We start from the raw sequence: 57,671 nt of genomic DNA, 5'->3' as shown, positions 1-57,671 counted from the left end.
ATTTCCTGAAACAGGGCCTGCATGTTGTCGGCCGGAATTAACACCCTTGACGCCCCCGCCTGCCTCGCCGCCTCCACCTTGGCCACGACACCGCCAACAGGTTTCACGCGGCCGTGAATGCTGAGTTCACCAGTCATCGCCAAGCGATTGTCGACCGGAATCTTTTTGATCGCCGAATAAATCGCCGTGGCCATCGTAACTCCCGCCGAAGGCCCATCCAACGGAATCCCGCCGGGAAAGTTGATGTGCAGATGATAGTCATAAGGGTTGACATCCGTCTTGCGCAACACGGTCAACACGTTTTCCACTGAACCGTGCGCCATGCTTTTGCGCCGCAATCGCCTTGCGGTGCTGCCCATCTCTTCCTCGTCCACCACACCGGTGATGCGCAAGCTTCCTTTGCCTTTTTCCTCAGCAGGAATGGCCGTCACTTCCACTTCCAACAATGTGCCCATATTGGGGCCATACACAGCCAACCCGTTGGCCAGTCCAATCTGCGGTGACGGCGGCACTTTCAACTCGGGACGGGGTGAGAGCTGACTGTTATGCGCCACCCATTCCACATCAGAAGTCCATACTTTTGTCCGTTGATCTGTCATCGCCAATCCAACCGCAGTCTGGACCATATTGACCGCTTCCCGTCCATTGGTGGCATATTTTTGGATCACCCGGATTGCTTCCGGTTCATAATCGAATGAAATGCGTTCCAACGCCTGTCGAGCGATGGTACCCACTTCGCCCGGCAACAACGGTCGAAAAAAGATTTCCATGCAACGGGAGCGGAGCGCCGGCGGCAATTCTTCCGGCGTGCGCGTAGTAGCCCCGACCAATCGAAAGTCCGCAGGCAACCCGTTTTGGAAGATGTCGTGGATGTAACCGGGCGTTTGGGGATCTTCAGAATTATAATAGGCGCTTTCCAAAAACACTTTGCGGTCTTCCAGCACCTTGAGCAATTTGTTCATTTGTACGGGATGCAATTCGCCGATTTCATCGATAAACAAAATGCCGCCATGTGCCTTGGTTACCGCACCCGGTTTGGGTTGGGGGATACCTGCCATCCCCATCGGACCCGCTCCTTGATAAATAGGATCGTGTACGGAACCAATAATGGGATCGGCAATCCCGCGCTCGTCGAATCGGGCAGTCGTGGCATCCATCTCCACAAATTTAGATTCGGATGTAAACGGGGACAGCGGATTCCGCTTGGCCACCTCCATGACCACGCGCGCGGCTGCGGTCTTGCCTACACCAGGCGGCCCGTAAATGATCACGTGTTGGGGATTGGGACCGCAAAGTGCTGCTTGAAGCGCTCGCAGTCCCTCCGATTGTCCCACAATATCTTCAAATCGCGCCGGTCTTGTCTTCTCTGCTAGTGGTTCGGTTAAGGAGACCATTCGCATCTTGTGCAGTTTTTCCACTTCTTTACGGGATTCACGATCCACCGCAGACCGACTCGTCTGCTGATTCCGAAGCAGATTCCAAAAATAAACCCCAATTACAACCGAAAAAAACACTTGCAAAATCATCAATAAGACAGTCCAGTTCAACCTGATCCCCCCCGTTGCAACCTCATCCGTCCAAGGGCGCCTCCCGCCCCGTGGGTCGTTCATAGTATGGCCGCAAAACGGTAGGGATAGTCACCTAAACCGAATACCTGCATCGGAGAGAGGTTGTTCACATTGTCCAACTCGCTCCGACTTCACTTTCCCGGCTCACTTCACCAGCGCCTTGCAAGAGGAACCCTTTCCCCGACTTTTTCCCCACGTAGATAAAGTCACTATCGGGAATAGGGTCCCCAAGATTTGTAAGACTTTCTAGGCACCATAGATGGACGCAGGCAAATTACGCTTCACTTAGAGAAAATTTATAGTTCCTTTATTTTCCAGATCGATGCTCGATCAGCACCTCACCGTTTCCTCATGTACATGTCAAACGCCCAATACAGCATCGGTTGCAACGGATAATCCCATTCACCGATCAGTTGGCAGGCTTCGCCGTGGAAACCCAATTGGAAGTTTAACAATCCAAACAACGGGGATTCGGCATCCAGTGACGGACTGATTCCGCGGAAGTCGTACGTATGTGCCCCCATTCGGTGGGCATCTTGGATCATCCGCCAATGCAGGGCGTAGTTGGGCATCTTGTCCCGATTTTCGTGGTGGGAAGCGCCGTAGAGCACCCAGACATGACCGGCCGTATGCAGCATCAATGCCGCCGACAACAACTGATCGTTCCAAATGGCGAGATATAACCGGATCCGGTCCGCATCATCCCGTTTCAATGCTCGGAACATCTGTTGGAAATAGGCATAGTTGCGCACACCGAACTGCTTGCGTTCGGCCGTGGCTTTCAACAGGTCGTAGTAAGCATCGAGATCCTGTTCCTCACCCACCGTGACCACCACTTGTTGCTTCTCAGCTTTGCGGATATTTTGCCGCCAGGATCGGCGAAATCCTTTCCATATGTCATCCAATGTCCTGTCTTTCAAGTTCAGACGGTATTCGAACTGCGGTTGCACTGTGGAAAAGCCTTCTTCCGGACTTTTCTTTTTCCAACCCATCTCCATCAATACCTGCTGCACATAGTCGGCTGCAGGATCTTGCCAATCCGGTCCCACATCGGTCAGTGATTTGCCCTTTAGCCCATGAGTGCGAATATCCCGGATATAGGATTGGATTGTTCGCGCATGCCATTTGGCGCGGACAACCGGTGGATCTATTTTGACGGTAAAGACGTTTCGCTCCTTGAGATAATCAAATAACGGAAAAACCAGTTCTTTAAATTTTTTGCTTTCCAATCAATCAAGGGACCACGCGGTATGTATGCGAGGAATTTATTGATTGCCGGCATTTTTCTATACAACACCAACGCGCATCCAACCATATTCCCGTCCGCTTCAAACCATCCGAGCAAGTCGTGTTGCCAATCCATCTTGACCTCGGCCCACGAAGGATATTGCATGAAGTTCGCCAACGGATGCTTTTCAATAAAAGACAAATATTCCTCCTTTTGTACTGTCTTCACTTCCATGCGGCATACACTCCACTTCCTGTTGATTTCTGTTAAAAATGTTGATTTCATGCTTGAATCCTCAAGCAAACTCCACCTTATTCTATCATAAATAAAAACACCTGCTGCCGCAGGTGTAACCAAACCGTGAAATATCGTTTTTATTGATACATCATGCGCTTTCTTCTTTTTTCTCGATCACGCGACCTTCTCGCGTCGTCAACTTCGGTCCCACTTTGTTGAGCACCGTTTCTTTCGTTACGACGCATTTGACCACATCGTCACGGGACGGGAGATCAAACATGACATCGAGCATGATAGACTCGATAATCGCCCTGAGTCCCCGGGCGCCGGTGTTCCGTTTGATCGCTTCTTTAGCAATGGCTCGGAGGGCGTCCGGCTCGAAATGCAATTCTACATTGTCCATCTCGAGCAATTTTTGGTACTGTTTGACCAGCGCATTTTTTGGTTCAGTCAAAATCCGTACCAACGCCTCTTCATCCAGCGGTTCCAATGTGGTGATCACCGGCAACCGACCAACAAATTCGGGAATCAAGCCGAATTTCAGCAGGTCTTCCGGCAGAACCATCTTGAGGTATTCACCGGGTTTCATATCGACGGAGTGCTTATCGGCACCGAATCCGATCACCTTTTTGCCGATCCGACGTTTGATGATCTGCTCCAGGCCGTCAAACGCACCACCGCAGATGAACAGAATGTTGCTGGTATCGATTTGAATGAACTCCTGATGAGGGTGTTTCCGGCCGCCTTGCGGCGGAACGCTGGCCACTGTTCCCTCCAGGATTTTGAGCAGGGCCTGTTGTACCCCTTCACCGGAAACATCCCGCGTGATCGACGGGTTTTCCGATTTGCGAGCCACCTTGTCGATTTCATCGATATAGATGATACCCCGCTCGGCTTTCTCCACATCGTAATCCGCCGCCTGGATCAGCTTGAGCAGGATGTTTTCCACGTCTTCCCCAACGTATCCCGCTTCCGTCAGAGAGGTGGCATCCGCAATCGCGAAAGGAACGTTCAGGATTCTTGCCAGTGTTTGCGCTAACAGCGTTTTCCCGCTTCCGGTGGGCCCCAACATGATGATGTTGCTTTTTTGGAGCTCCACATCATCCGATTTGTGGGAGGAGTTGATCCGTTTATAGTGATTGTAAACCGCAACGGAAAGTGCCTTTTTGGCATGATCCTGGCCGATCACATACTGGTCGAGGATGGCACGAATCTCTTGCGGTTTGGGCAGGTTTTTCAGATCAATTTCCTCTTCGCCGCCGAGTTCTTCCTCAACGATTTCGTTGCACAGCTCAATGCACTCGTCGCAGATGTACACTCCTGGTCCGGCGACCAGCTTGCGCACCTGATCCTGCGATTTGCCGCAGAAGGAGCATTTGAGCTGTCCTTTTTCTTCATTGAATTTGAACATCCCCTGCTCACCCCTTTCGATGGTTGGGCTGGGTGATCACTTTATCGATCAGGCCGTATTCGACCGCTTCTTGAGCACCCATGAAGAAGTCGCGATCTGTGTCGCGCTCGATTTTCTCCAGCGGTTGCCCGGTACGCTCCGCCAAGATCTTGTTTACCTTCTCCCGCGTGCGCAAAATCCAATCAGCATGGATTTTGATATCGGTTGCCTGGCCGCGCACGCCGCCGAGAGGTTGGTGGATCATGACCTCGCTATTGGGCAATGCATACCGCTTCCCTTTGGCTCCAGCCGCTAGCAGGAACGAACCCATGCTGGCAGCCAAGCCGATACAAATAGTCGACACATCCGCTTTGATGAACTGCATCGTGTCGTAAATCGCCATCCCTGCGGTGATGGACCCGCCGGGAGAGTTTATGTACAGGTGGATATCCTTCTCAGGATCTTCCGCATCCAAAAACAACAATTGAGAAACCACCAGATTGGCGACATGGTCGTCGATCGCGCTGCCGAGGAATATGATCCGGTCCTTCAACAGGCGAGAATAAATATCATACGCCCGTTCGCCCCGACTGGTTTGCTCGACGACCATTGGGATCAAGGTCACGCCATCCACCCCTTTTTAAAAGCAGTAGCAGTTTTAAAAACAAGGCACGTGTGGGAAACGTGCCTTGTTTTACCTGCTCTATCTTCATTATGCCGCATTTTTGCTGTTGGATACAAGTAGGTCGATTGTTTTTCGAATGACTAATTCTTCCTTGATCTGATCCAATCCTCCCTGTTGTTCAAAGAGGCGTTTGATCTCATCCAATTCACGATTGTATTGTTCAGCCAGTTTTTTCAGTTCTTCCTCTACTTCTTCATCCGTTACTTCCACGTTTTCCGCTTTCGCGATCGCTTCCAACACCAGGTTAGCCCGCACTTTTTTCTCGGCATCTTCCTTGAACTGCTCGCGCAGCGCGGCGTCATCCTGACCGGTGAACTGTTTGTACAGATCCAGGTTCATACCTTGGTAACGCAGTTGCTGATCAAAATGACGCAACATGTGGTCGATTTCATGTTCAATCATCACCGGAGGCAGGTCGATTTCAGCATTGGCCGCCGCCAGTTCCACCAATTTGTTGCGACGGTAATTTTCTTCGTCATTTTTGGCCTTTTCCTTGAGTTTATTCTCAATGTCCGCTTTCAATTCTTCCAGCGTATCAAATTCGCTCACGTCTTGAGCGAACTCGTCATCCAGCTCGGGCAGGCGCAACCGTTTGATTTCATGCAGTTTTACTTTGAAGACGGCTTCTTTACCGGCCAGCTCCTCAGCATGGTAATCTTCCGGGAAAGTGACGTTGATTTCTTTTTCTTCTCCCGGTTTCAGGCCAATCAGTTGGTCTTCAAAGCCCGGGATGAATTGGCCGGAACCCACTTCCAGGTTGTATTGTTCCGCGTTGCCCCCTTCAAACGGTTTACCGTCGATAAACCCTTCGAAATCAATGATGACGCGATCGCCTTTTTCCACCGCACCCTCTTCAACAACTTCCAGCTGGCCTTGCCGTTGTTGCATCTTTTTCAGTTCTTCTTCCACATCTTCCGGCTTAACGGAGAAATCTTTGGCCGGTACTTCCAACCCTTTGTACTCACCCAGTTTCACTTCGGGCTTCACGGTGACTGTCGCCTTGAAGATCAGTTCTTTGCCTTTTTCCATTTGCTCGATATCGATCTCCGGACGATCCACCGGCTCGATTCCCGTTTCCTCAACGGCCGCTTGATACGCTTCCGGCAGGAGGATATCCAGTGCATCTTGATACAACGCTTCCACACCGAAACGCTTTTCAAAGATCGGGCGCGGCACTTTCCCTTTGCGGAATCCGGGCACGGATACTTTTTTCACGACTTTTTTAAACGCTTGATCCAGTGCTTCGTTCACTTTGTCGGCGTCCACTTCAACGGTGAGCACGCCCTGGTTTTTCTCCGTTTTTTCCCAGCTTGCCTTCATCGGTTCTTCCCTCCTGACGAACTCTATTGACACAGATGAGATTCCATCCCACCGAATGACCGTAATTACAACCACTTCATTATAACATATGGACCTTTGTTTGCAACACGGCCAACAAGGCTCGAAAAGCCGTACATAACAGAAAAACCCCTCTTGGGGTTTTGAAACGTAGAAAACGGGACTCTTCGGGAGCCGAGTGGCCGGCTCCTGTTACCCGCTTACCAACAAGTTGGATGGCGTCCCAGGAGGGATTCGAACCCCCGACCAGCGGCTTAGAAGGCCGATGCTCTATCCAGCTGAGCTACTGGGACATAGATCATCGGTGAAATGAAAAATCAGCGTATTTATTATACCACGATCCATACACTTGTCAAGGTGAAGTGTTGATGGGGAAGCGATATCGTCTCCCCGTTCTCCATCGGTTGGCATACATTCAAAGTGACTTGCTCCACGGCTAAAACACCAGAGTCACTCCCTTTGGTCGGCGCGGACTTTCTCGCTTCATCTGGCGTGGCAACCCACATCCATCCACGATGGTTTCGTCCAAGCCTGGGTGATCGACCAAGGTTCACTCGCTATCTTCCTCACCCTGAAAGGCTGGTGTTTTCCCGCTCGTTCTTTATAAGACGAACGATCCGCCGCGCTCCTTGATGATCTCCCCGTTGGTCGTATAATAAGTGACATGGACCGTCCCCGTACCATCTGTCTCAAGGACGACATAGGAAGGAACACGAAATCCCCTCGGATAGGCAATACTGCCCGGATTGATGAACAACCGGCCGTTTGCCTGCTCACATACGGGAAAGTGCGAGTGACCGAAACAGGCGACGTGGGCATCTACTTCCTCCGCTCGATAACGAATGGGCAACAGCGATGTTTTTACCTGATACCGATGGCCGTGTGTCACATAAAAGCGAAGCCCACCAGCTTTCCACACCGATTCCTTGGGGACATCTTCCCAATCGCAGTTTCCCTGTACCACCGTCATGGACACATTCGGCAACTGATCGACGGAGGTGCAAAAGTCGCCACAGTGAATCACATGATCCGCCTTCACCTTTTGTACGATTTTTTTCAGCAAATTCGCTTTTCCATGGGAATCGCTCACAATGAGAACACGTATCGCTGACCCCTCCCATTCTGGTGTTTATCAGGATGGAGATGGGGAAATCCGGGGCTGATGCAGCTCATCCGGCATTTGCTCTGATTCCAGACGATTCGCTGATCCATATCGCATCGGTTTACTGGCTTACTCTACCCGCGACCTGCAAAGAAGTTTACTAAGGCCGTTCCGAACCGGGCGCACAGGACGCGGGCAAAGCCGCTTCGCTTGGAAGAATGCCCGCGATCATACTCCTGCGCTTTATTCGATGCTCAGTCGTGCTATGGAATGACCAGATACACCCTGGAATGGCCGAGTCCGCTCTCTCTTTACCACGCGAACTGAGAACGGAACAGCTCCAACAATTTTTCGATTGCTCGTGCCCGGTGACTGATCTCGTTTTTTCGTTCGGGAGACAGTTCCGCCATTGTTTTCCCTTCTTCCGGTACGAAGAACAGCGGATCATAACCAAATCCGTATTCTCCACGCGGCTGATCCACAATGCGACCGTGACACTCTCCGCGAACCACTCGCGTCTCTTCACCCGGCACAGCCAACGCAATTACGCAAACAAACATCGCATCGCGGTTTTTTTCGGGCTTGCGGTTCAGTTCCGCTAACAGCTTGCGGTTGTTATCCTCGTCGGTGGCATTGGAACCGGCATACCGGGCTGAATAGACGCCAGGAGCACCATTCAGCGCCGGTACCACCAATCCGGAATCATCGGCAATCACAGGACGATCCAGTGCGCGCATCGCCGTTTCCGCCTTTTTGATCGCATTGGCCTCAAATGTGTCGCCGTCTTCTACCACGTCGGGAATGCCTGCCACTTGTGTGAGATCCACCACCGGCAGCCCCAGCTCTCGCCGCAAAACGGCGTCAAATTCTTCCGTTTTGTGTCTGTTGCGGGTGGCCAATACCACTTCCGACCACCGCCACTCCCTATTCCGTTGCGTTTTCAACAGCGTTCCCTCCGATCAGCGCAGCCGCTTCTCCCAGCACTTCACGCTGATAGGCAATCAGCTGTTGCGTCCCCAGCTTGGCCAAATCCAACAGGCTGTGCAATTCTTCAGGGGTGAACGGGGCTTCCTCGCCCGTCCCTTGCACTTCGACATATTTACCCGAACCAGTCATCACCACATTCATGTCTACATGTGCCGATGAATCCTCTTCGTAACACAAGTCCAGACAAGGTTGTGCATCCACGATCCCCACACTGGTGGCGGCCAGAAAATCCTTCACCGGCAAACGGGGAAGCGTTCCCGCCTTCACCATTTTGTACAAAGCATCCACCATGGCCACAAAGGCACCCGTGATGGAGGCGGTACGGGTTCCGCCGTCCGCCTGGATCACATCGCAGTCCATCCAGAGCGTCCGCTCACCCAATTGTTCCAAATCCACCACTGAGCGAAGCGCACGACCGATCAAACGTTGGATTTCCATCGTGCGTCCGCCCACTTTTCCTTTGCTGGATTCCCGAATGGTGCGCGTCTGCGTGGCTCTCGGCAACATGGCATATTCCGCCGTCACCCAACCTTTCCCCGTTCCGCGCATAAAGGGGGGCACCTTGTCTTCCACCGTTGCGGTACAAATAACGCGCGTGTCACCGACACTAATGTAGACGGAGCCCTCGGCCGTTTTTATGTAATCCAGCACCATCTCCACTTTTCGCATCTCATTAAACGCTCGTCCGTCTACTCGCAATCGCTTCCCCTCCATCTTCAAATCCTCATCCATTATAGCATAACCGATTGGTTCCTCCGAAAGTCCGAAATGAAATTGCAAAAGAAAAAGAGGCAGTCTTCCACCTCTTGTCCAGATCACCGTAAGGATCAAAATTTACCGGGGTTGACGATTTCGGGACGCATCACCGGTTTCTCCAATGATTGACCGGTTTCTATCGTGCCGCCCGCCTTCCCGTCGACGGTGATTTTCACCTTTTTAGCGCCGGTGTTTTCCGTCAAAGAGAGGACAATGGTCTGAATGGCGTCTTTGGAAGCCGACTTTTGGTCACTGTACTGCAGCAATTCCTTGCTGAAATCGGCCATCACCGTATCCCCTTTCACGGTTGCGGCGTGGACTTGCGTCGTTTCGGCCAGTGCACTGCTGAGTCGGGACCCGTTTTGCGGTCCTTTCACCAATTCGGCCAATGTTGCTTGGGCCACATTATTCGTCCTGTTAATCATGCGTGTCACCGGCACATAATACACCATATTGTCTGGCGTCTGACCAAGGAAGTATAGCGTAACCGGCATGCTTTGGCTGACATTGACGCCTTCGGCCATTTCCACGTTGATCCCCTGTGCCCGCGTCAGTCCCTGTGCCGGGGTTTTACCTTTGGGCATCGTTTCCAGCGGATGTCCGTTTACCCAGATGTTCACCCGTTTGACGGAATCAAACCCCGTCAAGGTCCAGGTCACCGCGCTCAAAATCTGATTTTCCATCTTGGGATCATACGACAAGAACTCCTTAGAGAAGTCGACTGTGGCCGTACCATCCTGGATGTTGACCCCCTTTACTTGGGTTCCTTTCGGCAGGATCCCGCTGAATCCTTTGGGCAACACCCCTTTTTCCGGACCGTCCTTCACCAAGTAGCTGAGTGCCTCCTTGGCAATACCCTTCTCCTTTGGAATGGACAATGTGTAGGGAACCACATACCCCAAATCGGTTAACAGATACAACTCCACTCCGCCCTGCTTTTTGGCCGAAACCGCTTTGGCCGTGCCCCCCGCCATTCCCTGTTCTTTCGGTTGCAGATCTGCCGGCGGCGGATCAATGACACGCGAGGTTTTCTCATTAGGACCGTACAAGCAACCGGACAGCAATAACGAGATGAGGAGCAACACCATGCCGACATAAGCGGTTCTTCTTCGCATCTCATTCCCTCCTTGGACAAAGTTCCATTACATGTATACGAGCCCTGGAGGGAACTTATCACCGCGAATGTCAAAACTGTATTAAACTCCGGATACACTAGTAGTGACAACCGGTTCCAGCTCGGCTTGTTCCACTTTGATGGGCATGCCCAACCAGCGTTCGGCGATCTGGCGGAACCCTTCCGGTTCCCCACTGGTGAAAAACTGATGTGAGACCTGACCGGCGGGCTGTTCCCTATCCGCCAGCAGTCGTTTGTGATTGAGGACCACACTCAATTCGCGGGCAGTCTCTTCGGCTGAACTGATCAGGGTCACCTGTTCGCCCATCACTTTCCCGATTAAATCAGCAATCAACGGATAATGCGTACAACCCAATATCAATGAGTCCACATCCTGCCCTTTCATGGGCGCCAGCGACGTTTCCACAACCCGATACGCCTGCTCCGTCGGACCCACACCGCTTTCCACCAGCGGCACCAAAGCTGGGCAAGCATGACTGACGACAAACAAATCAGGATGAATCCGCTTGAGCGTCTTCTCATATGCGGCACTTTGAATCGTTCCCTGCGTGCCGATCACGCCGATCCGTCCGTTTTTCGAGGCCTTGATGGCCGCACGTGCCCCCGGTTCGATGACGCCGAGCACGGGGATATCCACTTGCTCCCTGATCAACTCCAACGCGGCTGCTGTCGCCGTATTGCAGGCAATAACCAAAGCTTTCAACGGGAAGCGCATCAAAAAACGCACGATCTCCAACGTGAATTGCCGCACTTCTTCCGTCGAGCGCGGTCCATACGGACACCGACGCGTGTCACCAAAATATAAGACCGTTTCCCGTGGCAATTGGCGGAAGACTTCCTTGACCACAGTCAATCCGCCAACGCCGGAATCCAAAATGCCGATAGCGCGATTGCTGGATGTCAATTGGTCCATGGTTGTCAGCTCATTCCTCCACTTTTTCTCTTAACTTGCCGTTTTACCGTGGTTACAGCTCTCTCTGCTTGACCGATTGATATATCTTATGTCGGTCGATCCTTCGATGCTTATACTAGAGTGTGGTTGTTCCATCTTTTATATTCGGAAGCACCTAATCTTTCATCCGCTCGTACAACAACTCCAGATGCTGGCCGATGGCTTTGATCTCCTCAGGGGAAAAGTGCCCCAATTTATCAGCCAGATACTCCTGGCGAGCTTGCATCACGTCGCGAATGATGGTTTCTCCCCGTTCCGTCATGTGAATACGGACCACCCGTCGGTCCCGGTCGTCTCTAATACGGGTCACGAATCCGCTTTTCTCCATTCGGTCAATCAGATCCGTCATGGTACTGCAAGCCAAACACATTTTCTGGCTCAGCTCACCGATCGTCAAATCCCCTTCCTCCATTAAATAGATCAATGCGGTGAATTGCGGAGGGGTGATGGGAAAACGTGTCAATATTTCACGTCCCTTTTGTTTGACGATGGTGCTGATCCCCCGTAGCAAACGCTCGATTTTATTGACCAACTCCGGTGAATGTGAATGAGTCCTCATCTTCTTCTCCCTCAATCAATCTCAATCCATCGTCTTTTATTGTAACCGGAAATTTCGCAGGTTCATCCTTTCTAAGAAAAACAGGTTATGAAAAGTATACAAAAAACCCGACCGAGTGACAAACAGAAAACCAAATCGATCAGCTGTTATGTATCAGGTTGAATAAGAAAGGTAATTTTGTTTGCTTAATATTTACAATTATTAATTTATTCGCTAATATTAATTCAAAATGGAAAATATATGAGTATGAGGAATGGAGGAGGCCTTGCCGTATGAATCATCTTAGACGGATAAGCGCGGGAATCATCGGGGTTTTGATCGCCTTCGGTCTCCTGAAGGCACCATACGCTTCGGCATTTTCCCCCTGGTATGTCGTCGGAAGTTCGGGACCGATCTGGCATCAGCCCAACTATTATGTTTATTACCGCTGGGGCGGCAACATCAACAGTGGGACAACCTATTATGAAGGATTTCGGCAGGCAATTGCCGATTGGAACAATGCCCAGGGGCAACGGAAATTTATCCGGGGAGGGTCGACTGCCCCAGGGGCGTTGGACACTTACAACCTAGCCGACGGCACGTACGGTACCACCAACCTTTCCGGAAACACCTCTACCGGTTCCATCAAGGCCTGGGCCTCCAAAATCAATCGGTGGTATTCCAAAACCCATACGTTCAGTGGAGCGCGAAACACAGGTGGACATGAACTGGGCCATGCTCTCGGACTCCATCACACGAACAATTACGCCATCATGAATGCCAGGGAAACCGGGATCAAGATGCCACAGTCGGATGACATCAAGGGCATCAACTACATTTACTAATGAAGGAGGCATTCCTTTGTCCAATACCCCGAAAAGATTGTGGATACTGATCGGGATACTGATTATCGGCACTGTTGTTTTTTTTATCCCTTCCCAACCATCACAGCCAACCGAGATCCGGATCACTTCCTCATCGCAAACCATCACCGTCAACACACTGAAGGAAATGACACACCTAGCAGACTACATCGTGGTGGGTACGTTTAAAAGTTTCGATTCCATTTGGAATGCCGCACGTATGGGAGACGGTCCTGACGCCAAACCGGATCCCCACCACTACGCAGAAGGACGTCTGTACGACTTTCGAGTGAACGAAGTGTTGAAGGGTTCAATTCCCGATCGCACTATCAAAGTTAGCATCATCTACGCCAAAGAGGAACAGGGCCTCAACATCAACGGACAACCAACCCGTCTGATGATGAGGGACCCTCATTTTGTCGCGCCTGTGTTCGGCAAAAAATACATCTTGTTTTTGACCAAGGCAAACAATGCTCCCCCCATTTATGGCATCCCTTTTCACCCCTATCAAATTCAATTCGATGGAGCCGGCAAAGCCGTGTTGAAAAAACCAAACAGCCGACCAATAATCGAGAAAAAACAGTCCGGGTCTACTCAAGTAGTGATCACTCACGAGACGGATTTCAAAATCAATGACACCATTACCGGCAAGGATTTCAAACAGATCAAGGCGGAGATTCTGCGGGCAACAAAACGGTAATATCATCTGGGGATTGTCCTGATCATATGTACCTATTGCAAAATCATCATGACAAGGGCTTCTCAAATGTGTAGGTGATGTCAACCATTCCGTCAGGGTGAACCTGGATTTCTTCAATCAGCACTTGGAAAACCTTGTACAGATCCACACATACTGAACTAGTAGAGCGGCTGGGAGTATCCAAATCTCAAGTATCTCAAGACGAGCGTAATGAGTATCACGGTGCAAGTATCGAAAAGCTAAAAAAGATTGCATATGCTCTGGGTGTCCCCCTCGTCATCGCCCCAAAGGAAGTCGCAAATGAAGTTCTCACTGTTTGAGGACTTTTTTCCCCAGACAGGAATATCAATTGAGCAGGCACCTTTTGGTGCCCGCTCTACTTTATATCAACTTTAATAAGTCGGGGGCGCAGCCTTTGAGGGCTATTCTTGCAGAGTACCGCAGAACTCTTCGTCGTAGTAGAGGTCCTGCCCAAGCTCCACCCGATCGAAGAAGAGGGGCCGAGGCTCCTCAATCAGCTCCAGTCGGTAGACAGTGCTGACATAGAAGGGGATATCGGGCTCCTTGACCGGCACCGGTGCCACGCGTGTCCAGTCCAAAGCCACAATGTCCTCCAACAGATAGTCATTGAAGGCGCCCAGCATGTCCGTGATGGCAAAGCCCATGTCGAGAATGCCCCGCTGGATCTGCCGCCATTTCCGCCAAGAGGCCTCCAGGTATGAGAGGCCAAAGTAGCCCGGGCACCGGACCCACGCAGCCCCTCTGTGCAGCGGCTCAGGAAGAGCAGGAGGCCCTTGACGGTGTCGACTGGGTCCGTTAAGAACACATCAAACTGTCCACGGAGGTGGGACGGCAGCCTATCCCGTGCGTCGTAGACCTCGGCGTGGACGTGGTCCCATCCACGGTCCCGCGCCACGTCGCGGATAAAGCTGACGATGCGCTCATCCCCATCCAAGACACAGATGCGTCGCGGCAGCCCCGAGAGCGCGGCCGCAATGCCCATGAGGTCGTCGTCGCCCAGCAGCAGAATGTCGCGACCCACCAGATCGCCCTGCTGGGCCATCATGGCCAGCCGTCGCACGGTGGTCTCGGGTGTCACGTACCCCTGGTCAAATTCGGGCGTAGCCTTGGGCCGAATGGCCACGCCTGGAAATCCGCAAGGACATGGCGGAATATGCTCAAATGTTGTTGCACCCCAATTGGCCTTCTACTTTTGTCAAAGACCAGTATACCATTCATTTTTTCCATCCAATAAAAGCACCTCAAGTGTGCTTTCAGATATCACTGACTTGGTTCCTTTACCTGTAGGTCGAAATACAAGTGCTTCTGGGCAGAATCTAGCTTAATTAATCGTCCACTTGTAGAAGAGAATCTGCTTGTTCGGCAGCTTCTTCTTCCTACTTCAAATTAAACAGACGGTGCATCTCATGAATAACTTTCCAAAACTCATCTTTGGAATATCCTAAATTCTTTAATACCACTGTAGTTTATATACAAAATTCCTTATTTAGAGTCCAATCTAAACGACGAATCCACTCGTCTTGCACATCCTTTGCAGCATTTTTCACACGCAACAATATATTCAAAATTTTATCAATACAATAAGCCTTTATGAGATTAGGTTCATAAGAAATTCTTTTATGTAAAACATATCCATTAATAAAGGATTCAAAGAGCAAATCAGCCTCGTCCGGATAATGGTAATTCGTAAACCAATATACCCACGCCAAATCATTTAACGGATGCGCCCACTCTGCCCACTCCCAATCCAGTACAGACAACTGCTTTCCCTGTGATATCAATATGTTATGTGGCCCATAATCCCCATGGGTTAATACCCACTCACTTTCACTTTCCTTAATGATTGATAGGATCTCGTCTGATGACGTTTTTAATGACAAAGGTACAAAGTCCAAGTCGAACACCATTTCTCTCAGAGAACCCAAGGAACTTTTTCTAATAATTCCACATCCATCTGCGCGATAGGCAATTGCATGAATATGAGAAGCAAGAGATATACCAAGCAACTTGTATAATTCAATAGCTTCATTCCACTTGTGATCGTCTAAAATGAACTGACCGTTTATTCCTTCTCGGTAATCCATAATCATTATTCTAAAATCGAACAGATCGAATGTTTCATATAAAGAAGGGATTATGTTTTCTCCTTTAAGTAAACCGAGACAGCCAATTTCGTTTAAAGTATCCTGATTATCCCTTCGTGCAATCTTGGCAACTAATAATGGCTCAGTTCCGTCCATCAAAACTGTCGAGTTCGTATAACCTCCTTTTAATGGAGTTATTTTCAATGCACCGTATCGCTTCATCAGTTTTTCCAAAATTTGTTCTATCATTTTGGATGACCTCATTCTTTCAAGTCAGGTGTGAACAATCCATATATTACTCTAGTTGAGCAAAAACGCATATGTCCGCTAATGAAAACGGACATATCCTTGAGATGACGAGAAACCCAAATATCCGATTCACCCACTGGTATTTGACTTAGGCGGGGAAAACATTAGCTTGGTCTGTTGTTTTGGGTGAGCTTTTCTTGATGATCTCCAGATAGACGGATCCATCTTAACTCTTCGCTACATATTTGAGCAGACGAACGGGCTCATCAGCCGTCAATTCCACTTTTTCTCCATCAAAAATAAAAAGTTGCTTCTTCTTCCAATCGATGAAGACTTTGAATGCGTCCAGTTCCTCCGGCTCTTCGTAGCGCCCGTGAACGAGAACGGTCTGAAAAGATGAATATTCTGATGAAACGTTTACCTCTTCTTCGGCGTGAACTTTGCGGCGTTCCACGGGAACTTTTCGCACGACTGGGTCGTCATCATCGGGATAGGCCAATCCGATTTTACTGGGGGTGACAAAAACAAGCAGGTGAACCGGCTCGTTTTCTTTGTTTAGGTACCCGTGCAAGACATTTTGCCAGCCGAATACGATGCTGCCCGGCTCGGCTTTGATTGTTTCGCGATTGCCCACAAAATAGGTCAAGTTTCCGGACAACACCAAGGCGCAATCCTCGCCGGAAGTGTGAATGTGCGCTCCCAACCCTTGGTGATACGGGAAGATGATCTCGTACAGACTGGTGTTTTTCCCCTTGCTGGAATAAAGTAGTTCGTTTTTGTAAACAGACCAGGGATCAGAAAGAAGAAGCCTTCTCATATTTCTCACCTCTGGCATCGCTTGTTTGAACTTAATCTTATTTATGAACATTACTAAATAAAAAAATATATAAATTTGAGCTTAATGACAACTCCCTTTTGCCACAGTCTCCTCAATTCCTCAACCCTGTACGTTAACCTGAAAAATGTGAACTAACCAAGTGAAAATCCCCCATATGCTAATACCAAATATCGTGGATAAAAGTAATGAAACGTGATACCTCAGACAAAGAACGATAACCAGTAAAAGGAGAGTGGTTGGATCTTTTTGGGGGTTTGCACGGGAATCGAACCCGTAATCGTTGGCCAACTATGGCCCTCCATGGAACCCATAATAAAAAATACTACTATGGGTCCGCGAATCATGGCTCAGCGTCTTGTGGTTTACCCACTCCTTGTCATCAAAAAAAGCGAACGGAGAAATAAAGGCGGTCGTTTAAGAAAGTTACGGCTTAATTTTTAGGCCTGTGGCCCTGGGAGAGGGTTGTTTTCCGGTTAGCCCTCTCATCCGGGTTGTAGAGGATTCGGTCCACGAGCGCCCTATGTGGATCGAATTCTCCGCGCATATCTAATCTCTCATTAAAATGATAATTTTTTAATATGTTTGGATTGCATTGGTTTAACAAAGTGTTTATGAACGAAGAAGGAAAAAGGATTTTCGTGTCTAATTAGATACATCGCTTATACACTTTTATATTACTTCAAAGGAGGACACGATTATGGAAGCTCAAAAAATAAATTATTCAAACAACAAAGATGAGCGACATAATTATCCGGTTAATATCAATTTATATGAGAAGTACCTAGATCCACAAACAAAAAAAGGCATTATCAATTTCATCAAACGGTTATCTTATGCTCCCCACTCTAAAGAGACAAAAAACTAAAGCAAGAGTAAGGTGGGTGAAGCCATTGGAAGAAATCGTAACCATAGCCTGTCAATGTGGTAAAGTATTTCAAGTCGACAAAAAACAGTATCTTAATTTTAACAGCTTAATCCAATGCCCTGTCTGTGAAACAATCATCCAACCCACTGACCACTTTGAGGAAGACAATATAAACAAGTAATTTTAAAGAATCAAATGAGGGCGTACAAGGCTGTTAGTCACCCGTAGCATCCTCATCAGGGCGTCTGTACTAACTTCGAACCCTTGGAATGGAGCGGGGGATAGCGATGAGCGTCAATAACGGAGGAAATTCACCTCCCTTGATAGAATTTTTTCGCCCCGCTCCAAACCCCTACATATTGCGTGCCTGCAAAGTGTTTTTCGGATCGACGAGCACCACCCGTTTACTGGCCTATTCTGCCTTGTAGACGATGAACTCTTCGAGAGGACATGTTGACCTGCCCAGACGTCACACAAAGAAACCCACCCATTCATCTGCTACACAAGAGGGATCATAAATCATGACCCGATGATCTCCTGTTCCAAACGGGTATCGTAAGACACGAACTCCTGCACTTTGGCCCCTCCCACTACGCACGCTGTTTTTTCTGCTTGTACAGGAGCTCCCGGTATTGCAACTAAATCTTCATCCAACATTTGGCCGTGCCGGATTCGATCGCATATAGTTCGCGATTTTCTGAATGGAAAACGCTAACCCAATGATACTGGCGTAGTATATATAATAGAATCGGAAGTTTCCTGGCTCAACGATTCGAGACAAGGGATTGCCACCTTTGACTTGACTGGCCGTTAGACAACAAGAAAGTTGATATATCCCTTTCACCCCAAACAAAAAACCCTACGTTCACGTAGGGTTTTGCGTGACGAGGGTCAGATTTTCAACTCTCCTAATCGCACAAGTTCAACAACCGCCTGCGACCGTCCTTTTACGTTGAGTTTCTGCATCACGTTCGAAATATGATTGCGGACGGTTTTCTCGCTGATAAACAGTTGTTGAGCAATATCCTTGGTGGTCTTGTCTTGGACCAGTAACTCGAACACTTCCCTCTCCCTGTTGGTCAACAGGGGCTTCCCTTTCTGGTTGGTCAAAATATGCCACCCCTCTTTGCTCGAGCTCTTAGAACACGAGGGTCGGGACTCAGTCAGATTATTGTATGAACAGGCTTATTCGCGGGTGATGGGGAGAGGCGAAATTAGGCGATTATCCGGTTTTTCAGCCTGAAACCCTCGACACGGTGTCATCGTATTCAAATCGGCATCTATCTGTGAGTGGGAAACAAACCCGTTGTCAAGCGATTTTTAAAGGCGAACAAAAAAAGCCCTTCACCCGGCGCGAAGGGTCAGTACCTTTTCCATTAATAAAGGATGGCCTGCTTCCCACGAGAACCATGGAGCGTGTGCATTACAGGCACGAGAGGGAAACAGGCTCACCCGGCACAAGTGATTGACCAGACCTACTCCATCAACTTGATCCTTGTGAGGTGACAGCACAACCCGCAACTTGGGCGTGGTCCAAAGTGGAAACAGACTGTGAATCAAACGGCGACCGTGAAAGTGTCCTTCAGGGACTTCAGCCTGATGGATCACGCCCGCACCCGGACGATCTCTTCGGTAGCGGTGGTCAACGACTGCAAACCATCTGCCGTCACGACATACGTGTTTTCGATACCGATCACACCCCGTCCGGGGAAGGTGAATTTCGGCTCCACCGCGATCACCATTCCCTCCTCCAACGGTTGATCGAACCCGCGTGCCAAAACGGGCAGTTCATCCAACTCCAATCCGACGCCGTGTCCCAAAAATTTGGCCTGATCTTCGCCGTATCCCATAAAATGATCCACCAAACCGGCTTCATCCGCCATTTTCAATGCTTCCACGTACAACGCTTCCCAAGATACCCCCGGTTTTCCCTTTTCCTCTGTTGCCTTCAGGATCCGGCGTGTGGTCCTGTAGGCGTGTTCCAGATCGGCATCCAGCTCACCAATGACCGCCAGCCGCGTTTGATCGATGATATATCCTTCAATCACCGCACTGATATCCACCAGAATCGGCTCACCCACTCGGATTTCTTTCCAACCTGCCCCCTGTGGACTGGCGGTGCTCAAGCCTAACCCGCCAGCGGGTCCATCGAAGTAAGTGGGAGCAGCAGCGGCCGCTCCTGAGGCGACCATGCCCAGCACAAGCTCTTGATTGAAGGCGCGCATTCGGTATAGGTTGATATTCCCCTTCAACCGTAAGCGCCGTTCAATTTCGGCTGCCAGCTCCACTTCCCGCATACCTGGTTTTAGCATTTCCGGAAGCGCTTCCACGATCTCCCGCACACAAGTGGCTGCTCGTTTTAATTGATTTAATTCGTAATCCGATTTGACAGCTCGTTGCAGTCGAAGTGGAAACGAAATATCCGTCATTTCGGCTTTCGGGAACAATTTATTGGCGTAAAACGTTGCCTGCGCATACGGCAATACATCCAATTCCATCCCCACACGGCGAATGGGGCCGAAGCGCTCCGCAATCCGTTGCGGCAATTCCCGCATTCGTCCCATCGGCTCCACCGGCACGGAGGATTCACGCTTCGCACGAGTGACACTTTTTTTCACGTAAAGGCACGGATCACCTGTCCGGGGAACGAAAAGCAAACCGTATTGCATCGTTCCCGTTAGATAGTACAAATCGATATTTTGAGCGATCAGGGCGCCGTCCAGTTCCATCCGATCCAACGTCTGTTGAAACCGTCGGTAACGCCGTTCGATCTCCTCCACTGGTACAAGTGGTAGTTGGTTGTCCATCCCGATCCCTCCCAAACTTCCTTACCTTTATCCCCTTTCGCGAAAAAATGGAGGCTTCCCTGCTTGACAAAACAGAACGGGTAAGGAATGGAAATGCTCTCGAATCCATCTGATCGCCCGCTGATCCGTCGTGACGGCCCAATCCGCCGCGTGAAGTTGTAAACAGCGAACGCCCCATTCGTGCGGACTCAGCTGCACGCGGGGAAATGGTAATGTAGAAAAAGCAAACACCGTGTCACCGTACTGCAAGCATTCCCTCAAACACCGCCTGATCGAGTATTCCGGCGAAGAACGCAATAGATGAACCGGCTCAAAGCCGATGCGCTCAATCAGACGCCGGGCATCTTGCCGCTTATCCGGAGACTTGCGAGAACCATTGGAAGCTTGCAACACAGGAAATTGCTTGACCAAATGGACAAAGGGAATCCCGTGGAAAAACATGGGCATTTATCACTCCTCTCGGATTAGCATACCCGAGAAAGGCCGTCTCACACGGCTTTTCCGACTTTGTCACCTGACTCATCTGATTCGACGGATTTTTTCGGTTGGATTGGTATAATTCGGCCTTTGCATCACAAACTACAAACAGAGCTTGCAAGCTAATCCATAACGAAGAGGTGGAAAGAATGCCACGTAACAACCGAATTTTGTCTCCTGGTGCTCGTCAAGCCCTGGATCAAATGAAAGCCGAAATCGCCCAGGAATTTGGTGTTCAGCTGGGTCCCGACACGACGTCCCGCGCTAACGGTTCTGTCGGTGGGGAAATTACGAAGCGCCTGGTCGCTTTGGCCGAACAACAAATGAGTGGACAAGCAGCTGCGGCGGTTCGTCGATAAACAATCATGGTTCTTTCTTCCCGCAACCCCCTGCAATAGGGGGTTGTTTATTTGTGCGCATGAGCCAAGCCGTATTCGACATAACGTTGCAATAAACGTTAGCTCATTTGACGGAGGAATCGCAATGATCCGCCAATCGCCCGGGGTGTCGACCACTTCTCTCGCTTCCGTCCCCATGGAACAGCACTGGCCTGTACTTCCTGCTCCCGTTTTAGCCTTTTTGGAGTTGGAACAAGATGTATACTTTTCCCATCTTTCTCCCGCGGACGTGCGAATGTATATCCGATCAGCCATGGAGTGGGGAGAACAGGCCGCCCAAAAGCATCTCTACGATGGCCGACTCACCCATCTGATCAATCGAATGATCGCCAGCGGTATCCGGGTCCGCTTTCTCGACCATGCCTCTCCTCACATCGCAACGCGCGCCCAATATCGTGGCAAACCCCCGACTATCGACATCTATCGTCCTTCCCTCAAGCAGTTGGCTCATTTTTTTGAACGCTCCGGATACCGTGTCTCATCAGATGATCTGGTCGCACTGCATCTCACGCATGAGTGGTTTCATCATCTGGAGATACATACCATCGGCCGCACGGATCGCATTTTACCCAAAGTCCCTATCAAACGTTGGGGGCCGTTCACGTGGAGGGAATATGTCGGGAAGACCAGGGAAATCGCCGCCCATGCGTTTACACAACGTTCATTGGGATTATCGTGGTTTCCCACCTTGGTGGACCATCTGCTGTTATATATGGAGAAGGGATGGTCCAAAACCCAAATTCGCGAACACTTCCAACATGTGAAACAACGATATCACAAGTTGATTCAGTCCGATAAAAACGACAAAGAATAAGGTGTATCGATGACATAAAGCGCCTTCGAGCCACCCAACACGCTCTCTATTCCGCCGCAGCCCCATCTGACTTCGCTACAAAAGGCTCCAGAAACCGTTCGACGTTCAACCGTTCACCGGTCGCTTGCTCCAACAGGTCCTGCCAATGATACCGTGCACCGGGGCGGAATATTCGCTCTCTCAAAAACGCACCTGCATGGGCGTTGTTGACCAACGGATGAGACGCTTCCCCATTTGATGGCAAAGCGTTGAAAATTTGTGAAGCGATCCATTCTCCCAACAAATAGTTCTGGTAATACACCGGAGAGGTGCCCAGGTGAATCTTGGCTGCCCAGTCCGGGGCACGGCGACCCTCCGGACGGGGGACAAATTGAAACCGCTCCACGTAATCCCACCACAATGTGTCCAGATCACCCGTCGGATTGCGATATAGATCCCGTTCAAAATGGATCATCACCAGACACCAGCGAATAAACACCAGCATGGACAATGCGGATTGTTTGCGAAGTGACGCATCCTTCTCCGCCACCCAGGATTCAGGGATACCAGCCACTTCAGTCAACCACACCGGGTCGTGAATCAGACGTCCCATCAGCATGGCAACCGCCTCCGTCGTCGCGATATGGGCATAACGCCGGAGTAGATAGGGCAAATCCCGATCGACGTTGGCATCGTAGACGGCATGTCCCAGTTCGTGTAACAAAATTTCCATCCATTTCGCATTGGGTCGTAAGTTACACAGCACCCGTACATCTCCGCGACGATCCATATCCAAACAAAACGCATGCTGACTTTTTCCGTCTCGCTCGTACAAATCACTGCGCCTGAGGATCTCTTCCACGTCCAATCCCATTCCCCGGAAGGTTCGAGCCGCCAGTTCTTCCAGATTCCGATCGCGGAAATGTGAATCCAGATCCAAGTCAAATACCGGTGGTGCCTCCTGAAAAAACGGGTCGGTATAATGCCATGGACGCAATCCTTCGGGCCGCAAGTTGGGATATTGCTTGGCCAATACAGCGTCCATCTCCTTTTTCAGATCGGCGTACGGCCCGTCTGTCCGGGAACAAATCGCTTCCAAAGATGTAAACAGTTCCTCTTCCTCAATTTCGCTCAATGTGAGCGACATATGATAGTAATCGCGGAACCCTTTTTCTACCGCCAGTTCGTTGCGCAGTTCGGCCAACCTGCGGATGGAATCAGCCACCACTACGCCAATCTGCTTGCTGGCGCGCCACACCTTTTTTCGTTTGTACGGATCTTTTTCGGTGCGAAGAATTTCACTGATCTCGTTTTGGGTGACCGTTTTTCCCTCCACCTCAGCACGGAACCGGACAAACGCCCCCTCGATCTCCGTTTGCAGACGAGCCACCTCCTCAATTTTCCGGGGATTGCTCGGGTTCATGGCCATATCCTTATATAACAGAGTCAATTGTCGACGAATCAACGGGTCGGTGATATCTGCTTTCCGCAACGTTTCCAGCCGGTCAAACCGCTCAGGATCGGCCATCATCCGCATGCGTTCCCGCAAGGCTTCGGCGAGCGCCTCCTCATGCTTTTGTTCGCCGGTAGTACTCGCATTCCAATATGCTTCGTTCAGCCGACGATCCGCCTGCTCCCATTGCGGAACCCATTCCTGTATAAATGATTTTGCCTCTTGGTCCATCCTCTCTCTCCTCTCACACGTTTGTCCTTTCAGTGTTTCCATCACATTGATGTTCCATCTTTGCTCCTTATCCTGTGCTTCGTTAGGCTGAAAAAGATGAGACGCACACAGTAAACCTAGTTCTCGCCTTCTCTTTTGATTCCCTTTTCAACTGAGGGTGGATAACAAAGGGGGTTACTGGCTATACTTAAATAAAATATGTTACTTCTTTATATAAACTGAAACAAACCGCGATATAATGACGTTTTTGCTTCTCTTTGCTACAATAATAGAAGTGAGGTGAGCCAACGATGGCAGACCGTTGCATCTGTCCGAAATATGAGGCGGCGATGGAGATCCTGGCCAAGAAATGGACCGGATTGATCATCCGCGTATTGTTGGACGCCCCCCGACGCTTTCGCGACATCCGTGAACAGATTCCGCAAATGAGCGAACGGATGCTGGCCGAACGGTTAAAGGAGCTGGAAGCGCACGGCATCCTGGAACGGAAAGTGTATCCGGAGACACCTGTTAGGATCGAGTATAGTCTGACTCCCAAAGGGGAAGGCTTGTCTCCCGTCATCCAGTCCATCGAAAAATGGGCTGACCAATGGGTGGAGTTCAAAGAAGCCAAACAGGTATGATTGTCGGCAAAGCGGGCAGTCTACTAGGGACAGGAGGTGTTGGGGATGGAAACTCCTTACCTTTGTCCCTCGTGCGGCACCAACCGCAGTCGGTTTCACGTGATCGAACAAGTGGCGCAATCGGTGAGAAAGGACCCCAAAACGGGGGAGATTGTGGGCAGCATCAGTCCCGATGATCCGTTGTACATTCCCTATAGTGGCGAAAAAGTCCGTGTACAGTGCGGTGTATGCGGATTGATCGAATCGGAACAATTGTTTATCAAAGCCGCTGAACGAAACCGATTGATGTAATCGTTTTACTGCCCGCCATAGCGTTTAGAGGGTGTCCAGTGTATCGGGACGCGTCATCTCCCTGTGTCAAAACGGGAAGAAACGCGTCTTCTTTCATTTGAAAAGAAAATCCGGCTCGTATCAACCCAACTCTGTCTGATTGAGATAATAGGATCGTCAGACGCGGGACGGCTTCGGCCCTCTCGCAAGTCCGACCGAATTTTGATACAATCAATCTGTGGAGTGCGGAAACACTGAAAACTACTAGTGAGAGAAACGGAAATAGGCTTGGGCGAAGCCTTCGTGGACGGATGTGGATCTGCCACACCAGATGAAGCGAGAAGCCCACAGCGACCAAAGGGATTGCCTTTGGTTTGATGCCGTGTAGAGTAAGTCTCGATAACATCGGATGAGAAGGAAGCTGAATTCCAAGGCAAAAGGGGTTTCGAACATGCGCGCACTCAAGGAATCCATGTTGAAATTGATCACGGAAACCTCGACCAATCTGCCCCCGGACGTGCGTGCCGCCATCCAACGCGCCAAAATGCGCGAGAACGCCGGCACGCGGGCAGGATTGGCGCTCTCCACCATCTCGGACAATATTCGGATGGCGGAAGAAAACGTTTCCCCGATTTGTCAGGACACCGGGATGCCGACGTTTGAGATTCGCGTCCCCGTCGGTGTCAACCAAATCCGCATGAAGGAAGCGATCCACGAAGCGATTGCCGAAGCAACCCGCTTGGGCAAACTGCGACCCAACTCCGTGGACTCGCTCACGGGGAAAAACAGCGGAGACAACCTGGGGCCGGGGATTCCGGTGATTCATTTTGAACAGTGGGAAAAAGACGAAATCGAGGTGCGCCTGATCCTGAAAGGCGGGGGTTGTGAAAACAAAAACATCCAATACAGCCTCCCCTGTGAACTGGAAGGATTGGGTCGAGCGGGTCGGGATTTGGATGGAATCCGCAAATGCATCCTGCACGCCGTCTACCAAGCACAGGGCCAAGGTTGCAGTGCCGGTTTTATCGGCGTGGGCATCGGCGGCGACCGGACGACCGGATATCAACTTGCCAAAGAGCAATTGTTCCGCCCGGTACACGACGTCAACCCCAACCCTGAGTTGGCCAAATTGGAAGCGTATATCATGGAAGCGGCCAACCAGTTGGGCATCGGTACGATGGGATTCGGCGGCGATGTCACGCTGTTGGGTTGCAAGATCGGCGCCATCAACCGAATTCCGGCGAGCTTCTTCGTCTCGGTCGCCTACAATTGTTGGGCGTTTCGTCGGCAAGGTGTCGTACTGGACCCTGAAACCGGCGAAATCAGACGATGGCTGTATACCGACGCCCCGAAAGTGGAGGATACTCCTGCCCCCGCAACGACCGGATTGGTTGGCGAAAAGAAGGGCAATCGTGAAATCACCCTCACCACGCCGATCACAGAAGAACAAATCCGGCAACTCCGTGTAGGCGACATCGTCATTCTCAACGGGTTAATCCATACCGGCCGGGATGCCCTGCACAAATACCTGATCGACCACGATTCGCCGGTGGATCTCAACGGCGGCGTAATCTACCATTGCGGCCCGGTAATGCTCAAAGACAAAGACGGCAATTGGGAGGTGAAGGCCGCCGGCCCGACTACGAGTATCCGGGAGGAGCCCTATCAGGCGGACATCATCCGCAAGTTCGGTATCCGTGCGGTCATCGGGAAAGGTGGCATGGGTGAAAAAACACTGGCTGCACTGAAGGAATACGGGGCGGTCTACCTGAATGCCATCGGCGGCGCAGCCCAATATTATGCTGACTGCATCACCGACGTCGAAGGTGTCGATTTTATGGAGTTCGGCATACCGGAAGCCATGTGGCATCTCCGCGTGCGAAACTTTGCCGCCATCGTCACGATGGATGCCCATGGCAACAGCCTGCACAAAGACGTGGAAAAAAGCGCACTGGAGAAACTGGCGCAATTTAAAGACCCCGTTTTCGTCTGACCTCGTAAATCCCAGGGCGGTTCCATTCGGCCGCCCTTTCTCATTCCTGATTTTTATCTGACGGAGGTGAACAGAGTACATGCGCCCCAAAATACTTTCCGCTATCATCTGTATCTTTTTGCTCAGTTTCCTGTCCGGTTGTGAAACGGACCCGGGACCCATGCCTACGATGAAAAACTATCTATCATGGTGGGAACAAGGAAATTATGAGAAAATGTACGACCTGCTGAGTGCCACATCCAAAAAACGCATCAGCAAACAGGATTTCGTCAAGCAGCACCGACAAGTTGCTTCCTTGATCGGTCAGACAAAGATTCAATTGGAACCTGCCAAACCGAAAGGACACGTCATCCCCTTCCGGATGATCCGGTCCACCAAGGAGTTCGGTGATCTGACGTTTCAATCGGCAGCGCATTGGGTGAAGGAAGAAGAGGCCGGATGGCGAATCCAGTGGACACCGTCTCTCCTCCTCCCCGGACTCGGCGAAAACGACCAGATCAAAATCGAGAGCACCAATGAGAACCTGAGAGGAGAGATCTACGACCGCAATGGTGAACCTCTCGCCATCAACCAAGTCAAGTACCATGTGACGGTCCTTCCCAAACAAATCACGGACACCAAAACCCAGCAACAGCTGGCCCAACTATTGGGAATGAGCCCAGCCCAGTTGGCCGGGAAACTGAAGCCGAAGCAATCGGATCGGGTGGAAGTGAGTACGTTAGACCTGGAAGACCGCGGGAAAATATCGGCGTTGAAAGCGATCCCCGGTGTAGATATCCGCATGGAGAGCAAGCGTGTCTACCCGCAAAAAGAGGCGACCGCCCATTTGATCGGTTACATACGCCCCATCTCCTCCGAGCAGTTGAAGGAACTCAAAAACAAGGGATATGTGCAAGGCGACTGGGTCGGTATGCGCGGTTTGGAGCAAGTGTTGGAAGAACGTTTGCGTCCCCGACACGGACAACGTTTGCTGATCGTCGATGCGAACGGACAAATGAAAAAAGTGCTGGCACAACGACCGGGTCAAGACGGCGAGAGCTTTCGTCTTACCATCGATGTGAACACACAACGCCAATTGTACAACGGTATTCGGAATGACAAAGGTGCCGCCGTCGCCATCAACCCGAAAACGGGCGAAGTGCTGGCCATGGTGAGCGCTCCTTCCTACGATCCCAATATGTTCATCAACGGGTTTCCTTCTTCCGAATGGAAACGGATCAACGGCCCGACTATGCCGCTGATGAGCCGGTTCAAATACACATACACGCCCGGTTCCACGATGAAAGGCATCGTGGCGGCCATCGGGTTGGATACGGGGAGAGTAAAGCCCAACACCACCTTTGATACTTCCGCCGGCAAATGGCAAAAGCCCGGCTGGGGTGATTTTTACATCACGCGGGTGCCCAATCCAGGTGGCCCCATCGATCTGCGCAAAGGATTGGCCTGGTCCGACAACATCTATTTCGCGCGGGCAGGCTTGATGATCGGCGTACGAAACATGAACCTATACCTGAAAAAATTCGGCTTTGAAATGGAGATCCCTTTCTCCTACCCGATCGAACCTTCTCAGATCGCCACCAACGGCAAAATCGACAATGAGGTGCAATTGGCCAACAGCTCCTACGGACAGGCGCAAATCGAAGTAAGCCCGTTCCATATGGCCATGATGTATTCCGTGTTCGCTAACAAAGGGAACATCATGCAGCCCGTGTTGATCATGGATGGCAAACATTCTGTCCGGCCCAAAGTGTGGAAAGCGGGTGTCGTCAAGCCGCAAGTGGCCCAGCAAGTTAGAGATCTCTTGACTTCCGTCGTCACTGATCCGCACGGAACTGCCCACAGTCTGGCTGTTTCGGGGGTGAGCATCGCTGCCAAAACGGGGACGGCCGAACTGAAAAAAAGCAAGGATGACAAGAACGGTACGGAATACGGATGGTTGTGCACCATCACTGGCAAACCCGGTAAACAACCCGATCTCGTCACCACCATGTTTGTGGAGGATGTGAAGGATCGAGGCGGCAGTCATTATCTCCTGCCCATGATGAAAACATTTATCCAAAAACATTATGCGACCGGTGGTTCTTGATCCTTCCTTTCTATGAAAAATGATCCATAGATGAAACATCTTCAGGGAAAACTACGTCTATATATAACGAGAAGGGGGTTATTATCAAATGAAGAAAACTTGGCTGAGAAACATCGGCCTCGGCATTCTGAGTGTATTCTTATTTACTTGGATTCTCCCGTCTGTCGCGTCTGCCGACGCCGTGGTGGGAGAAACAGTCGTCACGCTGGGACAAGACCTCACTCCGCAGGAGCGCCAAGCTATTCTCAATGAAATGAACGTGCCCAATGATGTCAAGATCATCGAAGTCACCAATGCGGAAGAGCACCAATACCTCGGAAAATACATGAGTGAAGCGACCATCGGTTCGCGGGCGCTCTCTTCCGCGAAAATCACGCTGACGGACGCCGGGTCCGGTATCAAGGTGCAAACGCACAACATCACCACGATTACCAACGCGATGTATGCGAATGCTTTGATCACCGCAGGCGTCAAAGATGCAGACGTGTATGTCACCGCACCGAAACCGGTGTCGGGCACGGCCGGTCTGACTGGTATCCTGAAGGCGTTTGAGGTGGCCACCGGTACCAAGATCAGCGAAGAGCAAAAACAAGTTGCCAACGAGGAAATCGTGCGCACTGCGGATCTGGCCAAACAAATCGGCAGTGAAAAAGCGACCGAATTCATGTTGAAATTGAAAGAAGAAGTGGCCAAACAACAACCGCAGACACCGGAGGATTTCCGGAACATCGTCGTCAATGTGGCTGGTGATCTCAACATCAACCTGACCAACCAACAGATCAACCAGCTCACCCAGTTCACGCAAAACTTGTCCAACCTGAACATCAACTGGGACAACGTATCTAACCAGCTGAAAAACTTCCAGGATCAATTCCAGCAAGTCCTTAACTCCAAGGAAGCGCAAGGCTTCTTCGCCATGTTAGTTGATTGGTTCTGGAAATTGGTCGATTGGATCCAATCACAGTTCCAGTAAAGACAAAACACCCCTTGACTGTATCGGGTCAAGGGGTGTTTTTGGTATCACACCCTCGACTAACAAAGAAAACCACGGATCGAATGGATCCGTGGTTTCGTAGTTTTCGTGTTCGTGTTATACCGACAACCATTTGCGGAACAACATTTTGGTTCCTTCACGGTTCATTTTGGCGATGGCGGTAGTCAACGGAATGCCTTTGGGGCAGGATTGCACACAGTTTTGCGAGTTGCCGCATTCCTGCAATCCGCCTTCACCCATCAGCGCTTCCAGACGTTCGTCCTTGTTCATCTCGCCCGTCGGATGCGAGTTAAACAATGCCACCTGACCAGCCACGAACGGTCCCATAAACTTGGATCTGCTGTTGACGTTGGGGCAAGCCTCCAAACAAACCCCGCACGTCATACACTTGGACAGCTCGTATCGCCATTGGCGTACCGTTTCCGGAATGCGCGGTCCCGGCCCCAGATCGTAAGTACCGTCGATCGGAATCCACGCTTTCACCCGTTTCAATGTGTCAAACATGCGGCTCCGATCCACGATCAGGTCACGAACGACCGGGAAGGTGCGCATCGGCTCAATCCGTACCGGTTGCTCGAGATGATCGATCAAAGCGGTGCACGCTTGTCGGGGACGTCCGTTAATCACCATGGAGCAGGCACCGCACACTTCTTCCAAACAGTTGGATTCCCACACGACTGGTGTGGTTTCCTTGCCATCCGCGTTGACCGGGTTGCGCTGGATTTCCATCAACGCGGAAATGACGTTCATATTTTTCCGGTATGGGATGCGGAACTCTTCCTTATACGGTTTGGAATCAGGTCCGTCTTGCCGGGTGATGATCAGGTGTACGGTTTGTTGTTCACTCATTGTTTCGCCGCCTCCTCTTTCGCCACGTCATACCGGCGCGGACGCGGTTTGATCAACGAAATGTCGACCGGTTCGTATTCGAAAGCCGGTCCGTCCGCGGTAAATTTGGCCTTGGTCGTTTTCAGCCACTCTTCGTCGTTCCGATCCGGGAACTCGGGTTTGTAGTGAGCACCGCGGCTTTCATTTCGGTGGTAAGCCCCCAGCGTAATCACCCGGGCCAATTGCAGCATGTTCCACAACTGGCGGGTGAAGGAGACGGCTTGGTTGCTCCATTTGCTGGTGTCACTCATATTGATGTTTTGATAGCGTTCCATCAGCTCTTGAATTTTCTCGTCCGTTTTCAACAGGCGGTCATTGTACCGAACGACCGTCACGTTGTCGGTCATCCATTGACCCAGCTCCTGATGCAGTTTGTAGGCGTTTTCGGTGCCATCCATCTTGAGCAGCTGTTCGTATTTGGCTTCCTCGTCTTTGACAATGGACTCATACAACGTGGACGGCAGGTCTTCCGCCGATTTTTCCAATCCGCGCACATATTCGATCGCTTTGGGTCCGGCCACCATGCCGCCAAAGATGCACGACAGAAGCGAGTTGGCCCCGAGACGGTTGGCGCCATGGTACTGATATTCGCACTCACCCGCGGCAAACAACCCGGGGATGTTGGTCATCTGATTGTAGTCGACCCACAATCCACCCATCGAGTAGTGCACTGCCGGGAAGATTTTCATCGGCACTTTGCGCGGGTCTTCACCCATGAACTTCTCATAAATCTCGATGATACCACCCAATTTGATGTCCAGCTCTTTGGGATCTTTGTGGGACAGATCGAGGTAAACCATGTTTTCCCCGTTGATCCCGAGCTTCATGTCCACGCATACCTTGAAGATGGCACGCGTGGCGATATCCCGCGGTACCAGGTTGCCGTATGCCGGGTACATTTCCTCGAGGAAGTACCACGGTTTTCCGTCTTTATAGGTCCAGACACGCCCGCCTTCTCCCCGCGCGGACTCGGACATTAGGCGCAATTTGTCATCGCCTGGGATGGCGGTCGGGTGTACTTGGATGAACTCCCCGTTGGCGTAATAGGCGCCTTGCTGATACACCGCGCTTGCCGCCGAACCGGTGTTGATCATCGAGTTGGTCGATTTGCCGAAGATCATGCCCAAGCCGCCCGTCGCCAGGATCACAGCGTCAGCCAGGAAGGCCTTGATCTCGTGACTGCGCAAGTTTTGCGCCACGATCCCGCGGCAACGACCTTCATCGTCCAAGATCACCTTCAGGAATTCCCAGTGCTCGTACTTGGTGACCCGGCCGGCCACTTCCCAGCGACGAACTTGCTCGTCCAACGCATAGAGCAATTGCTGCCCCGTAGTCGCCCCGGCGTAAGCGGTACGGTGGTGTTTGGTTCCCCCGAAACGGCGGAAGTCGATCAATCCCTCCGGCGTCCGGTTGAACGGTACTCCCATCCGGTCCATCAGGTAAATGATGCCCGGCGCCGCTTCACACATCGCTTTAACCGGGGGTTGGTTGGCCAAAAAGTCCCCGCCGTAGATCGTGTCGTCAAAGTGTTCCCACGGCGAGTCACCTTCCCCTTTGGTGTTGACCGCACCGTTGATGCCGCCCTGCGCACATACCGAGTGGGAACGTTTCACCGGTACGAGCGAGAACAACTCGACATTGGCCCCCGCTTCCGCCGTCTTGATGGCAGCCATCAGACCAGCCAAGCCGCCACCCACAATAATGATTTTCTCGTTCATTGAACAATGCCCCCTTTTAACGCTGCGCCAACTGGTTCAAAAACTCCGGATTGTGGAATGCGAACAGGGCACTGATGCCGATGTACGACACAACCAGGAAAATGACCGCACATACCCAAGTGGATACATACTGTGCACGCGGCCCGACTGTAATGCCCCAGCTGACCAAAAACGACCAAATCCCGTTGCTGAAGTGGAAGACAGCAGCGACAACCCCAATCAGGTACAATCCAAAATTGACGTTGTTGCTGAGGATCTGGTGCATCATTACTGTCAACTCATGCGGTGTCCAGTGGTGCAGAGCCACCTGAATCCGCGATTCCCATACATGCCATCCCACGAAAATGAGCGTGATGACACCGGTAACCCGTTGCAACATGAACATGTAGTTGCGGAACGTGCCGTGATTCACCACGTTGTTTTTCGCCTGGAACGCGATGTGCAGGCCGTACAGCGCATGATACAAGAGCGGCAGGTAGATAAACACCGTTTCCAGGGCGAGCAGGAACGGCAGATTCCAGATCCACTCCACTTTTTCTTGGAAAACAGCGGGGCCTCTGGTCGCAAAATAGTTCGTCAACAAGTGCTCGACCAAAAAAAAGCCCACCGGAATGACACCCAGTAACGAGTGCAGCCGACGGTTGAAGAAACTGCTGTGATTGCTCATCTTGCGCCCTCCAATAACCCCTTGTAAGTTGGATTTTGATCGCGCGATCAAACCGTGATGTCAACCCGCTTCCCAAAGGTTTCGACAAATGCTGCGTACCTTGATTCAAGCGGTCCAGTAGATAGAAAGGGGTTTCAACTTTGTGAACAACCTTATTGTACTCCCAATTGTTCGACAGCGTCAAGGAAAGGGGGCAGCGTCTTCCGGATCGCTACCCCTCCAAAAACTGCCGGATTGCCGGTCCCATCTTTTCATATTCGATCAAAAACGCATCATGGCCGTACGGGGATTGAATTTCCCACAGTTGCGTATCTTTTCCTAGCGCCCGTAATTCCCGAAACAGTGTCCGTTGCTCCTCAATTTGAAACAACCGATCCTCCTCAATGCCGATGATCAGCACGCGAGAGCGGATCTTTGACAGCGCGGACGCCATTCCGCCGCGTCCCCTGCCCACATCATGCGTGTCCATCGCTTTGAGCAGACATAAATAGCTGTTGGCATCAAACCGGTTAACCAGCTTTTCTCCCTGATAGCGCAGATAGCTTTCCACTTGAAATGTTGCGTCCCGGGACCATTCCGGTACCTCGGTCTGCAAACGGCGTTGGAACCGCTGATGGAACAATGCGTCCGTCCGATAGGTGACCATTCCGACCATCCGGGCGATAGCCAGCCCTTTTTTCGGCCCCGGCCCCGGGTAGTAATCGCCTCCCTGCCAGTCCGGATCGGACATGATGGCTTGGCGTCCGATGTCGTTGTAGGCGATGGCCATGGGGGACAACGCGGTTGTGGTGGCGATGGGGATCAGATTCGCCACCGCTTCAGGGTATAAGATGCCCCATTCCAGTACCTGCATTCCCCCCATGGAACCGCCGACGATGGTATGAACCCGATCGATGCCCAATTCCTGAAGCGTACGATATTGCACATGGACCATATCCCGAATGGTGACCGGGGGAAAAGCCGAACCATAGGGCCGCCCCGTGGCCGGATTGATGGATGACGGACCCGTACTGCCATTACAACCACCGAGTACATTGGTGGTGACGACAAAATACCGGTTGGTGTCAATATAACGACCAGGCCCGATCAATCCGTCCCACCAGCCCGGTTCCCGTTCATCCCCGACGGCATGCGCATCTCCTGTCAACGCGTGACAAACTAAAACGACGTTGTCCCGGTCCGCCGACAGTCTCCCCACTGTCTCCACCGCGATGTGCACATCCTGCAGTGTTTCCCCGCATTCCAACGCTACCGGCCCCACGGCCACCGTTTTCTTTGTCACCGTATCGACGCTGGCTACCACGCGTTTTCTCTCCTTTTTCAAAAGGAAACACCCTCTTCGATCAGAAGAGGGTGTCGTCTGCTCCAATCCCATTGCAGTCCGTCCCCCTTCTCATCTCTCAGAACCTGTCGGTTCTGCAGGAATTGGCACCATTCCCCGCCGATTAATGTGTGCTTTCAATACACACGGGTAAACGGGGTGGTTGCCGGGCTTCATCGGGCCAGTCCCTCCGCCACTCTGGATAAGAAGGTGTTTCCTGATATTCGTATTTGAAGTTATGATACGATGGATCGAAATTTCTGTCAATGTTTACTTGGACGATATGCGCACGATCGGTTCGTTCGTGACGGACGGCGCTTCCGGGTGTTCCAGCCAGCAGCTGACGCGATGCGTTTGGGATACCTCACTAACTTCGGGCATCTCGTCGTTGCATATATGCATCGTGTACGGACAACGATCGGCAAACGGGCAACCCTTGGGCGGGTCCAACAGATCCGGCGGGGACCCGGGGATCGGTTTCAACTCCTGCTTCCGGTCCAAATCGAGCCGAGGCATGGAAGCCAACAGCCCCCAGGTGTACGGATGACGCGGCCGGTAGAAGATCTCTTCCACCGTTCCCGTCTCCACCACCTTACCCCCGTACATCACCGCCACACGTTGCGCCATTTCCGCCACCACACCCAAATCGTGGGTGATCAAGATAACAGCGGTGTCCGTTTTCTTTTGCAGTTCCTTCAGCAGTTCGATGATCTGTGCCTGAATGGTCACGTCCAAAGCAGTTGTCGGCTCATCCGCGATCAAAATCTTCGGGTTGCAGGCCAACGCGATGGCGATCATGGCCCGTTGCCGCATCCCGCCGCTGAATTCGTGCGGATAATTGTTGATCCGTGTTTCAGGGCTGGGAATGCCCACCAAACGCAACATTTCCACCGCGCGTTGGCGCGCTTCGGATGGGGAAATGCGCTGGTGCCAAATTAGCCCTTCCATGATCTGCTTGCCCACCGTCATCGTCGGGTTGAGCGACGTCATCGGGTCCTGAAAGATCATCCCGATCTCCGAACCGCGCACCCGGAACATTTCTTTTTCCGTCAATTTTAACAGATCGTTCCCGTCGAAAAGGATTTCACCGCGCTTGATTTTGCCGGGCGGCGACGGGATCAACCGCATGATCGCCTGGGCCGTCACACTTTTGCCGCTGCCGGATTCCCCAACAATGGCCAATGCTTCTCCCTTTTCCAACGTCAGATTGACACCGCGGACCGCTTGAACTTCTCCTGCATAGGTGTGAAACGACACGTGCAAATCGCGAATCTCCAACAATGCCACGTTGAAACCACCTCATTTCCGCATCTTGGGATCAAGTGCGTCACGTAGACCGTCACCGAACACGTTGAAGGCCAGCATCGTCAAGCTGAGGAAAAAGGCGGGGAAAAACAGCCGCCACCAATCTTCCGAAAAGATCACGACCAACGAGTCGTTGATCATCGTTCCCCAACTGGCTTGCGGTGCCTGCACGCCCAATCCCAGAAAGCTGAGGAACGCTTCGGCGAAAATGGCATTGGGCACCGTAAACGTCAGCATGACAATGATGGGACCCATGGCGTTGGGAATCAAATGTTTGAACAGGAGGCGCTTGGTATCGGCTCCCAGGGTGCGTGCGGCCAGCACGAACTCCTGTTGTTTCAACTGCAGTACCTGTCCCCGTACCAGCCGTGCCATATTGAGCCACCCTGTGGCGGTCAACGCGATGATGATCGTGCCCAAACCCGGCTCCAGCACAACCAGAAGCAACACGACGGTGAGCAGATACGGCAACCCCCACAAAATGTCCACGATCCGCATCATCACTTCGTCCACCTTGCCACCGCGATAACCGGCAATGCCGCCGTACAACACGCCGATGCACAAATCGATCAGGGCGGCGGCCAGTCCGATCTCCAGTGAAATGCGTCCACCGTACCAAGTGCGGACAAAGACATCCCTGCCCAGATCGTCGGTGCCAAACCAGTGCTCGCTTGAAGGCTCCATATTTTTTCCGTTCAAATCCTGCTCATAGTACGAATAGGAAGATAAATGCGGACCAATGATCGACATGACCGCAAGCAGAATGATCGTCACCAGTCCGGCCATCGCCAGTTTGTTTTGTTTCAGCCGTCGCCAGACGTCTTGGGTATAGTTGACGCTGGGCCGTTTGATCCTTTCCGCCTCCAGTGACCGTTTGGGTACCCGTTCAAAACGTTGTGCCGGAATCGCCATCTCAGCTCGCCTCCTTGTGTCCGACTTTGATCCGTGGATCAACCCAACCATAAATCAAATCCACGAGAAAGTTCATCAAGATGAGGATAGCGGAATAGAAGATCGTGATCCCCATGATCACCGGGTAATCGCGGTTGGTCACGCTATCGACGAAATATTTCCCAATGCCGGGGATCGAAAAGATCTTCTCTATGACGAAACTTCCGGTCAAAATGCCTGCGGTCAGCGGCCCCATGATGGTCACCACCGGCAGGATCGCATTGCGCAAGGTATGGCGAACGATGACGCGGCTCGGTGACAATCCCTTGGAACGAGCGGTTCGGATGTAATCCTGACTCAGCACTTCCAGCATGCTGGAACGCATCAGCCGCGTCACCATCGCCAACGGCAGTACGGCCAACGCGATCGTCGGCATGATGCTGTATTCAAACCCATCCCAAGTCGCGATCGGGAGCAGTTCCCACTCCAGCCCCAGATATTTTTGCAGAATCGGCGCCAGGACGAAGCTGGGAACCGATACGCCCAATACGGCGATCAAGGTAGCCGTATAATCCGGGATACGGTTTTGCCGGAGCGCAGCGATCGCACCCAACAACAAACCGAGAATCAGCGACAGGATGATCGCTTGCACCCCCAACTGGGCGGATGCGGGAAATCCTTCGCTGATAATCTGGTTGACCGTGCGGGTGGTGTATTTGATCGATGGACCGAGATCCAACATCACCAGATTTTTCATATAGTAGAGATACTGCTCCGGGTAAGACTTGTCCAAATGATACGCCGCTTTAAGGTTTTTCAGAGTTTCCGGCGGCAATTTTTTCTCACCGGTGAACGGATCGCCCGGCACCGCCAGCATCATCATGAACGTAAGTGTGGCGATCAACCACAGGGAAACCAACATCATCACCAATCGTTGTCCCAGATAGCGAAGCATGCATCCACCACCTCTGCCGTCCAAAATAAATAAGACAAGAGGAAGGCCACCCATTGCAGGTGACCCTCCGGACTGTGGTCCCCTTCTTTATTTTTCCGTCAGATAAGCGTGAGTGAAGGTGAACGAACCGTCAGGCTCGATTTCGACCCCTTTGACATAATCCTTCAACAGATAAACTTGGGTGTAGTTGTAGATCGGCGCAACCGGCATATCCCGGGCGAGAATGTCTTCCGCTTTGTGCATTGCTTCCATCCGCACCTTTTGATCCCCGGTCGCTTTGGCCTGCTTGATCAACGCATCATATTGCGGATTGCTGTATTTGGCGTTGTTGTTACCCCCGCCGGTCACCCACATGTCCATAAACGTCATCGGGTCCATATAATCGGGAACCCAACCGTAGCGGGCGACCTGGAAGTTGCCTTGGGTCAGGTTATCGAGGAACACCTTCCACTCCGTGTTGGCCAGTTTGACGTTGACGCCTAGATTTTGCTTCCACATCTGCTGGATGGCTTCGGCGATTTTCTTGTGCCCCTCGTTGGTGTTGTACGAGATGGTGATATCAGGCAATTGCGTAATGCCTTCTTCCTTCATACCTTCCTGCAGCAGCTTTTTGGCCTCTGCCGGATTGGCCTTGGGTTGGATGTACGGGGCATGCGTTTGTACCCACTCTTTATTCTGGTTGAAATCTCGAATTCCCCACGGCACCCAGCCGGTGGCCGGCGTTTGTCCCTGACCCAGGACGTCCTTCACGATCGCTTCCCGGTCGATGGCCAAGGAAAAGGCCTTGCGGATTTTTACGTTGTCAAACGGTTTTTTCTTGGTGTTGAAGATATAGTAATACAATGCTGGTTGATGTATGATCTTGGCTTTTTTCTCTTTGATTAACCCTACCGCCAAGTCAGGAGGAACATTTCGGCTCATGTCCAGCGAGCCGGATACATACATTTGGTACTCGGTTTGCTCCTCACCGATGAACGGGAAGTTGATCTGCGTCAGCTTGACATTCTTTGCATCCCAATAATTCGGGTTTTTGACCAACTCGATTTTCTTGTCATGCACCCACGTTTTGAGCAGGAAAGGATCATTGCCGACATAGGTTTTGGCATCGGTTCCCCAGTTCGGGTTTTTTTCGGCCACTTTCTTATCAACCGGGAATAGCGCATGAAAGGCCGTAAGCGGGATAAAATACGGAGTTGGAGATTCGAGGGTAACCTCCAACGTTTTGTCATCCAACGCCTTGACTCCCACGTCTTCCGCTTTGGCTTTGCCCGAGTTGTACGCCTCGCCGTTTTTCAGATAAAACAACTGATAAGCGTACTCCGCCGCGTTTTTCGGGTCTAGCATCCGCTTCCACGCATATTCGAAGTCCTGTGCGGTGACCGGATCACCGTTGGACCATTTGGCGTCACGCAGGTGGAAAATGATTTTTTTCCCACCGTCCATGACGTCCCATTTGGTGGCAATACCGGGAATGGGATTTCCGTTTTCATCCAGACGGACCAACCCTTCCAAAACATGCCGCATAACCAAATCGGAAATTTCATCGGTTCCCTTCAACGGGTCCAGTGCTGGTGGTTCGCTTGTAATATAACCGACGTTAAGTACCTGTTTTTCAGCCATGGCGTTGCTGCTATCCTTACCGCAAGCAGCCAGCAACACCATGCTGAGTACCATAAGGATTGCGGTTGTTGTTGCCACCCATCTTTTCATAGACAAACCCCCTTGAATCTTGCGATCGCGAACGGATCATCCGTTCCAATTAGAATAAGATGAGCAAAACAAGAAAACACTGGACAACCTGTCCGCAACTAGGCGAACAACCTACACTGTCCCTTTTACTATATTCCGTCCCAATAGAAAAAATCCTTCCCCTCTACTCAATTTTCAATTTATTTCACAAATGAATACATCCCAACGAAAGTAGGAACCGGATAAGTCGAGTGACCTACGGGAAACGCCCCGTGATCAAACCAACCTCCGATCCCTTTTCACGTTGGGATGTCAGTGAAAAAAGTGATGATGTTTCCGATTGGAAGTATCAGTACTAAGAGCCTGTCTGGTAAATCAATAGATCGAACTGGGCGGCTCCTCTTTCCCGATTTGTTCACACGCGGTGAAGTCTCTCCCCCTTGGGAAAGGGTTCCCTCCATTTCACCCTTTGTCAGACGCACACTGGATGTCTCTGATCAATCCTTTTATTTGGGTATGCCCGTTTCCCTCATGCTCCTTTCACTTTCGTTCAAAGGTCCGCTCGAGGGAAACAGGCCACCCTTACCGGCAGAGATCCGACGGTACCTGTTCGCCGGATGCAAGTCTCCGTCCGAACTGCGTCACACACCCACAGTCGACGGTACCTCTTGTTGTATATTCACATCCAAACCAAATGCGGTATGCAATTCACGAACCGCATCTTTCGCGCGTTCCCGTGCAATCGCGCAAGAGATTTTGATTTCGGATGTGCTTACCATTTTGATCCGGATACCCGCATCCGTCAAAGCCGTAAACATCCGTGCCGCCACACCCGGATTGGTGACCATGCCTGCACCCACAGCGGAAACCTTGGCCAATCCCGTTTCCGAGATCACTTTGACATATCCGAGCGTCTCGCGGTTCTGCTCGATCACATTCCGTGCCTGCTTCCACTCGTCTTCTCCCACACTGAAAGCCACATCGATCACTTCAGCGTCATGTTCGCTCTGCACAATCATGTCCACATTGATGTGGGCGTCGGCCAAGAGACCGAACAACCGAGACAACGTCTCCACCCGGTTAGGCAAGCCCAGCACCTTGATCCGGGCGACTTTGAGATCATAGGCAATGCCGCGCACATGCAACGTATCTTCCATCGTGACACTCTCCTTTACCCAAGTTCCCGGCTCCTCGGTAAAGCTGGAACGGACCACCAACGGCACATTGTGTTTCATGGCGCACTCGACGGAACGAGGATGGAGAACCGCCGCTCCCAAATTGGCCAGCTCCAGCATTTCATCGAACGAGATTTCATCCAACTTCCGCGCTTGCGGGACAATACGCGGATCAGTCGTAAACACGCCAGGTACATCCGTATTGATCTCGCAATAATCGGCAGACAACGCCGCAGCCAACGCCACAGCAGTCGTATCCGAGCCTCCGCGACCCAGCGTGGTGATCTCCCCGTCCTCACTGATGCCCTGAAATCCGGCAACAACGACGATTTCACCGCGATCCAAACATTGACGAATCTTCTCCGTGTCGATCCGCTTGATGCGCGCTTTCCCGTGCACGGCGTCCGTCACCATACCCGCCTGCCATCCGGTAAAAGAACGCGCGGACAAACCCAACTCGTGCAATGCCATGGTCAAAAGGGCAATCGAGATCTGCTCGCCCGTCGTCAGCAACATGTCCATCTCCCGCGGGGAGGGGTCGTCAGTGATCTGCCCCGCCAGCGCCACCAGCTCATCCGTCTGTTTGCCCATCGCCGAGACGGTGACCACCACCTGGTGCCCTTGGGAATGGACTTCCCTGATTCTTCGTGCCACATTGCGAATCCGTTCGATACTGCCTACAGATGTCCCGCCAAATTTTTGTACTACGATACCCATCGGTTCAATCGGCTCCTCTCCCGCCTTTCGTGATTGCAGGGGATGCGCGGTATACGAAAAGGCGACAGCGGAGATGACAGCTGTCGCCATGTGTATGCACGCGGCTCTTCCAGCCTCACCTGTCCCCTGTGAGATAGTGCTCCACGGGACGCGATGCGTTCCCGTGACAGTGTTGCCCCTGTTCGGCGACAACCCCAGCTCCTCCCCTTCCGGCCAGGAGAGAAACTTCGGCGGACTCCCCTTTCCCTGCCGATCGTCGGGAACCGGCCCTCCCGACAGGTACTCTTGAAGCTCCGCGACCTCTACTCCACATGTGTGCAGTGAGGAAAACTTTTTAGATTCAGTTGTTTTCAAGGTTTTCATGCATTGTAACACAAAACGGAGATTTTGCCAATCGTTTCGTTGCATGTTTATTCAAGATCGCTTGGGTGAAACACCCTGCACTGAAAAAATCGCCCGCAAATATCCTTCCGGTATGCGCAATCCACTGATTTCCCCGCGGTCAAACCATCCCATCGCTGTGTGTTCGTCACTGATTCGAGGAATATCCTTCCCATCCCAATGGCAACGATACGTTACGATCAACACTTCAGCCCCTGGTTGTACCTCATACACCCACACATCCAGCAGTCTTTCCACGTCAACCGGAATACCCAGTTCTTCCCTGATTTCTCGTTTCAAACACTTTTCGGGCGTTTCTCCCCGTTCCAACCTGCCGCCGGGCAACTCCCACTCATCCCGTTCGTTTTGCAACAAACAAACTCGTTTTTGCCTATCCGTCAGCACTCCTTTAACGGACACAGGCCATACCATCTTCGTCATTCCTCCCATTCATCACGCCTGAGAGCCGGATTCCGCTCCTTTCAGCGCCGCTACTTCCTCTTCGGTCAACTCACGGTACTCTCCCGGCTCCAAGCTCGGGTCCAACGGCAACGGTCCCATGGCAATGCGTTTCAAAAAGGTGACGCGCTTTCCCACCGCCTGGAACATGCGTTTCACCTGATGGTATTTGCCTTCATATATGGTCAGTTCCACTTCGGATTTCGGCCCCGATCGCAACACGTTCAGTTCGGCAGGCAGGGTGCGGTAACCATCGTCCAATGTTACGCCACGGGAGAACGCTTCGACATCGGCATCGGTCACCGCTCCTTCCACTTCCGCGTAATACGTTTTCGGTACGTGTTTCTTAGGAGACAGCAGTCGGTGCGCCAGTTTGCCGTCATTAGTCAGCAAAAGCAGGCCCTCCGTATCCTTGTCCAACCTGCCCACCGGAAACGGCTCAAAAAAGGCGTGCTCAGGATGAAGCAAATCCACCACCACCGCGCTTTCCCGATCCTCGGTGGCGGACAACACCCCCTGCGGCTTGTTCATCATCAAATAGATATACCGGCGATAGATGACACGTTCGCCATCCACTTCGATCACATCATCATGCGGATCAACATGCATACCAGGATCATCCGCCCATTCGCCATTGACTGTCACATATCCCGCTTTGATCAGTTTCTTGATTTCCTTGCGTGTACCGTATCCCATGTTGGACAAGATCTTGTCCAGGCGTTGGCGTTTCCGTTCTGCCATCCTACATCCTCCCATCATTTTGGCCCAAGTAATCTGATTGTACCGGATCTTCCTCTTAGATGAAACCGCTCGGCATGACCCAAGCCTCTCAGCTCATATGTTGGCTGAGAAAGGAGGGTTTCAGATGGGTCATGGGGAACGGACGAGGTCAGCCTGGTGGGAACATCGATTTTGGCTGCAGGTGTTGGGGGATCACGCGCGATTTCTGACGGACAATTTGTCCCCCCGGGAGAAAAAAGAAGTGGCCCGAGCTGAATTCTTCATCGAACGGATGGACGCATTGTTAAACCAGGCGCGCAGTCCGGGGGATACCGACCCTGCCGAATTCAGCCGCCTGGCTTGTCGGGCCGCATCGGATATTCGAACGTTCAAACTGCATTTGCTCCAACGTCACCTGATCGGCGATATCGCACTGGGCATGACTCCCACGTTTCTCAATCACATGGTGAATGAAGTGGAGGAATATCTCCGCATTCTCCATTATCTCCAAAAAAATGAACCGCCTCCCCCGCTTCACCCGATCCATCACCATCTCGTATGGTTGCCGGATGCCTCAGGACACGCAAATGCGTTGGACGGGAGACTGGACGGGGTGGAACGGCGACTGAAGAAAAAAAGCCGAGCCTTTGCCCGGCATTTTGACGCCTATTATCTCAAGGCGTTGGAGATATCCGGCTATTTGCGGACGTGTCTCCGCGATTTCCCCGCCCTTTCCCGGTTTAATCACGAAGTGGAATTGGAGATCCGCCTGTTCCAAGCATTTTTGCTTGAACTGGAAGAGATGGAACTGCATCATACTGTACTGGATGCCATACCGGCACTGATCCCGGATCACATGTTTCGCGAAGAATGTTACTATCTCCACAAGTTGGCCCAAGTGACCCGTGTCGAACCGCCCGAATGCGATCCCGGAAAACCTCGTACAGAATGAGCGGGTGATCTGATCCATCCGGTTGACGGTCACGTTTCGGACGAGCCGTTATCCCGTTAGTCCGCGAACGAGCAGTCTTCGTGCGCCATTTGCAACGCTCGGTGGTAATCCTCCGGCCGGTTCATGTTCCATACACACCGTTCCGCCTCTTCACCCAAACCGGCTTCCTCCAGGGAAACAAAACGGGTGGGCACCTCCGCCAAAAACCGACGAACCTGCAATTGTCCCTCGCGAAGTTGTCGCGCCAACACGGGTAAACATGCCTTTCGATACACCGCAAACAACGGATGCGGCCGTCCGTCCAGTGTGGGCACACAAACGAAGGCATTTCCCAGTCTGGACAATAACCACACAGCCGCCCTCATCGAGACGAACGGCATGTCGCAAGCCACGACGAGATTGGTTTCACATATAGACGTCGACAAACCGGCATGCAAACCCGCGAGCGGCCCCCGACCCGGCTCACGATCCTTCACCATGGGCACCTCCAGCCAGCGATACCGCTCGGGATGGTTCGTCACCACTAGCACCGGTCCGATGGGGCTCATTTTTTCCACAATATGACGGATGACGGGGACTCCCCCGATCAGCAGCATCGCTTTGTCCGTTCCCATGCGGGAGGAAGCGCCGCCGGCAAGCACGATCACGCCCGTTCTTCGGTCATCGCGTAACCGCATCATGTTCCGATTCCCCGTCTTGTCGCAACGCTTGAATGATAGTGCGTGCCAGCTTGTCGCCGATCCCCGCTTTTCGGTATTCTTCGACAGTGGCGTTTTTCATATTTTCAATTGAACCGAAATGGCGGAACAGCATCTGTTTTCGTTTTTCCCCCACACCCGGAATGTCGTCCAGTTTAGAGCGGAACGCCGCCTTAGTACGGGTTTTCCGGTGAAACGCGACAGCAAACCGATGGACCTCTTCCTGAATCCGCTGCAGCAAATAAAATTCCTGGCTACCTCTGGGCAAATCGACCGGCTCAGGAGGATCACCCGCCAACAATCTCGCCGTTCGATGCCGATCGTCTTTCACCATGCCGCCGACGGGAATATACAACCCCAGCTCATTTTCCAACACATCCCGTGCCGCCGCTATCTGCCCGCGGCCGCCGTCGACGAGGATCAAATCGGGCAACGGCAGATCCTCTTTCAACACCCGCGTATACCGGCGGCGAATCACTTCACGCATCGTTTCGTAATCATCCGGTTTGTCCACCGTACGGATCTTGAATTTACGGTATTCCTGCTTGGCGGGTTTACCGTCAAGAAACACCACCATCGCCGAAACAGGATCAGTCCCCTGGATGTTGGAGTTGTCAAAGGCTTCGATCCGTCGCGGCACACCGATCCCGAGCGCTTCACCCAGCTGTCGGATGGCTCGCTGCGTCCGCTCTTCATCCCGCTCCATCAGGCGGAACCGCTCTTCCAGGGCAATCCGTGCGTTCTCCTGCGCCATCTCAACCAGCTTTCGCTTTAGCCCCCGTTGCGGAACATGGACATGAACGCCGTTCAACCATTCGCGCAACCACTCCGGATCGACCTCAAACGGCAGGAAAATCTCTCTGGGGAGCGCTGGATTGTCATGGTAAAACTGCGTGACGAACGAGAGAAAATCTTCCTCCGGTTCGTTGTAATGCGGAAAAATGGATACGTCCCGTTCGATCAGTTTGCCTTGGCGGACGAAAAACACTTGTACGCACATCCACCCTTTGTCGTGGGCGTACCCGAACACATCCCGATCCACATTGTCTTGGAACGTGATCGTCTGTTTCTCCATGATCGTCTCGATATGCCGGATGAGATCCCGATACTCCTTGGCCCGCTCGAAATCCAGCGATTCAGCGGCCTCTTCCATTTTGCGCCGCAGATCACGCTGTACCTCTTGGTACCCGCCGTTTAAGAAACGAACGATCTGCGTCGTCATCTCCTCATACTGCTGACGATCGACAGGGTATTCACATGGTGCCAGACATTGTCCCAAATGGTAATACAGACAGACCCGCTTGGGCAACGTATTACATTTTCTGAGCGGATACAACTTGTCCAGCAGTTTTTTCGTCTGTTGCGCCGCCCCCGCGTTCGGATACGGGCCGAAATATTTGGACCCGTCTTTCCGTACCCGGCGCGTCACTTCCAACCGGGGATGACGTTCCTTCGTCAATCGGATATACGGATAGGATTTGTCGTCTTTGAGCATGACGTTGTAACGGGGACGATGTTTCTTGATCAGGTTGCACTCCAAGATGAGCGCCTCAATCGGACTCCCCGTCACGATGTATTCAAAATCGGCGATCTCGGAGACCAACCGTTGGGTCTTGGCATCATGACTGCCGGTGAAATACGACCGCACCCGGTTTTTCAGGCTTTTGGCCTTGCCGACGTAGATGATGTCACCGACTTCGTTTTTCATCAGATAACAACCGGGCTGATCGGGTAGGAGCGGCAGTTTTTCCTTGATGGTTGGACGCATCGTTTTCCTCCCTTCCGCTCCTTGTTCGCTTTTCCGTCTCCTCACAAATATTTTACACCAAAAATAGTATAAACGTCGGCCAGCCTGTCAAACCGCTCGACCCTTGTTTTAATACTGATACTGATATCGTCTTGAAATCGATGAGGAGAACACATTTTCCTCTAACCGGTACTAACTCCCTTTACAAGATTTTTTTCAAAAATGAAACCATGTAAAGATAAAAACCGGTATAATAGGGGTCAAAAATAGATGGGAGGCTGGATATGCAGTCATTCGTCTCAGTCCTCAGAAGACACTCAGGGATGGTATGGTTGAGTTATTTGGTAGGAATCACGTTGACTATCATTGCTTCAATAATTCTCTTGGTGTTGCTCATGTTGATCTTCGGTGTCGCTACGGTGACTGGTTGGGGATCAGAAATCAAGTACATGCTGGAGCATTTGAATTCGATCCAGGCCATGATTGTGGGGATGACGGCGATTGTTCTGTATTTTCTTTTCTATTTGGCCATTATTTCATTTTTTGTTGGAGGGTATTATGGTCCCGCCGTGCAAGCCGTCTTTGAAGACCGCGTGACGATCGGTTCGTTCTTTCGATATGGATATCGATTTGTCTTTCGTTTCGCGGGGAAATATGTACTGATCGTAATTCTCGGCTTGTTGCTTGTATTGCCCTCGGTTCTTTTGATCGCAACGAGCCACTCCGACTGGGTGAAAAGCATCGGCGTCATTTGGTATCTCTTCGTCTATGTGTACCTGATCATTTGGGTGAGCCATTCACATGTGATCATGATCGCCGAAAATGAAAAAGTGTTTCGTTCCGTTAAACTTGCGTGGTTGGCAAGCTGGCGGAAATGGGGACAGTCATTGCTGACGTTCTTGATGATACTGGCATGGTTCGCCGCTCCGTTGGTACTCATACTTCCCTTGATCCCGCTGTCAGAGAACAACCTGGCCCTAAAGGTAATCTTGGGGATTTTGGCGTTTCTCACTGGGCTTTACTATATTTACTTGATCGCGGTGATTCCGTTGTTGATTGTCTGGCGATACAAGATGAAGATCCGGCCGGCAATCATCCCGACTCCACCACCCGGTCCTTCCGGGGAAGGGCCACATTCTTGGTATCATAGCGAACCCTATAGAGCAGGGTCGTCACCAAATGGTCCCCAACTTGAAGCTAACGACTGGGGAACGATAGGCGTTCCACATTCTGCGCAAAGTCAACCCTATCAACCGCAAACCGAATATCAGCCGCCGTTTACTTATCAACCACCTTCGACCACCCATCCAAATCCGAATCAACCGCCTCATCATTGAAGAATCAAACGCCTCGGGGTGCTCCCGAGGCGTTTGAAAATGGTGGTTGATTGGTTCTTAATGAGAAAATATGAAAAATCCTCTTCAAATCTGAATAAAAAAAGGTAAAATAGAGATCGATCACATGAGTTTCATAAAAATATCTGTTTATGAAACACCTGACGCAAATACATAAAGAAATGAGGGGTTTGCATGCCATCATTCTCATCCGTTTTGCGTCGGCATTCGCTGAAAGTTTGGTTAAGCAACTTGTTGGGGTCGCTTGCACTTTTGATAGTGTTTACGTTTGTAATGAGTATTTTGTTTTTCGTCACATTTGGATCAATTTTGGGGTCTGGCGCCTTAAACAAACTGGAAAGCGATAGCTTCGATCCAGTACAAATCGTGGGAATTTTCGGGTTCAGTGTAATCTTTTATTATGCGATTTGCTTTTTGTTCGCATCCATCTGGAGTTCGGGAGCAATCGGAACAGCTGTTGAGGCAGTTTGCCGTGGTCAATCATCAATTGGTTCGTTCTTCCGTACGGGATTCCGATACGCTTTCAAGATGCTCGGCCTCAGTTTTTTGATGTTCTTTGCCTACATTCCATTTCTACTATTCTTTTTTGGGGCCATTTTTTCATTTGCGAATCATAATTTGGTTCTCGGGTGGATTCTGGTCATACTATCATTGGTAGGTTATTTTGTCCCCATACTAGCGTTTATGAATGCACCGATTATTCTGGTAGCTGAAAACGAAAAAGTGTTTCGTTCTATCAGCCAATCTTTCCGTTTGCTCCGGCAGCAATTCAGTACTGTTTTCCTCACGTTTTTGGGGATTTTAGGCATTTCGGCAGTCGCGTTAATCATTGATCTGATTATGAGTTTTCTTGCCAAAGTCAGCTCCATGATTGCATTCTTTGTTTTTTTACTCATCATTCCCTTTTGGGTATATGTGTTCACTGTCAATATTCTCTTCATCGCCCATCGTTACCAAAACCGGCTGCGCGGCGAGTTGTACCCGGTAAGCGGGCCGACTGCGGATGCCAACTGGCAAGGGCAAGGACAAGGGTATCAAGCCCACGGCTATAACCAATCTCCTCAGCCGCAGGGACCTGCCACAGGCTTTGGCAACGGATACAACCCGAGCTTCAATCCGCAGGGATCAACGTGGCAGCAACCGAATCAACCGTCGCAACCACAAATGGGAAGCCAGTCGGTTTCATGGGGTCAACCCAACCAGCCGTTAACGACACCGTCCAGTGGTTCCGGCGCTCAGTCGGGTTGGTCCCAACCACAACAGCCATCGTCGGGGCCGCAGTTCCAGTCGCCGTTCCAACCGTCTTTTACCTTCAACCCGGGCCAACATCAGGGGAAACCGTCCTGGCAGGTGCCGCAATCGTCCCAACCGCAATCCACTCAGCCATCGCCACAGCCTCAACCGGAAAAACCGAGCCAACCACCGCAATACCCCCGGCAACAGTGAAATATTTCCCTCAACAAACGGACGCCTTCGGGCGTTCTTTATTATGAGGGGGTCAATGACGAAATATTGAAAGGAGTGATCGGGTTGCGTGAAACACTCAGCCTCCTGAACCGCCACGGTATTAAGCTCTGGTTCAGCACGTTTTTGGGTGGATTGGTCTCAATTTGCGTGTTGATTACTTTTTTTGCCATATCCATCCGGATGATCGCACCGTCTTTCTTCTCTCGTCCGGTTGAGACCCTAACTGCACTGCGAACAGATGCCCTGCCCCAGATCTTGACACAAGTACCACCCATATGGAAGACGGGGCTAGAAATTCTTTCGGCCCTGATGCTCCTGTTAATCTTGTTTTTGCTGTGCGGCATGATGGGGTCCATCCGGGAAGCTACGTTGCATGACTGTTTTTCCGTCAGCCATTTCTTTTACTACGGCATGCGCTATCCGGTACGGATACTTCTGATGTTGCTGATTCACGCCATCCTGATCGGCATGACGGGCTGGGGCGTCACGCAAATCGCCGAGGTAGTACCGACGGGACTGGGACAAATAGTAGTTTGGATCGTGGGCGGACTATTGTTGCTTGGTTTGGCGGTGGCGACTGTTCACACCCCTGTCATCTCGATGGTGGAGAAAAAGGGTGTGTTCTCGGCGGTGGGACACAGCTTTCGCCTGTTATTTCTCCAAGGCGGAACGGCCATTCTCTCCTTGCTCTACGCATTGATTCTAGGAACGCTTGGTGTGACCGTGTTGACCATGATCACCGTGTGCCCTTGGTTTGTTCTCCAATTTTTCGGCGACCAAACCATTGCCAATATCATCGGTGGTGGATTCGGAGGACTGTTCTTCTCGTTGTTCCACATGATCCCCACCATGATAATGATCAGCACGTTGTACACCCGCTACGCCCGCCTCATCCGTATCAAACTGTTTGAAGACGATACGGAAAATGAATGGTTGCCAGAGCCAACCGACAGTCGCCCATATGGAGGGGGATGGTCGAACCGTAACCGCTTAGGATCTCGAAGACCAGGGTGAAGGGTGGCCGGTTGAAAACGGATCTACCGGATACGCCCTTGAGCGAATGTTGCTCCATAGAAACATCAAACCCGGCAACCGATCGGATGCCGGGTTTTCACACAGATGCTCACAAATATTGATTCAACCACTGCATCAATTGCTCTTTGGGTTGATAACCGGACATTTTGGCCACCATTTCGCCGTTTTTGAACACCATCAGGGTCGGAATGCTCATCACACCAAAACGGCTGGCGGTTTCCGGGTTGTTGTCCACATTCACTTTGGCGATTTTCAATTTATCGCCGATTTCTCCATCCACTTCTTCCAAAACCGGAGCAATCATTTTACACGGTCCGCACCACGGAGCCCAAAAGTCCACCAGTACGGTGCCGCCGGATTCTACTTCACTGGCAAAGGTTTGATCCGTCACATCCACAATGGCCATACATAGCCCTCCTTATCCATTGGTTCGTCGGATATGTATCAGTATACCACCGAAGCCGACGAACTTCCAACCCTTTCGGGTAACGAAATATTGAGAAGACGCATGAAAGAGGGCGGCAGGATACTCCTGACCGCCGGTAATAGCCCAAACGACGAAGCGAAATTGGGAGACGGTCGACAAAGGCCGTCTCCCAATCGCAGCACCGGGTGTACCTCTTCACTTGATTCCTCAGATTTTTTCCCGTTGAGGGAATTCGTCACACCTTTTGCGCCAGCACTTTTTTGAACTCTTCCGTCAACATGGGCACTACTTCAAACAAATCCCCGACAATGCCGTAGTCGGCGACGTTGAAAATGTTGGCTTCCGGGTCCTTATTGATGGCCACGATCACTTTGGAGTTGGACATGCCGGCCAAATGCTGGATGGCACCGGAAATACCGCAGGCGATGTACAAGTCAGGGGTCACCACTTTCCCGGTTTGCCCGATTTGCAGTGCATAATCGCAATAACCGGCGTCACATGCCCCGCGGGATGCCCCCACGGCTCCGCCCAGTACGTCCGCCAACTCCTTCAGCGGTTTGAATCCGTCGGCGCTCTTCACACCCCGACCGCCGGAAACAATGATGCGCGCTTCGGAGAGGTCAACCCCTTCCGCCGTCTTTTTCACCACTTCCTTGACAATGGTGCGAAGTGTCTCCGGCGCAAACGTCACATCCAGCTCCTTCACCTCCGCATTTCGCGACCGGTCTGGTTCACGAGCCGGGATGTTGTTGGGGCGCAGGGTGGCAAACACCATCCCCGACTTCACCACTTTTTTGACAAAAGCCTTTCCGGCATAAATCGGCCGTGTGAAAACGATGCGTCCATCCGTCAGTTGTACATCGGTGCAGTCAGAAATGAGCCCCACTCCCAAACGGGCCGCAATCCGCGGGCTGACGTCCCGTCCTACTGCCGTATGCCCGGTAAAGATGACATCGGGACCGACAGTGTCGATTACCTGTTTGAACGCCTGGAAGTATGCATCCGTCGTATATTGATCCAACTGTTCGTTCTCCACTATGATCACTTCATCGGCACCGTAATGGGCAAGGGTTTCCACGAAGGATTTCGCTTTGCTTCCAAAAACGGCCGCCGTCACCTTGCCGCCTTCGGCCACACGTCCCGCAGCGGCCAAGCATTCCAATGATACATTCCGTAAAGCGCCGTCACGCACATCTGCCAATACCAATATGTTTCTGCTCATCTTCATCGCTCCTCCCTCAGATCACTTTTGCTTCATGCTGCAGCAAGCGGACCAATTCTTGAACCTGTTCGGACAGATCTCCTTCAAGGATTTTGCCTGCTTCTTTTTTCGGAGGCAGGAACACTTCCAATGTTTCCGTTTTCGCTTCCAACAGTTCTTCGTCCAGATCAAGGTCATCTACATCCAACCGCTCCAGCGGTTTCTTTTTCGCTTTCATAATGCCCGGCAACGAAGGGTACCGCGGCTCGTTTAATCCTTGCTGCGCGGTCACCAAGATCGGCAGCTTGGATTGGATGTATTCCACGTCCCCTTCGACGTCTTTTTCCACTTCCACGGTATCGCCGTCGATCGTCAATTTCGTAATCGTGGAAATATGGGGGATGCCCAACAATTCCGCCAATCGGGGGCCTACCTGGGCCGAACCGTCGTCCACGGCCATATATCCCGTGAGGATGATATCATATTCCAAATCCCGGATCACACTGGCCAGTATGTGGGCGATTGTGTGCTCATCCGCTTCCCCTTCAAAATCTTCCATATCAACGATGATTCCTTTATCTGCTCCCATCGCCAACGCGGTACGGAGCGCTTGCTCGGCTCGTTCCGGCCCCACCGTGATCACGGTTACTTCTCCCCCGTGTTGTTCTTTCAGCTTGATGGCTTCCTCGACCGCATATTCATCGTACGGATTGATGACGAATTCCACACCTTCCTCGCTGATGCGCCCGTCTTCCAAGACAATTTTTTCTTCCGTGTCAAAGGTTTGTTTCAGACAAACCAGGATATTCATGACGTACTCTTCCCCCTTTGGAGACTAGTTTGAAAAAAAGAAATATAAAGGTGAAACGGGCCCGTTCCTTGCTTGGGAGCGGGTTCCGTTTATTGACCGTCAACGGTTCTGCCGCATTAGCGCGATTTGATCCCATGCAAAAACAGGGACACGATCGGCTCCACCTGATCTACCAAACTGTATTTGCAATCCTTCATGATCCAAGAAGTGACCATTTCGTCAATCGCGCCAAAGATCATCTTTCGTGTGATGCGCACATCCAGGTCGTTGCGGAAGATCCTCTGTTCCATCCCAGCCGAGATGATGCGGTCGATCAGATTGAGATATTTTTTCAAAATCTCTCCGATGGCTCTGCGTACACCGGGATTGGATTGTCGCAATTCAATCTGCGTTACGATCGCCAAATGCCGATTTTCCTCCATGGATTTGAAATGGAGACGGATCAGCTCGCGAAGCTGATCAGCGGGCGAAGAGATCCCTTTTATGACTTCTTCTACTTGCCGGATGAACGCACCCATTTTCTCATTAAACAACGAAATGAGCACATCGTCCTTATTTTCGAAATATAGATAGATCGTCCCGTCGGCGACTTTGGCCTCGCGGGCGATCTTGGATACCTGCGCGTTGTGATAACCGTGTTCCGCAATCACACGCACGGCCGCGTTGATGATCGCTTCATATTTTTCCCCCGTTCGTTTTGCCATCATGTTGTTCCCTTCCCATCATAAAATCGAAGAAATGAATGATTGTTCATTCAATTTTTAGTTTATGCCACAAAGCATCATCTGTCAACTTTTTTCCGTCCACATTGGCTGTAAGCGCATTCATACGTTATTATACATCAATAAAAAAATCCCCGCTGCATGCGGGGATCATCGGGTGAACACGTGATTACCGATCCGTTTGATGACCGGCCGTTTTTTACTCCACGCGGCGGTGGCAATTTCGGGATTATAATAATATAATGCCCCTCCGGTGGGATCATATCCCTTCAAGGCTTTCATCACTGCGAGACGCGCTTCGTTATCCGGTTTTAACCAGATCTGACCGTCCTGTACAGCCGTAAACGCGTTACGCTGGAAAATGATCCCTCGGATGGTAGAGGGGAAATGTGGAGATTCCAATCGATTGAGTAAAACTGCTGCAACCGCTACCTGTCCTTGGAACGGTTCACCCCGAGCTTCACTATAAACCACACGTTCCATCCACCGGATATCTTGTGCGGAGAGATGGTAACGCACAGCTCGCTTGCTGGATGTCGACCGACTGCTAAGAGTCACAGTTGTCTTTTTGGTTTTGGTTTCTTTTGTTTTGGCGGCAGTCGTTTTTGTGGTTGCTGCATGTGTTGCATGAGTGGTTTGTTTGGTTTTGTCGGAGATCTTTGCAGAAATACGGGGTTGTTGCATCACACGGTAGGAATTGAACTTCATCTGTATCGCTTGCTGGCTAACTCCTCGATCCTGAGTCGGATTATTGAAAGACGGTTGGTGCCATCCCACTGCCACAAGGGTTAAAAGACAGGCCGACATGCCGATGAAAGTACGTATGATAGGCATGTGAGCCGCTCCTTCCCACTTTGTGCCCTAACTCATTTGGTTTTCAAACACCTCGCTATTATAACAAACCCTTTTCCAGCCGTGACATCCAATTTATTCAATTCATACCAACAAATCGGTATATTTCTACGAAAAAAAAGGCTGTGATCCAACACAGCCCCAGTTTGATAGCAAAGTTTTTAACCATTCCCTGTTTTGGTGTTTTCCGGTGTAAATGCGGCTTTTTTCTTCTCCTCCTCAATCAATACACGGCGCAGCACCTTGCCCACCGCACTTTTGGGCAATTCAGAACGAAACTCATACTGTCTCGGAATTTTGTACCGAGCCAGCTTGGCACGGCAAAATTGCTCCAGCTCTTTCTCTGTCACCTGGTGGCCTTCCTTCAAAACGACAAACGCTTTCACCGTCTCTCCGCGATACGGATCGGGAACGCCGATGACGGCGGCTTCCTTTATCGCCGGATGCTCGTACAGCACCTCTTCAATTTCCCTTGGATAGATGTTGTAACCACTGGCGATGATCATGTCTTTTTTTCTATCCAATATGTAGAAATACCCATCCTCGTCCATCGTCGCGATGTCGCCGGTGGACAGCCAGCCGTCCTTCAACACTTGCGCCGTCTCTTCCGGTCGGTTCCAATATCCCTTCATCACTTGCGGACCTTTTACCTGCAGTTCACCAACACTGCCTAAAGGCAGCACTTCCCCCGTACTTGGATCGACGATCCGACAATCCGTGTTAGGCCACGGCAAACCGATGCTGCCAGTTTTCCGACGTCCCCAAATCGGGTTGGCATGGGTGACGGGCGATGCTTCCGTCAAACCGTATCCTTCCACCAAGCGACCGCCGGTCAGCTCTTCGAACCGTTGCTGCACCTCGACCGGCAACGGAGCGGAACCGCTCAGACAGGCACGGATCGAAGACAAATCATATCGGCTGATGTCAGGATGGTTGATCAACGCAATATACATCGTCGGCGCACCCGGGAACACAGTGGGCTTTTCTTCGTTGATCAGTCTCAGCACTTCATCCACGTCGAACCGAGGGGCAAGAATCATGGTAGCCGCCATGTAAACGCTGAAATTCATCACCACGGTCATGCCGTATACATGAAAGAAGGGTAGTATTCCCAGCACCTTCTCCTCACCGAGTCGGCAATCATGCGTCCAATGGGCGCACTGAACCGCATTGAACACGAGATTGCGATGAGTGAGCATCGCTCCTTTGGGCAAACCGGTCGTTCCGCCGGTATACTGTAACAAAGCCAAATCATCGGCTTCAACGTTGACATCTTCCACCGGTTTTGCAAGCGCTTTCTTTAGCAGCCGTGAAAAACGAAAGACTTCCTGTTCATGATACGGCACGTTCACATGATTGCCGTCCTTCCACAACTTCAGCGGATACAACCAATTTTTCGGCCAAGGCAGATAATCCCCGATCCGAGTCACAATGATGCGGGAAAGACGCGTCTGTTCCTTGACACTGGCCACTTTGGGATAGAGTAAATCCAGACAGATGATAGTCTCCGCTCCGGAATCACACAGTTGGTGCTCCAACTCCCGCTCCATGTACATGGGATTGGTTTGCACGACGACGGTTCCGATCATCAAAGCCCCGTAGTACGCAATCACCGCTTGGGGGGAGTTGGGCAACATAATCGCCACACGATCGCCTTTTCGGACACCGAGGGATTGCAGCGCCCGGGCAAAACGGGATACATCCGACAACAATTGCCGATAGGTAATGCGTTTTCCCATGAAATAAATTGCTTCCCGGTCAGGAAACTCCTCTGCTGCCGACAACAGCAATCGGGTCAGCGTCACATCAGGGACATCCAGATGCTTCGGAACTTCCAAAGGATAACTGCGCCACCATATGCGTTCGTTATTCGTCATGGAACACCCTCCACTGATTGATGAATGAATAATCATTCATTATCGGGCAGTCTACAAAATGAACCGACCATTCTGTTCAATTCTATTTTACCGAAATTTCGGCTGTTTTTGAATCACCTATTCCTTCAGATCAATGTTGTTAATTGCGATCCCATTCCCATTTTATTACTTATTTAAATATACTCTTCTTGTATATATCATATTTAAGTAAATAGACTCGGGTATATATGGGGTATAAACGTGATTTTTCCATGACAATCTGACTTCAAATGGTAGATTCCCTTCCGATCTTTGTAGTAACATAGCAAAGTGAAACCATGATGAGACAGCCTCATAGGTTCGATTTCCCATCTGAAAAGCCGTCAAAGGTTGGCCACGGTTTCGGTCGAGGGAAATGGGAATCCGCGGTCATCCGGTAATCGGCAATATCGGGAGATGTTGGACATCATAGGCAAAAAGGAGGATTTCCCATGGCCGATTCACAAGTGGAAACGCCGCAATCCATGGCGGTAACGGAAATGTCGCAAAACACCCAAGGATTTTTGGACCGATTTTTCCGATTGTCTGAGCGGAAAACCGACGTCAAAACGGAACTTTTTGCGGGTCTCACCACTTTTATGACGATGTGCTACATCATCTTTGTTAACCCGCAAATTTTGTCCGACGCCGGCATTCCCAAGGAGGGAGCTATCGCCGCCACCATTTTCGCCAGTGTTTTTTGTACACTGCTTTTCGGATTGTGGGCCAATTTTCCGGTGGCCATCGCACCCGGTATGGGGCTGAATGCCTTTTTCACCTACAGTGTTGTACTTGGACAAGGGTTGAGTTGGCAGACCGCTCTTGGTGCCGTCTTTATCTCCGGACTCGTCTTTTTCCTGCTGACAGTGACCGGGATACGCCGTAGACTGGTGGCAGCCGTGCCAGAAGTGCTTCGGTCCGCCATCGTGGTGGGCATTGGACTGTTTATCGCATTTATCGGGCTGAAAAACGCAGGCATCATCGTGAAGAGTCCTGCCACCTTCGTCTCGCTGGGTCAAGTGACACAACCTGGCCCGATCCTGACCATGATCGGTCTGTTGGTGGCTGTTATCCTGATGGCGCGTAACATCAAAGGGGCCATGATCATTAGCATTTTGGTCACCACCCTGTTGGCAATGGCATTCGGCGTGACTCCGGTACCACACCGATTGTCCGACGTGATGACGTTCACCATGCCGGACATCACCACCACGCTTGGGAAATTGGACATCATGGCCGCCATTCATTACGGTATTTTTTCCATTATATTCTCTTTTACGATCGTGGAGCTGTTTGACAACCTGGCCACATTGATCGGCTTGTCCAAAAAAGCGGGATTGATGGACAAAAATGGCGATATCCCCAATTTGAACCGCGCACTGCAAGCAGATGCCGTGGGTACGATGATGAGTGCCACGTTCGGCTCCACTGCACTCAACGCTTATATCGAGAATGCCGCCGGTATCTCTGAAGGTGGGCGAACTGGTCTCACCGCAGTGGTAGTGGCGGGTCTGTTTCTGCTGAGCCTGTTTTTGACACCGTTGATTATGCTGATCCCCTCGGTGGCCACTGCACCAGCACTGATTCTGGTCGGCTCGCTGATGCTGAGTGAGATCAAGAACCTTTCGTTCGATGATTTCACCGATACTGTTCCGGCGTTTTTGACCATCATCCTGATGCCGTTGACTTCCAGCATCGCAGAAGGATTGGCCTTCGGCTTCGTCAGTTATACGGTGTTGAAAACATTGACGGGGAAATACAAAGAAATGAATTTCTTTTTGTATCTGATTACAGCAGCATTTATCATCAATTTCCTGTATCACGGATGATTGACACTCCACACGGCTAAAGCCGTGATTCTTGAGTGGTTAACGCCCTCAGTCCATTTCTGTTTCGGGCAACCCTCAAGCTAGGGCTGTGTCATCAGCCCGTCCCACCCGGTTAGCACGTACCCGAATGGGC

At 51.3% G+C, this 57,671-nt stretch carries 51 protein-coding genes, 1 tRNA gene, 2 pseudogenes and 2 riboswitches (1 of these 56 running past the window's edge); of the genes and pseudogenes, 16 read left to right on the top strand and 38 right to left on the bottom strand.

All coding sequences use genetic code 11. From position 1 onward, the window contains the following. The 12 genes and pseudogenes from lonB to NWF35_RS01740 all read right to left on the bottom strand — a co-directional run. A protein-coding gene (gene lonB, locus NWF35_RS01795; RefSeq protein WP_301237380.1) for an ATP-dependent protease LonB crosses the window boundary here: on the bottom strand, positions 1 to 1,547 show its 5' portion. The gene continues 178 nt to the left of window position 1, outside the view; only the first 1,547 of its 1,725 coding nucleotides appear in the window; its start codon is at positions 1,545 to 1,547; the stop codon falls past the left edge of the window. 359 nt (positions 1,548 to 1,906) lie between these two features. Then, positions 1,907 to 2,961, bottom strand: a pseudogene (locus tag NWF35_RS01790) (lipid II:glycine glycyltransferase FemX). A gap of 220 nt (positions 2,962 to 3,181) precedes the next feature. Then, positions 3,182 to 4,444: an ATP-dependent protease ATP-binding subunit ClpX gene (gene clpX / locus NWF35_RS01785; RefSeq protein ID WP_212774474.1), complete on the bottom strand. Its 1,263-nt coding sequence runs from the start codon at positions 4,442 to 4,444 to the stop codon at positions 3,182 to 3,184. Positions 4,445 to 4,451: 7 nt separating this feature from the next. Beyond that, on the bottom strand, positions 4,452 to 5,048 hold the full coding sequence (gene clpP, locus NWF35_RS01780) for an ATP-dependent Clp endopeptidase proteolytic subunit ClpP (RefSeq protein ID WP_301237379.1): 597 nt from the start codon (positions 5,046 to 5,048) through the stop codon (positions 4,452 to 4,454). An 87-nt stretch (positions 5,049 to 5,135) separates the two neighbouring features. Further along, positions 5,136 to 6,428, bottom strand: coding sequence for a trigger factor (tig, locus tag NWF35_RS01775; RefSeq protein ID WP_301237378.1), 1,293 nt, complete (start codon positions 6,426 to 6,428; stop codon positions 5,136 to 5,138). A 234-nt stretch (positions 6,429 to 6,662) separates the two neighbouring features. Continuing rightward, positions 6,663 to 6,739 (bottom strand) — tRNA-Arg (locus tag NWF35_RS01770). Between the two features lie 308 nt (positions 6,740 to 7,047). Next, on the bottom strand, positions 7,048 to 7,551 hold the full coding sequence (locus NWF35_RS01765) for a metallophosphoesterase family protein (RefSeq protein WP_301237407.1): 504 nt from the start codon (positions 7,549 to 7,551) through the stop codon (positions 7,048 to 7,050). Between the two features lie 308 nt (positions 7,552 to 7,859). Continuing rightward, positions 7,860 to 8,492 carry an XTP/dITP diphosphatase gene (locus NWF35_RS01760; RefSeq protein WP_301237377.1) on the bottom strand — a complete coding sequence of 211 codons (633 nt, stop codon included), beginning with the start codon at positions 8,490 to 8,492 and terminating at the stop codon, positions 7,860 to 7,862. Beyond that, positions 8,473 to 9,234 (bottom strand): ribonuclease PH, encoded by a 762-nt coding sequence (gene rph, locus NWF35_RS01755; protein WP_301237406.1) that lies wholly within the window; start codon positions 9,232 to 9,234, stop codon positions 8,473 to 8,475. The genes NWF35_RS01760 and rph overlap by 20 nt, the downstream gene beginning before the upstream one ends. 128 nt (positions 9,235 to 9,362) lie before the next feature. Further along, on the bottom strand, positions 9,363 to 10,406 hold the full coding sequence (locus tag NWF35_RS01750; protein ID WP_301237376.1) for a GerMN domain-containing protein: 1,044 nt from the start codon (positions 10,404 to 10,406) through the stop codon (positions 9,363 to 9,365). A gap of 81 nt (positions 10,407 to 10,487) precedes the next feature. Further along, positions 10,488 to 11,339 carry a glutamate racemase gene (racE, locus tag NWF35_RS01745; RefSeq protein ID WP_301237375.1) on the bottom strand — a complete coding sequence of 284 codons (852 nt, stop codon included), beginning with the start codon at positions 11,337 to 11,339 and terminating at the stop codon, positions 10,488 to 10,490. A gap of 154 nt (positions 11,340 to 11,493) precedes the next feature. Then, a complete protein-coding gene (locus tag NWF35_RS01740) occupies positions 11,494 to 11,937 on the bottom strand; it encodes a MarR family winged helix-turn-helix transcriptional regulator (RefSeq protein WP_301237374.1) in 444 nt (147 codons plus the stop codon). A 272-nt stretch (positions 11,938 to 12,209) separates the two neighbouring features. Between NWF35_RS01740 and NWF35_RS01735 the strand changes: the two genes are divergently transcribed. From NWF35_RS01735 to NWF35_RS16745, 3 genes are all read left to right on the top strand, one after another. After that, positions 12,210 to 12,761, top strand: a complete 552-nt coding sequence (locus NWF35_RS01735) for a matrixin family metalloprotease (protein WP_301237373.1) — start codon at positions 12,210 to 12,212, stop codon at positions 12,759 to 12,761. 16 nt (positions 12,762 to 12,777) lie between these two features. Beyond that, positions 12,778 to 13,479: a hypothetical protein gene (locus NWF35_RS01730; protein WP_301237372.1), complete on the top strand. Its 702-nt coding sequence runs from the start codon at positions 12,778 to 12,780 to the stop codon at positions 13,477 to 13,479. Positions 13,480 to 13,613: 134 nt separating this feature from the next. Further along, positions 13,614 to 13,799, top strand: coding sequence for a helix-turn-helix domain-containing protein (locus tag NWF35_RS16745; protein WP_363321525.1), 186 nt, complete (start codon positions 13,614 to 13,616; stop codon positions 13,797 to 13,799). A gap of 102 nt (positions 13,800 to 13,901) precedes the next feature. On the opposite strand, the pseudogene NWF35_RS01725 reads toward NWF35_RS16745, so the two are convergent. The 3 genes and pseudogenes from NWF35_RS01725 to NWF35_RS01715 form a co-directional block, all read right to left on the bottom strand. Beyond that, a pseudogene (locus NWF35_RS01725) lies at positions 13,902 to 14,560 on the bottom strand (bis-aminopropyl spermidine synthase family protein). A 406-nt stretch (positions 14,561 to 14,966) separates the two neighbouring features. Beyond that, positions 14,967 to 15,833, bottom strand: coding sequence for a phosphotransferase family protein (locus tag NWF35_RS01720; RefSeq protein ID WP_301237371.1), 867 nt, complete (start codon positions 15,831 to 15,833; stop codon positions 14,967 to 14,969). Positions 15,834 to 16,059: 226 nt separating this feature from the next. Then, the gene (locus tag NWF35_RS01715) at positions 16,060 to 16,650 is read right to left on the bottom strand and encodes a cupin domain-containing protein (protein ID WP_301237370.1); all 591 of its coding nucleotides are present in this window, start codon (positions 16,648 to 16,650) and stop codon (positions 16,060 to 16,062) included. A gap of 718 nt (positions 16,651 to 17,368) precedes the next feature. Here NWF35_RS01715 and NWF35_RS01710 point away from each other — a divergent pair. Continuing rightward, complete coding sequence (locus NWF35_RS01710; RefSeq protein WP_301237369.1) at positions 17,369 to 17,536, top strand: hypothetical protein; 168 nt, start codon at positions 17,369 to 17,371, stop codon at positions 17,534 to 17,536. An 891-nt stretch (positions 17,537 to 18,427) separates the two neighbouring features. Here NWF35_RS01710 and NWF35_RS01705 read toward each other — a convergent pair. The 3 genes from NWF35_RS01705 to NWF35_RS01695 all read right to left on the bottom strand — a co-directional run bounded on the left by NWF35_RS01705 (position 18,428) and on the right by NWF35_RS01695 (position 20,790). Next, positions 18,428 to 18,649, bottom strand: coding sequence for a helix-turn-helix domain-containing protein (locus tag NWF35_RS01705; RefSeq protein WP_212775069.1), 222 nt, complete (start codon positions 18,647 to 18,649; stop codon positions 18,428 to 18,430). Positions 18,650 to 19,140: 491 nt separating this feature from the next. Beyond that, positions 19,141 to 20,343 (bottom strand): M24 family metallopeptidase, encoded by a 1,203-nt coding sequence (locus NWF35_RS01700; RefSeq protein WP_301237368.1) that lies wholly within the window; start codon positions 20,341 to 20,343, stop codon positions 19,141 to 19,143. 27 nt (positions 20,344 to 20,370) lie between these two features. Beyond that, entirely contained in the window at positions 20,371 to 20,790 is a 420-nt protein-coding gene (locus NWF35_RS01695; protein WP_301237367.1) for a hypothetical protein, read from the bottom strand. Positions 20,791 to 20,969: 179 nt separating this feature from the next. Here NWF35_RS01695 and NWF35_RS01690 point away from each other — a divergent pair, with 179 nt between their 5' ends. Together NWF35_RS01690 and NWF35_RS01685 are read left to right on the top strand one after the other, a co-directional pair. Beyond that, positions 20,970 to 21,179 carry an alpha/beta-type small acid-soluble spore protein gene (locus tag NWF35_RS01690; RefSeq protein WP_301237366.1) on the top strand — a complete coding sequence of 70 codons (210 nt, stop codon included), beginning with the start codon at positions 20,970 to 20,972 and terminating at the stop codon, positions 21,177 to 21,179. 124 nt (positions 21,180 to 21,303) lie between these two features. Next, positions 21,304 to 22,032, top strand: coding sequence for a hypothetical protein (locus NWF35_RS01685; RefSeq protein WP_301237365.1), 729 nt, complete (start codon positions 21,304 to 21,306; stop codon positions 22,030 to 22,032). 46 nt (positions 22,033 to 22,078) lie between these two features. Here the strand turns inward: NWF35_RS01685 and NWF35_RS01680 are convergent, their stop codons facing one another. After that, positions 22,079 to 23,695, bottom strand: a complete 1,617-nt coding sequence (locus tag NWF35_RS01680; protein WP_301237364.1) for a M2 family metallopeptidase — start codon at positions 23,693 to 23,695, stop codon at positions 22,079 to 22,081. A 290-nt stretch (positions 23,696 to 23,985) separates the two neighbouring features. On the opposite strand from NWF35_RS01680, the gene NWF35_RS01675 reads away from it, so the two are divergent. The 5 genes from NWF35_RS01675 to NWF35_RS01655 all read left to right on the top strand — a co-directional run bounded on the left by NWF35_RS01675 (position 23,986) and on the right by NWF35_RS01655 (position 29,640). Further along, positions 23,986 to 24,318: a winged helix-turn-helix transcriptional regulator gene (locus NWF35_RS01675; protein ID WP_301237363.1), complete on the top strand. Its 333-nt coding sequence runs from the start codon at positions 23,986 to 23,988 to the stop codon at positions 24,316 to 24,318. A gap of 45 nt (positions 24,319 to 24,363) precedes the next feature. Continuing rightward, the gene (locus NWF35_RS01670) at positions 24,364 to 24,609 is read left to right on the top strand and encodes a DNA alkylation repair protein (protein WP_301237362.1); all 246 of its coding nucleotides are present in this window, start codon (positions 24,364 to 24,366) and stop codon (positions 24,607 to 24,609) included. A gap of 430 nt (positions 24,610 to 25,039) precedes the next feature. After that, positions 25,040 to 26,581 (top strand): fumarate hydratase, encoded by a 1,542-nt coding sequence (locus NWF35_RS01665; RefSeq protein ID WP_301237361.1) that lies wholly within the window; start codon positions 25,040 to 25,042, stop codon positions 26,579 to 26,581. A 79-nt stretch (positions 26,582 to 26,660) separates the two neighbouring features. Then, entirely contained in the window at positions 26,661 to 28,667 is a 2,007-nt protein-coding gene (locus NWF35_RS01660) for a penicillin-binding transpeptidase domain-containing protein (protein ID WP_301237360.1), read from the top strand. 88 nt (positions 28,668 to 28,755) lie between these two features. Further along, the gene (locus tag NWF35_RS01655) at positions 28,756 to 29,640 is read left to right on the top strand and encodes a DUF1002 domain-containing protein (protein WP_301237359.1); all 885 of its coding nucleotides are present in this window, start codon (positions 28,756 to 28,758) and stop codon (positions 29,638 to 29,640) included. A gap of 117 nt (positions 29,641 to 29,757) precedes the next feature. On the opposite strand, the gene sdhB is transcribed toward NWF35_RS01655, so the two are convergent. The 11 genes from sdhB to NWF35_RS01600 all read right to left on the bottom strand — a co-directional run bounded on the left by sdhB (position 29,758) and on the right by NWF35_RS01600 (position 42,568). Beyond that, a complete protein-coding gene (sdhB, locus tag NWF35_RS01650; protein ID WP_301237358.1) occupies positions 29,758 to 30,510 on the bottom strand; it encodes a succinate dehydrogenase iron-sulfur subunit in 753 nt (250 codons plus the stop codon). Next, positions 30,507 to 32,267 carry a succinate dehydrogenase flavoprotein subunit gene (sdhA, locus tag NWF35_RS01645; protein ID WP_301237357.1) on the bottom strand — a complete coding sequence of 587 codons (1,761 nt, stop codon included), beginning with the start codon at positions 32,265 to 32,267 and terminating at the stop codon, positions 30,507 to 30,509. Before sdhA ends, sdhB begins: the two co-directional genes overlap by 4 nt. 16 nt (positions 32,268 to 32,283) lie before the next feature. Next, positions 32,284 to 32,934, bottom strand: a complete 651-nt coding sequence (locus NWF35_RS01640; protein WP_301237356.1) for a succinate dehydrogenase cytochrome b558 subunit — start codon at positions 32,932 to 32,934, stop codon at positions 32,284 to 32,286. A gap of 211 nt (positions 32,935 to 33,145) precedes the next feature. Continuing rightward, complete coding sequence (metX, locus tag NWF35_RS01635) at positions 33,146 to 34,309, bottom strand: homoserine O-acetyltransferase MetX (RefSeq protein ID WP_301237355.1); 1,164 nt, start codon at positions 34,307 to 34,309, stop codon at positions 33,146 to 33,148. Positions 34,310 to 34,324: 15 nt separating this feature from the next. Next, positions 34,325 to 34,464: riboswitch (SAM riboswitch) on the bottom strand. A gap of 61 nt (positions 34,465 to 34,525) precedes the next feature. Next, positions 34,526 to 35,542 (bottom strand): ABC transporter ATP-binding protein, encoded by a 1,017-nt coding sequence (locus tag NWF35_RS01630; protein ID WP_301237354.1) that lies wholly within the window; start codon positions 35,540 to 35,542, stop codon positions 34,526 to 34,528. A 12-nt stretch (positions 35,543 to 35,554) separates the two neighbouring features. Then, complete coding sequence (locus tag NWF35_RS01625) at positions 35,555 to 36,472, bottom strand: ABC transporter permease (protein ID WP_301237353.1); 918 nt, start codon at positions 36,470 to 36,472, stop codon at positions 35,555 to 35,557. A 1-nt stretch (position 36,473) separates the two neighbouring features. Beyond that, on the bottom strand, positions 36,474 to 37,406 hold the full coding sequence (locus tag NWF35_RS01620) for an ABC transporter permease (protein ID WP_301237352.1): 933 nt from the start codon (positions 37,404 to 37,406) through the stop codon (positions 36,474 to 36,476). An 87-nt stretch (positions 37,407 to 37,493) separates the two neighbouring features. Then, positions 37,494 to 39,116 carry a peptide ABC transporter substrate-binding protein gene (locus tag NWF35_RS01615; RefSeq protein WP_301237351.1) on the bottom strand — a complete coding sequence of 541 codons (1,623 nt, stop codon included), beginning with the start codon at positions 39,114 to 39,116 and terminating at the stop codon, positions 37,494 to 37,496. A gap of 620 nt (positions 39,117 to 39,736) precedes the next feature. Then, on the bottom strand, positions 39,737 to 40,987 hold the full coding sequence (locus NWF35_RS01610) for an aspartate kinase (protein ID WP_301237405.1): 1,251 nt from the start codon (positions 40,985 to 40,987) through the stop codon (positions 39,737 to 39,739). Positions 40,988 to 41,113: 126 nt separating this feature from the next. Beyond that, a riboswitch (Lysine riboswitch) is annotated at positions 41,114 to 41,300 on the bottom strand. Between the two features lie 101 nt (positions 41,301 to 41,401). Beyond that, positions 41,402 to 41,800, bottom strand: a complete 399-nt coding sequence (locus tag NWF35_RS01605; RefSeq protein ID WP_301237350.1) for an NUDIX hydrolase — start codon at positions 41,798 to 41,800, stop codon at positions 41,402 to 41,404. Between the two features lie 21 nt (positions 41,801 to 41,821). Beyond that, positions 41,822 to 42,568 carry a pseudouridine synthase gene (locus NWF35_RS01600; RefSeq protein ID WP_301237349.1) on the bottom strand — a complete coding sequence of 249 codons (747 nt, stop codon included), beginning with the start codon at positions 42,566 to 42,568 and terminating at the stop codon, positions 41,822 to 41,824. A 124-nt stretch (positions 42,569 to 42,692) separates the two neighbouring features. Here NWF35_RS01600 and NWF35_RS01595 point away from each other — a divergent pair, with 124 nt between their 5' ends. Then, on the top strand, positions 42,693 to 43,499 hold the full coding sequence (locus tag NWF35_RS01595; RefSeq protein ID WP_301237348.1) for a DUF2935 domain-containing protein: 807 nt from the start codon (positions 42,693 to 42,695) through the stop codon (positions 43,497 to 43,499). A gap of 56 nt (positions 43,500 to 43,555) precedes the next feature. Here NWF35_RS01595 and mobA read toward each other — a convergent pair whose 3' ends face one another. Next, on the bottom strand, positions 43,556 to 44,179 hold the full coding sequence (gene mobA, locus NWF35_RS01590; protein ID WP_301237347.1) for a molybdenum cofactor guanylyltransferase: 624 nt from the start codon (positions 44,177 to 44,179) through the stop codon (positions 43,556 to 43,558). After that, complete coding sequence (uvrC, locus tag NWF35_RS01585) at positions 44,160 to 45,965, bottom strand: excinuclease ABC subunit UvrC (protein WP_301237346.1); 1,806 nt, start codon at positions 45,963 to 45,965, stop codon at positions 44,160 to 44,162. Before uvrC ends, mobA begins: the two co-directional genes overlap by 20 nt. Positions 45,966 to 46,276: 311 nt before the next feature. On the opposite strand from uvrC, the gene NWF35_RS01580 reads away from it, so the two are divergent. From NWF35_RS01580 to NWF35_RS01570, 3 genes are all read left to right on the top strand, one after another. Next, the gene (locus NWF35_RS01580; RefSeq protein WP_301237345.1) at positions 46,277 to 47,281 is read left to right on the top strand and encodes a hypothetical protein; all 1,005 of its coding nucleotides are present in this window, start codon (positions 46,277 to 46,279) and stop codon (positions 47,279 to 47,281) included. Between the two features lie 636 nt (positions 47,282 to 47,917). Further along, positions 47,918 to 48,745, top strand: coding sequence for a hypothetical protein (locus tag NWF35_RS01575; protein ID WP_301237344.1), 828 nt, complete (start codon positions 47,918 to 47,920; stop codon positions 48,743 to 48,745). Positions 48,746 to 48,829: 84 nt separating this feature from the next. Next, positions 48,830 to 49,780, top strand: a complete 951-nt coding sequence (locus NWF35_RS01570; protein WP_301237343.1) for a hypothetical protein — start codon at positions 48,830 to 48,832, stop codon at positions 49,778 to 49,780. Positions 49,781 to 49,889: 109 nt separating this feature from the next. Here NWF35_RS01570 and trxA read toward each other — a convergent pair whose 3' ends face one another. The 6 genes from trxA to NWF35_RS01540 all read right to left on the bottom strand — a co-directional run bounded on the left by trxA (position 49,890) and on the right by NWF35_RS01540 (position 55,691). After that, positions 49,890 to 50,207 (bottom strand): thioredoxin, encoded by a 318-nt coding sequence (gene trxA / locus NWF35_RS01565; RefSeq protein ID WP_212774432.1) that lies wholly within the window; start codon positions 50,205 to 50,207, stop codon positions 49,890 to 49,892. A gap of 256 nt (positions 50,208 to 50,463) precedes the next feature. Continuing rightward, positions 50,464 to 51,450, bottom strand: a complete 987-nt coding sequence (locus tag NWF35_RS01560) for an electron transfer flavoprotein subunit alpha/FixB family protein (protein WP_301237342.1) — start codon at positions 51,448 to 51,450, stop codon at positions 50,464 to 50,466. Between the two features lie 16 nt (positions 51,451 to 51,466). Then, positions 51,467 to 52,240: an electron transfer flavoprotein subunit beta/FixA family protein gene (locus NWF35_RS01555; protein ID WP_301237341.1), complete on the bottom strand. Its 774-nt coding sequence runs from the start codon at positions 52,238 to 52,240 to the stop codon at positions 51,467 to 51,469. 116 nt (positions 52,241 to 52,356) lie between these two features. Continuing rightward, entirely contained in the window at positions 52,357 to 52,944 is a 588-nt protein-coding gene (gene fadR, locus NWF35_RS01550; RefSeq protein WP_301237404.1) for a fatty acid metabolism transcriptional regulator FadR, read from the bottom strand. A 168-nt stretch (positions 52,945 to 53,112) separates the two neighbouring features. Then, on the bottom strand, positions 53,113 to 53,796 hold the full coding sequence (locus NWF35_RS01545; protein WP_301237340.1) for a cell wall hydrolase: 684 nt from the start codon (positions 53,794 to 53,796) through the stop codon (positions 53,113 to 53,115). A gap of 179 nt (positions 53,797 to 53,975) precedes the next feature. Next, positions 53,976 to 55,691: a long-chain-fatty-acid--CoA ligase gene (locus NWF35_RS01540; RefSeq protein WP_301237339.1), complete on the bottom strand. Its 1,716-nt coding sequence runs from the start codon at positions 55,689 to 55,691 to the stop codon at positions 53,976 to 53,978. Between the two features lie 503 nt (positions 55,692 to 56,194). On the opposite strand from NWF35_RS01540, the gene NWF35_RS01535 reads away from it, so the two are divergent. Further along, complete coding sequence (locus tag NWF35_RS01535; RefSeq protein ID WP_435873810.1) at positions 56,195 to 57,538, top strand: NCS2 family permease; 1,344 nt, start codon at positions 56,195 to 56,197, stop codon at positions 57,536 to 57,538. Positions 57,539 to 57,671: the final 133 nt, after the last annotated feature.

This window comes from Polycladomyces subterraneus, assembly GCF_030433435.1.
Taxonomy (GTDB): Bacteria; Bacillota; Bacilli; order Thermoactinomycetales; family JIR-001; genus Polycladomyces; species Polycladomyces subterraneus.
Note: the sequence above shows the minus strand (reverse complement) of the source record. Positions and strands in the feature narration are given on the sequence as shown.

Bases quoted from the DNA above. Each gene is read 5' to 3' on its own strand.
- NWF35_RS01545 (WP_301237340.1), bottom strand. From the start codon at position 53,796: ATGCCTATCATACGTACTTTCATCGGCATGTCGGCCTGTCTTTTAACC.
- NWF35_RS01655 (WP_301237359.1), top strand. From the start codon at position 28,756: ATGAAGAAAACTTGGCTGAGAAACATCGGCCTCGGCATTCTGAGTGTA.
- NWF35_RS01700 (WP_301237368.1), bottom strand. From the start codon at position 20,343: ATGGACAACCAACTACCACTTGTACCAGTGGAGGAGATCGAACGGCGT.
- uvrC (WP_301237346.1), bottom strand. From the start codon at position 45,965: ATGCGTCCAACCATCAAGGAAAAACTGCCGCTCCTACCCGATCAGCCC.
- NWF35_RS01600 (WP_301237349.1), bottom strand. From the start codon at position 42,568: ATGGCAGAACGGAAACGCCAACGCCTGGACAAGATCTTGTCCAACATG.
- NWF35_RS01735 (WP_301237373.1), top strand. From the start codon at position 12,210: ATGAATCATCTTAGACGGATAAGCGCGGGAATCATCGGGGTTTTGATC.
- NWF35_RS01615 (WP_301237351.1), bottom strand. From the start codon at position 39,116: ATGAAAAGATGGGTGGCAACAACAACCGCAATCCTTATGGTACTCAGC.
- NWF35_RS01625 (WP_301237353.1), bottom strand. From the start codon at position 36,472: ATGGCGATTCCGGCACAACGTTTTGAACGGGTACCCAAACGGTCACTG.
- NWF35_RS01710 (WP_301237369.1), top strand. From the start codon at position 17,369: ATGGAAGCTCAAAAAATAAATTATTCAAACAACAAAGATGAGCGACAT.
- NWF35_RS01720 (WP_301237371.1), bottom strand. From the start codon at position 15,833: ATGATAGAACAAATTTTGGAAAAACTGATGAAGCGATACGGTGCATTG.
- NWF35_RS01595 (WP_301237348.1), top strand. From the start codon at position 42,693: ATGGGTCATGGGGAACGGACGAGGTCAGCCTGGTGGGAACATCGATTT.
- NWF35_RS01555 (WP_301237341.1), bottom strand. From the start codon at position 52,240: ATGAATATCCTGGTTTGTCTGAAACAAACCTTTGACACGGAAGAAAAA.
- NWF35_RS01750 (WP_301237376.1), bottom strand. From the start codon at position 10,406: ATGCGAAGAAGAACCGCTTATGTCGGCATGGTGTTGCTCCTCATCTCG.
- racE (WP_301237375.1), bottom strand. From the start codon at position 11,339: ATGGACCAATTGACATCCAGCAATCGCGCTATCGGCATTTTGGATTCC.
- sdhB (WP_301237358.1), bottom strand. From the start codon at position 30,510: ATGAGTGAACAACAAACCGTACACCTGATCATCACCCGGCAAGACGGA.
- NWF35_RS01560 (WP_301237342.1), bottom strand. From the start codon at position 51,450: ATGAGCAGAAACATATTGGTATTGGCAGATGTGCGTGACGGCGCTTTA.
- NWF35_RS01690 (WP_301237366.1), top strand. From the start codon at position 20,970: ATGCCACGTAACAACCGAATTTTGTCTCCTGGTGCTCGTCAAGCCCTG.
- trxA (WP_212774432.1), bottom strand. From the start codon at position 50,207: ATGGCCATTGTGGATGTGACGGATCAAACCTTTGCCAGTGAAGTAGAA.
- NWF35_RS01605 (WP_301237350.1), bottom strand. From the start codon at position 41,800: ATGGTATGGCCTGTGTCCGTTAAAGGAGTGCTGACGGATAGGCAAAAA.
- NWF35_RS01695 (WP_301237367.1), bottom strand. From the start codon at position 20,790: ATGCCCATGTTTTTCCACGGGATTCCCTTTGTCCATTTGGTCAAGCAA.
- NWF35_RS01680 (WP_301237364.1), bottom strand. From the start codon at position 23,695: ATGGACCAAGAGGCAAAATCATTTATACAGGAATGGGTTCCGCAATGG.
- NWF35_RS01715 (WP_301237370.1), bottom strand. From the start codon at position 16,650: ATGAGAAGGCTTCTTCTTTCTGATCCCTGGTCTGTTTACAAAAACGAA.
- fadR (WP_301237404.1), bottom strand. From the start codon at position 52,944: ATGGCAAAACGAACGGGGGAAAAATATGAAGCGATCATCAACGCGGCC.
- NWF35_RS01620 (WP_301237352.1), bottom strand. From the start codon at position 37,406: ATGCTTCGCTATCTGGGACAACGATTGGTGATGATGTTGGTTTCCCTG.
- NWF35_RS01740 (WP_301237374.1), bottom strand. From the start codon at position 11,937: ATGAGGACTCATTCACATTCACCGGAGTTGGTCAATAAAATCGAGCGT.
- NWF35_RS01610 (WP_301237405.1), bottom strand. From the start codon at position 40,987: ATGGGTATCGTAGTACAAAAATTTGGCGGGACATCTGTAGGCAGTATC.
- NWF35_RS01665 (WP_301237361.1), top strand. From the start codon at position 25,040: ATGCGCGCACTCAAGGAATCCATGTTGAAATTGATCACGGAAACCTCG.
- NWF35_RS01675 (WP_301237363.1), top strand. From the start codon at position 23,986: ATGGCAGACCGTTGCATCTGTCCGAAATATGAGGCGGCGATGGAGATC.
- sdhA (WP_301237357.1), bottom strand. From the start codon at position 32,267: ATGAACGAGAAAATCATTATTGTGGGTGGCGGCTTGGCTGGTCTGATG.
- NWF35_RS01640 (WP_301237356.1), bottom strand. From the start codon at position 32,934: ATGAGCAATCACAGCAGTTTCTTCAACCGTCGGCTGCACTCGTTACTG.
- NWF35_RS01685 (WP_301237365.1), top strand. From the start codon at position 21,304: ATGATCCGCCAATCGCCCGGGGTGTCGACCACTTCTCTCGCTTCCGTC.
- NWF35_RS01660 (WP_301237360.1), top strand. From the start codon at position 26,661: ATGCGCCCCAAAATACTTTCCGCTATCATCTGTATCTTTTTGCTCAGT.
- NWF35_RS01670 (WP_301237362.1), top strand. From the start codon at position 24,364: ATGGAAACTCCTTACCTTTGTCCCTCGTGCGGCACCAACCGCAGTCGG.
- NWF35_RS01540 (WP_301237339.1), bottom strand. From the start codon at position 55,691: ATGACGAATAACGAACGCATATGGTGGCGCAGTTATCCTTTGGAAGTT.
- metX (WP_301237355.1), bottom strand. From the start codon at position 34,309: ATGGGATTGGAGCAGACGACACCCTCTTCTGATCGAAGAGGGTGTTTC.
- clpX (WP_212774474.1), bottom strand. From the start codon at position 4,444: ATGTTCAAATTCAATGAAGAAAAAGGACAGCTCAAATGCTCCTTCTGC.
- NWF35_RS01535 (WP_435873810.1), top strand. From the start codon at position 56,195: ATGGCGGTAACGGAAATGTCGCAAAACACCCAAGGATTTTTGGACCGA.
- tig (WP_301237378.1), bottom strand. From the start codon at position 6,428: ATGAAGGCAAGCTGGGAAAAAACGGAGAAAAACCAGGGCGTGCTCACC.
- mobA (WP_301237347.1), bottom strand. From the start codon at position 44,179: ATGATGCGGTTACGCGATGACCGAAGAACGGGCGTGATCGTGCTTGCC.